Source organism: Sulfuritalea sp., assembly GCF_031426875.1.
Lineage (GTDB): Bacteria > Pseudomonadota > Gammaproteobacteria > Burkholderiales > Rhodocyclaceae > Sulfuritalea.
On sequence record NZ_JASJPC010000051.1, the window covers coordinates 1 to 56604 of the forward strand.

53 protein-coding genes (1 of these 53 only partly in view) are annotated in these 56604 nt (G+C 66.2%); 17 read left to right on the forward strand and 36 right to left on the reverse strand.

What is annotated here, in order from left to right; translation table 11 throughout:
* The first annotated feature begins 176 nt into the window (after positions 1-176).
* From RMO95_RS19965 to RMO95_RS19975, 3 genes are all read left to right on the forward strand, one after another.
* Positions 177-1106, forward strand: a complete 930-nt coding sequence (locus RMO95_RS19965; protein WP_310452429.1) for an ABC transporter ATP-binding protein — start codon at positions 177-179, stop codon at positions 1104-1106.
* A 12-nt stretch (positions 1107-1118) separates the two neighbouring features.
* Positions 1119-1562 carry a cyanase gene (gene cynS / locus RMO95_RS19970; RefSeq protein WP_310452430.1) on the forward strand — a complete coding sequence of 148 codons (444 nt, stop codon included), beginning with the start codon at positions 1119-1121 and terminating at the stop codon, positions 1560-1562.
* 134 nt (positions 1563-1696) lie between these two features.
* Positions 1697-1930, forward strand: coding sequence for a DUF3567 family protein (locus RMO95_RS19975; RefSeq protein ID WP_310452431.1), 234 nt, complete (start codon positions 1697-1699; stop codon positions 1928-1930).
* A gap of 54 nt (positions 1931-1984) precedes the next feature.
* Here RMO95_RS19975 and RMO95_RS19980 read toward each other — a convergent pair whose 3' ends face one another.
* From RMO95_RS19980 to ubiD, 19 genes are all read right to left on the reverse strand, one after another.
* On the reverse strand, positions 1985-2998 hold the full coding sequence (locus tag RMO95_RS19980) for a hypothetical protein (protein ID WP_310452432.1): 1014 nt from the start codon (positions 2996-2998) through the stop codon (positions 1985-1987).
* An 89-nt stretch (positions 2999-3087) separates the two neighbouring features.
* Positions 3088-3444 carry a CZB domain-containing protein gene (locus tag RMO95_RS19985; protein WP_310452433.1) on the reverse strand — a complete coding sequence of 119 codons (357 nt, stop codon included), beginning with the start codon at positions 3442-3444 and terminating at the stop codon, positions 3088-3090.
* A gap of 182 nt (positions 3445-3626) precedes the next feature.
* Complete coding sequence (ureG, locus tag RMO95_RS19990) at positions 3627-4286, reverse strand: urease accessory protein UreG (protein WP_310452434.1); 660 nt, start codon at positions 4284-4286, stop codon at positions 3627-3629.
* A complete protein-coding gene (locus RMO95_RS19995) occupies positions 4283-4960 on the reverse strand; it encodes an urease accessory protein UreF (RefSeq protein WP_310452435.1) in 678 nt (225 codons plus the stop codon). Before RMO95_RS19995 ends, ureG begins: the two co-directional genes overlap by 4 nt.
* Complete coding sequence (gene ureE / locus RMO95_RS20000) at positions 4957-5472, reverse strand: urease accessory protein UreE (RefSeq protein ID WP_310452436.1); 516 nt, start codon at positions 5470-5472, stop codon at positions 4957-4959. The genes RMO95_RS19995 and ureE overlap by 4 nt, the downstream gene beginning before the upstream one ends.
* A 1-nt stretch (position 5473) precedes the next feature.
* A complete protein-coding gene (ureC, locus tag RMO95_RS20005) occupies positions 5474-7174 on the reverse strand; it encodes an urease subunit alpha (protein WP_310452437.1) in 1701 nt (566 codons plus the stop codon).
* 184 nt (positions 7175-7358) lie between these two features.
* Positions 7359-7667: an urease subunit beta gene (locus RMO95_RS20010; RefSeq protein WP_310452438.1), complete on the reverse strand. Its 309-nt coding sequence runs from the start codon at positions 7665-7667 to the stop codon at positions 7359-7361.
* Between the two features lie 19 nt (positions 7668-7686).
* Positions 7687-8634: an alpha/beta hydrolase gene (locus RMO95_RS20015; RefSeq protein ID WP_310452439.1), complete on the reverse strand. Its 948-nt coding sequence runs from the start codon at positions 8632-8634 to the stop codon at positions 7687-7689.
* An 11-nt stretch (positions 8635-8645) separates the two neighbouring features.
* On the reverse strand, positions 8646-8948 hold the full coding sequence (ureA, locus tag RMO95_RS20020) for an urease subunit gamma (RefSeq protein ID WP_310452440.1): 303 nt from the start codon (positions 8946-8948) through the stop codon (positions 8646-8648).
* A gap of 91 nt (positions 8949-9039) precedes the next feature.
* On the reverse strand, positions 9040-9894 hold the full coding sequence (locus RMO95_RS20025) for an urease accessory protein UreD (protein WP_310452441.1): 855 nt from the start codon (positions 9892-9894) through the stop codon (positions 9040-9042).
* Between the two features lie 20 nt (positions 9895-9914).
* Positions 9915-10607, reverse strand: a complete 693-nt coding sequence (gene urtE / locus RMO95_RS20030; protein ID WP_310452442.1) for an urea ABC transporter ATP-binding subunit UrtE — start codon at positions 10605-10607, stop codon at positions 9915-9917.
* Between the two features lie 108 nt (positions 10608-10715).
* Entirely contained in the window at positions 10716-11459 is a 744-nt protein-coding gene (gene urtD, locus RMO95_RS20035) for an urea ABC transporter ATP-binding protein UrtD (RefSeq protein ID WP_310452443.1), read from the reverse strand.
* A 181-nt stretch (positions 11460-11640) separates the two neighbouring features.
* Positions 11641-12762, reverse strand: a complete 1122-nt coding sequence (gene urtC / locus RMO95_RS20040) for an urea ABC transporter permease subunit UrtC (protein WP_310452444.1) — start codon at positions 12760-12762, stop codon at positions 11641-11643.
* A 101-nt stretch (positions 12763-12863) separates the two neighbouring features.
* Positions 12864-14387 carry an urea ABC transporter permease subunit UrtB gene (urtB, locus tag RMO95_RS20045; RefSeq protein ID WP_310452445.1) on the reverse strand — a complete coding sequence of 508 codons (1524 nt, stop codon included), beginning with the start codon at positions 14385-14387 and terminating at the stop codon, positions 12864-12866.
* Between the two features lie 136 nt (positions 14388-14523).
* Entirely contained in the window at positions 14524-15792 is a 1269-nt protein-coding gene (urtA, locus tag RMO95_RS20050; protein WP_310452446.1) for an urea ABC transporter substrate-binding protein, read from the reverse strand.
* Positions 15793-16056: 264 nt separating this feature from the next.
* Positions 16057-16218, reverse strand: coding sequence for a hypothetical protein (locus RMO95_RS20055; protein WP_310452447.1), 162 nt, complete (start codon positions 16216-16218; stop codon positions 16057-16059).
* 72 nt (positions 16219-16290) lie between these two features.
* Positions 16291-16998, reverse strand: a complete 708-nt coding sequence (locus RMO95_RS20060; protein ID WP_310452448.1) for a YqgE/AlgH family protein — start codon at positions 16996-16998, stop codon at positions 16291-16293.
* A gap of 66 nt (positions 16999-17064) precedes the next feature.
* Positions 17065-17454, reverse strand: coding sequence for a hypothetical protein (locus RMO95_RS20065; protein WP_310452449.1), 390 nt, complete (start codon positions 17452-17454; stop codon positions 17065-17067).
* Positions 17455-17519: 65 nt separating this feature from the next.
* Positions 17520-19055 carry a 4-hydroxy-3-polyprenylbenzoate decarboxylase gene (gene ubiD / locus RMO95_RS20070; RefSeq protein ID WP_310452450.1) on the reverse strand — a complete coding sequence of 512 codons (1536 nt, stop codon included), beginning with the start codon at positions 19053-19055 and terminating at the stop codon, positions 17520-17522.
* A 154-nt stretch (positions 19056-19209) separates the two neighbouring features.
* Between ubiD and RMO95_RS20075 the strand changes: the two genes are divergently transcribed.
* Positions 19210-21009: an ATP-binding protein gene (locus tag RMO95_RS20075; protein ID WP_310452451.1), complete on the forward strand. Its 1800-nt coding sequence runs from the start codon at positions 19210-19212 to the stop codon at positions 21007-21009.
* A gap of 12 nt (positions 21010-21021) precedes the next feature.
* On the opposite strand, the gene ubiA is transcribed toward RMO95_RS20075, so the two are convergent.
* The 6 genes from ubiA to RMO95_RS20105 form a co-directional block, all read right to left on the reverse strand.
* Positions 21022-21909 (reverse strand): 4-hydroxybenzoate octaprenyltransferase, encoded by an 888-nt coding sequence (gene ubiA / locus RMO95_RS20080; RefSeq protein ID WP_310452452.1) that lies wholly within the window; start codon positions 21907-21909, stop codon positions 21022-21024.
* 79 nt (positions 21910-21988) lie between these two features.
* Positions 21989-22534, reverse strand: a complete 546-nt coding sequence (locus RMO95_RS20085) for a chorismate--pyruvate lyase family protein (RefSeq protein ID WP_310452453.1) — start codon at positions 22532-22534, stop codon at positions 21989-21991.
* On the reverse strand, positions 22531-24615 hold the full coding sequence (recG, locus tag RMO95_RS20090; protein ID WP_310452454.1) for an ATP-dependent DNA helicase RecG: 2085 nt from the start codon (positions 24613-24615) through the stop codon (positions 22531-22533). The genes RMO95_RS20085 and recG overlap by 4 nt, the downstream gene beginning before the upstream one ends.
* A complete protein-coding gene (locus RMO95_RS20095) occupies positions 24608-24988 on the reverse strand; it encodes a RidA family protein (protein WP_310452455.1) in 381 nt (126 codons plus the stop codon). The genes recG and RMO95_RS20095 overlap by 8 nt, the downstream gene beginning before the upstream one ends.
* Positions 24989-24997: 9 nt before the next feature.
* A complete protein-coding gene (locus RMO95_RS20100) occupies positions 24998-25456 on the reverse strand; it encodes an SPOR domain-containing protein (RefSeq protein WP_310452456.1) in 459 nt (152 codons plus the stop codon).
* A 13-nt stretch (positions 25457-25469) separates the two neighbouring features.
* A complete protein-coding gene (locus tag RMO95_RS20105) occupies positions 25470-26765 on the reverse strand; it encodes an O-acetylhomoserine aminocarboxypropyltransferase/cysteine synthase family protein (protein ID WP_310452457.1) in 1296 nt (431 codons plus the stop codon).
* Positions 26766-26846: 81 nt separating this feature from the next.
* Here RMO95_RS20105 and RMO95_RS20110 point away from each other — a divergent pair, with 81 nt between their 5' ends.
* Positions 26847-27596, forward strand: coding sequence for a YdcF family protein (locus RMO95_RS20110; RefSeq protein ID WP_310452458.1), 750 nt, complete (start codon positions 26847-26849; stop codon positions 27594-27596).
* 185 nt (positions 27597-27781) lie between these two features.
* On the forward strand, positions 27782-28369 hold the full coding sequence (gene mog, locus RMO95_RS20115; protein ID WP_310452459.1) for a molybdopterin adenylyltransferase: 588 nt from the start codon (positions 27782-27784) through the stop codon (positions 28367-28369).
* A 35-nt stretch (positions 28370-28404) separates the two neighbouring features.
* Here mog and RMO95_RS20120 read toward each other — a convergent pair whose 3' ends face one another.
* Both RMO95_RS20120 and RMO95_RS20125 read right to left on the reverse strand, forming a co-directional pair.
* Positions 28405-29154, reverse strand: coding sequence for a flagellar brake protein (locus tag RMO95_RS20120; RefSeq protein WP_310452460.1), 750 nt, complete (start codon positions 29152-29154; stop codon positions 28405-28407).
* An 85-nt stretch (positions 29155-29239) separates the two neighbouring features.
* Positions 29240-30733: a hypothetical protein gene (locus RMO95_RS20125; protein ID WP_310452461.1), complete on the reverse strand. Its 1494-nt coding sequence runs from the start codon at positions 30731-30733 to the stop codon at positions 29240-29242.
* 180 nt (positions 30734-30913) lie between these two features.
* Here RMO95_RS20125 and RMO95_RS20130 point away from each other — a divergent pair, with 180 nt between their 5' ends.
* From RMO95_RS20130 to RMO95_RS20140, 3 genes are all read left to right on the forward strand, one after another.
* Positions 30914-31747, forward strand: coding sequence for a thymidylate synthase (locus RMO95_RS20130; protein WP_310452462.1), 834 nt, complete (start codon positions 30914-30916; stop codon positions 31745-31747).
* Positions 31744-32796 carry a glucokinase gene (gene glk, locus RMO95_RS20135; RefSeq protein WP_310452463.1) on the forward strand — a complete coding sequence of 351 codons (1053 nt, stop codon included), beginning with the start codon at positions 31744-31746 and terminating at the stop codon, positions 32794-32796. The genes RMO95_RS20130 and glk overlap by 4 nt, the downstream gene beginning before the upstream one ends.
* A gap of 72 nt (positions 32797-32868) precedes the next feature.
* Complete coding sequence (locus RMO95_RS20140; protein ID WP_310452464.1) at positions 32869-33261, forward strand: DUF2934 domain-containing protein; 393 nt, start codon at positions 32869-32871, stop codon at positions 33259-33261.
* Between the two features lie 17 nt (positions 33262-33278).
* Here RMO95_RS20140 and glgB read toward each other — a convergent pair whose 3' ends face one another.
* On the reverse strand, positions 33279-35432 hold the full coding sequence (gene glgB, locus RMO95_RS20145; RefSeq protein ID WP_310452465.1) for a 1,4-alpha-glucan branching protein GlgB: 2154 nt from the start codon (positions 35430-35432) through the stop codon (positions 33279-33281).
* Between the two features lie 131 nt (positions 35433-35563).
* On the opposite strand from glgB, the gene glgC reads away from it, so the two are divergent.
* The 7 genes from glgC (at position 35564) to RMO95_RS20180 (ending at position 47256) form a co-directional block, all read left to right on the forward strand.
* On the forward strand, positions 35564-36868 hold the full coding sequence (gene glgC / locus RMO95_RS20150) for a glucose-1-phosphate adenylyltransferase (RefSeq protein WP_310452466.1): 1305 nt from the start codon (positions 35564-35566) through the stop codon (positions 36866-36868).
* On the forward strand, positions 36865-38616 hold the full coding sequence (locus RMO95_RS20155) for a glycoside hydrolase family 57 protein (RefSeq protein WP_310452467.1): 1752 nt from the start codon (positions 36865-36867) through the stop codon (positions 38614-38616). The genes glgC and RMO95_RS20155 overlap by 4 nt, the downstream gene beginning before the upstream one ends.
* Positions 38617-38796: 180 nt before the next feature.
* Entirely contained in the window at positions 38797-40806 is a 2010-nt protein-coding gene (locus tag RMO95_RS20160) for an alpha-amylase/4-alpha-glucanotransferase domain-containing protein (RefSeq protein ID WP_310452468.1), read from the forward strand.
* A 213-nt stretch (positions 40807-41019) separates the two neighbouring features.
* The gene (gene glgP / locus RMO95_RS20165) at positions 41020-43578 is read left to right on the forward strand and encodes an alpha-glucan family phosphorylase (RefSeq protein ID WP_310452469.1); all 2559 of its coding nucleotides are present in this window, start codon (positions 41020-41022) and stop codon (positions 43576-43578) included.
* Positions 43579-43588: 10 nt separating this feature from the next.
* The gene (gene pgi, locus RMO95_RS20170) at positions 43589-45235 is read left to right on the forward strand and encodes a glucose-6-phosphate isomerase (protein WP_310452470.1); all 1647 of its coding nucleotides are present in this window, start codon (positions 43589-43591) and stop codon (positions 45233-45235) included.
* Between the two features lie 45 nt (positions 45236-45280).
* Entirely contained in the window at positions 45281-46723 is a 1443-nt protein-coding gene (gene glgA, locus RMO95_RS20175; RefSeq protein WP_310452471.1) for a glycogen synthase GlgA, read from the forward strand.
* Complete coding sequence (locus RMO95_RS20180; RefSeq protein ID WP_310452472.1) at positions 46720-47256, forward strand: dihydrofolate reductase; 537 nt, start codon at positions 46720-46722, stop codon at positions 47254-47256. Before glgA ends, RMO95_RS20180 begins: the two co-directional genes overlap by 4 nt.
* A 123-nt stretch (positions 47257-47379) precedes the next feature.
* Here RMO95_RS20180 and RMO95_RS20185 read toward each other — a convergent pair whose 3' ends face one another.
* The 7 genes from RMO95_RS20185 to RMO95_RS20215 all read right to left on the reverse strand — a co-directional run bounded on the left by RMO95_RS20185 (position 47380) and on the right by RMO95_RS20215 (position 55101).
* On the reverse strand, positions 47380-48360 hold the full coding sequence (locus RMO95_RS20185) for a 3-hydroxybutyryl-CoA dehydrogenase (RefSeq protein WP_310452473.1): 981 nt from the start codon (positions 48358-48360) through the stop codon (positions 47380-47382).
* Complete coding sequence (locus RMO95_RS20190; RefSeq protein ID WP_310452474.1) at positions 48357-49436, reverse strand: NAD/NADP-dependent octopine/nopaline dehydrogenase family protein; 1080 nt, start codon at positions 49434-49436, stop codon at positions 48357-48359. Before RMO95_RS20190 ends, RMO95_RS20185 begins: the two co-directional genes overlap by 4 nt.
* A gap of 175 nt (positions 49437-49611) precedes the next feature.
* On the reverse strand, positions 49612-50919 hold the full coding sequence (locus tag RMO95_RS20195) for a TRAP transporter large permease (RefSeq protein WP_310452475.1): 1308 nt from the start codon (positions 50917-50919) through the stop codon (positions 49612-49614).
* Between the two features lie 133 nt (positions 50920-51052).
* Positions 51053-51589, reverse strand: a complete 537-nt coding sequence (locus tag RMO95_RS20200) for a TRAP transporter small permease subunit (RefSeq protein ID WP_310452476.1) — start codon at positions 51587-51589, stop codon at positions 51053-51055.
* A gap of 112 nt (positions 51590-51701) precedes the next feature.
* On the reverse strand, positions 51702-52730 hold the full coding sequence (locus RMO95_RS20205) for a TRAP transporter substrate-binding protein (RefSeq protein ID WP_310452477.1): 1029 nt from the start codon (positions 52728-52730) through the stop codon (positions 51702-51704).
* A 64-nt stretch (positions 52731-52794) separates the two neighbouring features.
* The gene (locus tag RMO95_RS20210; RefSeq protein ID WP_310452478.1) at positions 52795-54192 is read right to left on the reverse strand and encodes a UbiD family decarboxylase; all 1398 of its coding nucleotides are present in this window, start codon (positions 54190-54192) and stop codon (positions 52795-52797) included.
* 162 nt (positions 54193-54354) lie between these two features.
* Positions 54355-55101, reverse strand: a complete 747-nt coding sequence (locus RMO95_RS20215; RefSeq protein ID WP_409574977.1) for an SDR family oxidoreductase — start codon at positions 55099-55101, stop codon at positions 54355-54357.
* Between the two features lie 121 nt (positions 55102-55222).
* On the opposite strand from RMO95_RS20215, the gene RMO95_RS20220 reads away from it, so the two are divergent.
* The gene (locus tag RMO95_RS20220) at positions 55223-56125 is read left to right on the forward strand and encodes a TIGR01212 family radical SAM protein (protein WP_310452480.1); all 903 of its coding nucleotides are present in this window, start codon (positions 55223-55225) and stop codon (positions 56123-56125) included.
* 134 nt (positions 56126-56259) lie between these two features.
* Here the strand turns inward: RMO95_RS20220 and RMO95_RS20225 are convergent, their stop codons facing one another.
* On the reverse strand, positions 56260-56604 hold the 3' portion of the coding sequence (locus tag RMO95_RS20225) for a type II toxin-antitoxin system VapC family toxin (protein WP_310452485.1). Its footprint extends 30 nt past the window's final position; 345 of the gene's 375 nt are visible here — the last part of the coding sequence; its start codon lies beyond the right edge, outside the window; the stop codon is at positions 56260-56262.

A 56604-nucleotide genomic window follows, 5' to 3' on the forward strand; every position in this document is an offset into this window, starting at 1 on the left:
GCCGAGATGCTGGTCGGCGGCACCGGCATCGGCTACTTCGTCTGGAACGAGTGGAACAACCTGGCGCTGCCCAACGTGATCTTTGCCATCACCATGATCGGCGTGGTGGGCATGCTGCTCGACATGATCTTCGGCCGGCTGCAGAAGCTGGTCACTTACAGGGAATAGGCGACAGCATGAGCGGACATTTTCTCCAGGTCGAGGCGCTGCAGAAAGTCTATCCGGCACAAGGCGGCGGGACCAATGCGCCGGTGTTCGAGGACATCCACTTCCACATCGACCGCGGCGAGTTCGTCTGCATCATCGGCCACTCCGGCTGCGGCAAGACCACCATCCTCAACGTGCTGGCCGGACTCGAAGAAGCCACCGCGGGAGACGCCTTCATGGACGGCCGCGAAGTTCGCGGCCCGAGCCTGGATCGCGGCGTGGTGTTCCAGAGCCATGCGCTGATGCCCTGGATGAGCGTGCTCGGCAATGTCGCCTTCGCCGTCAAGTCGAAGTGGCCGGACTGGCCGAAGGACAAGGTTACCGGGCACTGCACGAAATATCTGGAGATGGTCGGCCTCGGCGCCGCGATCCACAAGAAACCGGCCGAACTTTCGGGCGGCATGAAGCAGCGCGTCGGCATCGCCCGCGCCTTCGCCATCCAGCCCAAGATGCTGCTGCTCGACGAACCCTTCGGCGCACTCGATGCACTGACCCGCGGCACCATCCAGGACGAGTTGCTGAAAATCGTGCAGGCCACGCACCAGACCGTGTTCATGATCACCCACGACGTCGACGAAGCGATCCTGCTCGCCGACAAGATCCTGCTGATGAGCAACGGTCCGCACGCCAAGATCGCCGAGATCGTCGAAGTCACCATGCCGCGCGACCGCACCCGCGCCGGCATTCACCACGATCCGCAGTACTACCTGATCCGCAACCACCTGGTGGACTTCCTGGTCAATCGCTCGAAGACCTACGCCGGTGCCGAGACCGGAATGTTCCACGACGCGAAGAACCCGCCCGTGGTCCGGCCCGGCCTGGACGGCGAGCGCGCGCCGGTGCTGACGCTGGCGAGCGACAAGTCCGCCGCCCCATTGAAACAGGCCATCAATCACTGACAGGAGAGCACCATGAACCGCAACGACGTTACCGAACTGATCATCGAAGCCAAGATCAAGAAAGGCCTCAAGTGGGAAGACGTGGCCAAGAAAATCGGCCTCTCGAAAGAGTGGGTCACCGCCGGCTGCCTCGGCCAGATGACCTTCGACAAGAAGCAGGCGACGACGCTGGGCAAAGTCTTCGGCCTGCCGCCGGAAGCCGTGGCCCTGCTGCAGGTGGTGCCCTACAAGGGCTCGCTGCCGACCGCCGTGCCGACCGATCCGTTGATCTACCGCTTCTACGAACTGATCAGCGTCTACGGCACGACCTTCAAGGAACTGATCCACGAGGAATTCGGCGACGGCATCATGAGCGCGATCGACTTCAAGATGGACTTGAAGCGCGAACCGAACCCGGCCGGCGACCGGGTGAACATCATGATGTCGGGCAAGTTCCTGCCCTACAAGACCTACTGAGCGGACTCCGCCGGCGGCGGGAAAAATCGCCGCCGGAACGCGGAGCCTGTTTCCTGCTCGCGGCCCCGGCTCGGGACTTGAATCCGGGCATACCGGCCGCATCTACAGTAGCAGCCGACGCTGGAGGTATCGCAATGAATGTCCTGTTCAACAACCCGCTGCTTTACGTGATCGATTATCCGGGGCACGACGCGCTGGAGATTCTGGACAAGCGCAATGGGCGGATGGGTTTGTTGCGCGGCGCGACGGCCGACCGCATGCGCGGCGAATTCACGCAGTTTCTGAGGCAGGAACACGATCAGGAAGAATTCGAAGACTTCATTGATTCCTACGAGGCCATCCTCGACCAACCGGTTTCGCGCCACTAATTTTGCTGCGGGCAAGGCCATGCCAGTGGCACAGCGCTTTTGGGCCGGGCGAAGCTACTGCACCACCCCCAAGCGGCCGTTGTGGCTGCCCATGTACCAGTAGCGCCCCGCCGCATCGATGATCGCCTTGCGGATGCCGACGTTCTGCGAGGGCAGCGCGACGACGCGAAACTCCTCGCGCGCCGGATCGAACACCGACACCGTGTCGGTGTCGATGCCGTTGACCCAGACGCGGCCCGCGGCATCGGCGGTGACGGCATAGGGGCGTTCGCCGCCGGCCTTGGGCAGTTCCCAGGTCTTGACGATGCGCCTGGCCTGCGGATCGACCCGGGCCAGCCGGCCATTGCCGTAATAGGCAACCCACAGGCTGCCGTCGGGCCCGGCGGCGATGCGCCGCGGCGCCGAGCCCCTGCCGGTCGGGAGTTCGCCGCTCCTGCCGCTGGCCGGATCGATCCAGCCCAGCGCATCGGCGCCGAGACGGCAGACCCAGACCACGCCCTGACGGTCGATCGCCAGTCCGTAGGGATTGCCGCTCATCGGGAATTCATCGATGCGTCCGCTGGCGCGATCCAGCCGTCCGACGCGCTGGCCGCCCTGCACCGTGAACCACAGCTTGCCGGCGGCATCGAGCACGATGGTGTGCGGATCGCCGCCGCCGGGCACGCGGTACTCGGTCACCTTGCCGCTCTTCGGATCGAGGCGCCCGATGGTGCCGTTGCCGTTGCCGGTGTACCAGACCATGCCCGCCTCATCGACCACCAACCCGTGCGGCCGCGCACCGGCCGGCAGTTCCCACTCGGTAAAACGCTCGCTCGCCGGCTCGAAGCGGGCGATGCGGTTGCCGTTCATCACGGCGATGTAGATGTTGCCGTCCGGCCCAGGCGCCGGATCGCGCGCGAAGCGCGGCGTCGGCACCGCCCATTCGCGGATCTGCCCGCCGATCTGCGGCAGCGCGCCGGGCAGGACTCCGTAGTTGGAACCGCCGGCCAGCGCGGCGCCAGTCGGGGTCAAGGTCAGGAGGGCAATGGCGAATGCCGGGACGACGGCAGGAACGAAGAAGAAGGCCATGATTTCTCTCCGGTTCGAATCCGAATCGAATTCGACAGCCACCTTTTCAAATCGTTCGGGGCGGGTTTCCGCGCGCAGGCCTTGGCCGATCAGTCGCTGCGCGGACGGTTCAGGTACTTCTCCAGGCTGTCGATCCTGTCGATCAGCGTCCTGGATATGTCCCTGATCCTGCTGCTGCGCAGCGCGTGATCCTGATCGGCTTTCAGGCTCAGGTAGGTATCGTGCAACTGCTTGTGCGGCTCGCCCAGGTCGATGAATTCCTGCACGGAGCCGAGAATGCCCTCGGCCTCGATCAGCCATTTGCCGAAATCGCAGCGGGTGTGGTCCTCGATGACGCAAGGCGCCTGTTGATGCGTGACCTCGGATACCCACAGGGTATGCGAGCGCCTGGCGTTGAGCAAGGTATCGAGCGCTTTCAGGCGGTCCTGGTGGCCGATTTTGATCATGGTGTTCTTTATGACAAGTGGCAGATCGAATGCATCGGGTCGCATCCTCAGGGTTTTCGGTGGCAGCCCGCCAGATGCGGCATTCACGCCCCGGCGACCGCCCCATGATTCCGCCAGGACTGCCCGGCCATTCTACAAGAATCAGCTCGGGCCCAAGGATGCCAATGCCAGCCGATTGCAGCTCAGCGCGCGGGCAGCATGCCCTGGTCGACGACGAAAGCTATGATTTCCGCCAGGCCCTGGCCGCTCTTCATGTTGGAGAAAACGAAGGGCCGCTCCCCGCGCATTTTTTTCGCATCGCGCTCCATGACTTCGAGCGAGGCGCCGACCATGGGCGCAAGGTCGATCTTGTTGATCACCAGCAGGTCCGACTTGGTGATGCCCGGCCCGCCCTTGCGCGGAATCTTGTCGCCGGCTGCGACGTCGATGACATACAGCGTCAGGTCGGAAAGTTCCGGGCTGAAGGTCGCGGCGAGGTTGTCGCCGCCGCTTTCGATGAAAATCAGGTCCAGCCCTTCGAAGCGCCGATTCAGGCGATCGATGGCTTCGAGGTTGATCGAGGCATCCTCGCGGATCGCCGTGTGCGGGCAGCCGCCGGTCTCGACGCCGATGATGCGTTCCGGTGCCAGGGCTTGGTTCCTGACCAGGAACTGGGCGTCCTCCTCGGTGTAGATGTCGTTGGTCACCACGGCGATGTTGTAGCGCTCGCGCAGCGCCTGGCACAGCGCCAGGGTCAGCGCGGTCTTGCCGGAACCGACGGGGCCGCCTATCCCGACCCGCAAGGCCGGGGCGGGGTGTGGACCATCGACTCGCAATGCTTGCTTGTTTGGGTGCACGCTCATGACCGGAAGATCCTCGTGTATTGGGTTTCGTGATTGCAGCAGGCGATGGCGAAGCCCGGCGCGAAGTTGGAGTAGTCGGCCGGATCCAGCGTCAGCGCGCGCTCGACCACGGCCGGCAGGCGGCGGCCGATTTCCTGCAGCAGGCGCTGGCCGGCGGCCTGGCCCAGCGGCACGGCTTTCAGCGCCGCCATGGTCTGGTTTTCGGCCCAGCTCCAGAGCCAGGCGGTGAGCGCGTCCGCCGGCGGGATCTGCCAGGCCGCGGCGGCGCAGGTCCAGGCCTGCATAAGAGTTGGCGCTGGCGATACGGCGATGGCAGCGAGCAGGGGCGGCGGAAAATCGCCCAGCTCATGCAGCAGGCGCTGCATCGAGTAACCCATCTGCAGCGTCTCGGCGCGCAGCTCCGCGCTCTCGCGCGTCGCCAGATATTCCGCATCCAGTTCGCGCACCGTATCGCCGGCGCCCACTTGCCACGCCTCCAGCATGCGCAGCAGCAGCGGCGCCTCGTAGCGGCCGAGGTTCCATTCGAGCTGGTCGCCGATCCAGCGCAGCGCGCTCGCTTCGTCCTGCACAGTGCCGGCCTCGGCCGCCCATTCGAGCCCCTGAGAATAGGTGTAGGCACCGACCGGCAGCGCCGGGCTGGCGAGCTGTAACAACCGAACAAGAGCGGCGCTCATCGCGGCTGGCCGCGTTGAAAATGATCGTGGATGCGCGGGCGGGTTTTGGCAGACTCGCCCTCGCCATCGGCGCTGTGGCTGTGGCCCCCGTGGGCGCCATAGGCTCCGCTTTCCGGCTCGAAGGGCGCCTCGACCTCGCTCACCGGCAGTCCCAGACCGTGCAGCATCTCGCCCAGCACATGGTCGCGGGCGAAGCGCAGATGTCCGGCCAGAACCTGCACGGCGACATGACGATTGCCGAGGTGGTAGGCGGCCCGCGCCAATTGCAGCGGGTCCTCGCTCGCCGCCTGCATCAGCAGTTCCGGTGCGGCGATCACCTCGACTACCCGGCCGTCCTTGCCCAGCAGCTTGTCGCCGCCGCGCAGTACGCCGCCGCGTTCGAGGAACAGCCCGCATTCCTCGCCGGATGCCAGCCGCGCACGCAGGCGGCTCTTGCAGCGGCTATCGAAGGGCAGCAGCAGTTGTTCGGTCGCCACCGCGTCGGCGGCGGCGTGTTGTTCGATCAGCAGCATTTCAGAACAGGAAGTAGCGCTGCGTCATCGGCAGCGTGCTTGCCGGTTCGCAGACCAGCAGCTCGCCGTCGGCGCGCACCGCATAGGTTTCGCTATCGACCTCGATGACCGGCGTCGCGCTGTTGTGCAGCATGTCGGCCTTGCTCACATGGCGGCAGTTCTTCACCGGCTCCAGGCGTTTCGTCAGGCCCAGCGCGAGCACCGCCGGATTCTTCAGCGCCGCCTGCGAGACGAAGGTGATCGAGGTCTTCAGCGCGCGGCCGAAACTGCCGAACATCGGCCGGTAATGCACGGGCTGCGGCGTCGGGATCGAGGCGTTGGGATCGCCCATCGCCGCCGCCGCGATCATGCCGCCCTTGAGGATCAGGCTCGGCTTGACGCCGAAAAAAGCCGGCTTCCACAGCACCAGGTCAGCCAGCTTGCCGGGCTCGATCGAGCCGACGACATGACTGATGCCGTGGGTGATGGCCGGGTTGATGGTGTATTTGGCGATGTAGCGCCTGACGCGCATGTTGTCGTTGCGTGCGCTGTCCTCCTTCAGCGCCCCGCGCTGAATCTTCATCTTGTGCGCGGTCTGCCAGGTGCGGATCAGCACCTCGCCGACGCGGCCCATGGCTTGCGAGTCGGAGCTCATCATGGAGAAGGCGCCGAGGTCGTGCAGGATATCCTCGGCGGCGATGGTCTCGCGGCGGATGCGGCTTTCGGCGAAAGCGATGTCCTCGGCGATCGCCGGATCGAGGTGGTGGCAGACCATCAGCATGTCGAGATGCTCGTCGATGGTGTTCACCGTGAACGGCATGGTGGGGTTGGTGGACGAAGGCAGCACATTGGGCAGGCCGGCCGCCTTGATGATGTCCGGCGCGTGGCCGCCGCCGGCGCCCTCGGTGTGGAAGGTGTGGATCGTGCGGCCCTTGAAGGCGGCCAGCGTGGCCTCGACGAAACCGGATTCGTTGAGCGTGTCGGTATGGATCGCCACCTGTACGTCCATGTCGTCGGCCACCGTCAGGCAGTTGTCGATTGCGGCCGGCGTGGTGCCCCAGTCCTCGTGCAGTTTCAAGCCCATGGCGCCGGCCTCGACTTGTTCCGCGAGCGGGCCCGGCAGCGAGGCATTGCCCTTGCCGAGAAAGCCCAGATTCATCGGAAAGGCCTCGGCCGCGGCGAGCATGGAATGGATATGCCAGGGCCCCGGCGTGCAGGTCGTGGCGAAGGTGCCGGTCGCCGGTCCGGTGCCGCCGCCGAGCATGGTGGTGACGCCCGACATCAGCGCCTCCTCGATCTGTTGCGGGCAGATGAAGTGGATGTGCGAATCGATGCCGCCGGCGGTGAGGATCATGCCCTCGCCGGCGATGATCTCGGTGCCGGCGCCGATGGCAATCGTGACGCCCGGCTGCACGTCCGGATTGCCGGCCTTGCCGATCGCCAGGATCATGCCGCCCTTGAGGCCGACGTCGGCCTTGACGATGCCCTGCACCGCATCGACGATCAGCGCGTTGGTGATCACGGTGTCGGCCACATCTTTGGAAAGCCTCTGGCCCTGGCCCATGCCGTCGCGGATCACCTTGCCGCCGCCGAACTTCACTTCCTCGCCGGGGATGGTGTAGTCCTTCTCGACCTCGATCCAGAGTTCGGTGTCGGCGAGTCTGACTCTGTCACCCACTGTCGGGCCGAACATTTCGGCATAGGCTTGTTTGGTGATTTTCATTTTGTTTGCTCCATGGGGCTGCGACCGAAAATCTGCAGTAGCGTCACCGGATCGGGAGGATGGGGCGTTCTGCGCAGCGAAGTAAAGGGGGAGGAGGCGCCCAACGGGCGCCGACGGAGGACATGAGCGAAGCAGAATGCCCCGTCCTCCCGATCCCGCACCTGACTCAACACAGCAAGCGGTTTCATTTCAAAGCTCCCTGCACCCTGCCCTGGAATCCATAAACCTTGCGCTCACCGGCATAGTCAACCAACTCGACGGAACGCGTCTGCCCCGGCTCGAAGCGCACCGCCGTACCGGCCGCGATGTTGAGCCGCATGCCGTGCGACGACGCGCGATCAAACGACAAGGCCTCGTTGGTTTCGAAGAAGTGGTAATGCGAGCCGACCTGTATCGGCCGGTCGCCGGTGTTGGCCACTTCGACGGTCATGGTGCGGCGCCCGGCGTTCAACTCGATCTCGCCGGCCTCGATTTTCATTTCGCCTGGAATCATGTGCTGCCTCCTTCTGCGTTCAGGGCTGTTGTTCGGCGGCGGCGAGGAAGTCGCGCACCACCCCAATCTGGTCGGCCGAGGCCAGGGCCGGGACATGGCCGACGCCGGCGAATTCAACCACCTTCAAATCCGGCTTGCGCCGCTGCATTTCCGCCACGGTTTCGCGCGGCAGCACCTCGGACTCCTCGCCGCGCAGCACCAGCACCGGACAGCGCACGGCCTCCCAGGCCGACCAGAGGTCGATGCCGCGCAGGAATTCCGGACCGATGGGCAGCTCCGGGTCGCGATGCACCGGCAGGCCGCGGCTGATGTCCGGGTCGTAGCGCAGGCGGTAGCCGCCGTCGGCCTCGCGCACCGCGGCATGCTCGGCCAGGTGGCGCCAGAAATCCTCGTCGAGCGCGCCGAAGCTGCTGCAAGCCTGGCGCACCCAGTCCTCGACGCCGGCGAAGTCGGCGAAGCGAGTCTCGCTGCCGATATGCCCCTTGAGGCGGATCAGCGCATTCCAGGGCACGAAGGGGCCGACGTCATTCAGCACCAGGCGGCGGATCGGCGAACCGGGCTTGGCCGCGAGCAGCATGCCGATCAGGCCGCCCATCGAGGTGCCTACCCAGTCCAGCGTGGCCGCCGGCCGCTGCCCGCGCAGCCGCGCCTGCAGACTTTCCAGCAGGCCGCCGGGGGGCGGCGTGGTGACACGCGCGATCAGCGCCGCAGCGTCGCCCAGATAAGTGGAAAAACTGTAGCCCGACTTGTCCTCCAGCCAGTCGCTGTCGCCGCGGCCCACCACGTCCATGCAGACCACCCGGCGGTCGAGCTCCAGCGCTGCGGCGAGGCGGTCGAAATCGCGGCTGTTGCGCGACAGGCCGTGCACGCAAAGCACCGCGCGCGGATTGCGGGCATCGCCCCAGTCGGTATAGGCGATGCGGTGAAAGCCGTCGGGGCCGAGGCTGAGGAAGCTGTGCAGGCGCATGGCGCTGAGGCTCAGACGATGGGGTGGTGCACCGTGACCAGCTTGGTGCCGTCGGGGAAGGTGGCCTCGACCTGTATCTCGGGAATCATCTCCGGCACGCCTTCCATGACCTCGTCGCGCTTGAGCAAGGTCGCGCCATAGCTCATGAGTTCGGCCACCGACTGCCCGTCGCGCGCGCCTTCGAGGATGCCGGCGGTGATGAAGGCCACGGCTTCCGGGTAATTAAGCTTGAGGCCGCGTCCCTTGCGCCGCTCGGCGAGCAATGCGGCGGTGAAGATCAGCAGCTTGTCCTTTTCTCTCGGTGTCAGTTCCATGGCACGAATCTCCCCACGTAGGAGCCAGCTTGCTGGCGATCGGCGCCGGCATCGCGAGCAAGCTCGCTCCTACGGTTCGCCGTGTTCATGTTCAGGTGTTCCAGATGCGCGGCACGACGGCTTCGCAGCCGATGATGGACGGCCGCAAATATTGCCAGAGAGTGACGAACCATACTCGCGCGGCCTGCGCGGAATGGCCCAGATAGCGGCCGACGAATAGCTGCGGCATGACGCTGACGCCGCAGCGCGCGCCGGCTTCGCTCGCGGTGACGGCGCGGCAGGCGCGCAGGGTTTCCGGCGCAATGTCGCTGCCCGCGACCAGCACCGTACTGCAGACGCTGAAGCCGGCGAGGCCGATCGGCGAATGCAGCAGGGGCGAACCGCCTTCGATGACGCCGCGCTCGCGCCACAGCAGCTTGCCGGCCATACGGATGTCCGTGGCGAGATGCAGGCTGCCGCGCTCGAAAGTCTCGCCGCTGGCGCGGCGGCCGAGACAGAGAGTTTCGACGCCGATGAAACGCGCACCTTGTTCCAGCTCGACTGTAGTGCGCATGCCGGCCTGCGCGCCGTCGAAGACGATGCTCTCCTGCGGCAGCCATTCCGCCGTGGCGCCAGCGCCAACTTTCAGGCGCACGGCCTGCTCCGCCCATAGTCTCCCATCGGCCGGCGAGCGATACCACTTGCCGGCACCGGGCGTGGTGAGCAGGGTCTGCGCGTCGGCGCCAAGCTCGATGCCGATCTGCAGCCGGTCGCCGCCGGCGATGCCGGCCGGCGGATGCAGCACGATCGCATGGCACAGCCGCGGCCCTTCGGGATACAGCGCCTTCTGCACACGCAGCGGACCGCGATGCTCGCGCCGCACCAGCAGGGTGGACTCGTCGCGCCGCTCGAAGCCGAGATCGAGCGAGGCCTGCCAGCAGGATGTGATCGGGTCCGCAGGATGCATCGGCGCATCATAGCGCCGCGTTACACCGCGAGCATGTCCCGCACACCGTCGGCCTCCATGTTTCTGCCTGCGCCGCGCGAAATTATTTCGCCGCGCTCCATGACCAGGTACTGGTCGGCCAGGCTGGCGGCGAAATCGTAGTACTGCTCGACCAGCAGGATGGCCATGTTGCCCTCGGCCGCCAGGCTGCGGATGGCGCGCTCGATGTCCTTGATGATCGAGGGCTGGATGCCTTCGGTCGGCTCGTCGAGGATCAGCACGCGCGGACCGAAAGCCAGCGCGCGGCCGATCGCGAGCTGCTGCTGCTGGCCGCCGGAGAGGTCGCCGCCGCGACGCTTGAGCATCTGCTTCAGGACCGGGAACATCTCGAAAATACGCTCCGGAATCGGCGTGCCGCCGGGTCGCGTGGCCAGCCCCATCTGCAGGTTCTCCAGCACCGTCAGGCGCGGAAAGATCTCGCGCCCCTGCGGTACGTAGCCGATGCCGGCCTGCACGCGCTGGTGCGAAGCGGCGCGCGTGAGGTCGCGGCCGTCGAAGGCGATGCTGCCGCTGCGCGAAGGCACGAGGCCCATCAGCACCTTGAGCAGCGTCGTCTTGCCGACGCCGTTCCTGCCGAGCACGGTCGTTACCTTGCCGATCGGCGCGGAGAATGACACATCGCGCAGGATGTGGCTGCCGCTGTAGTACTGGTTAAGAGAGTCGACTTTCAGCATAAAAAATTCAGAACCTTTTTAGCCACAGAGGACACAGAGGGCACAGAGAAAACCCAACCCGGTTTTTGACCTTCTCTGTGACCTCTGTGCCCTCTGTGGCTAATGGTTTTATCGTCCAAGGTACACCTCGATGACCCTCTGGTCGTTCTGCACCGTGGCGAGGTCGCCTTCGGCCAGCACCGAACCTTCGTGCAGCACGGTGACCATGCCGCCGAGCTGGGCGATGAAGGCCATATCGTGCTCGACCACGACCAGGGAATGCTTGCCGGCCAACGACTTGAACAGTTCACCGGTGCGCGCGGTCTCGTCATCGGTCATGCCGGCGACGGGTTCGTCGAGCAGCAGCAGCTTGGGATCCTGCATCAATAGCATGCCGATTTCCAGCCACTGTTTCTGGCCGTGCGAGAGCAGGCCGGACTGACGCTCGGCTTCATGGTCGAGGCGGATCAGGCGCAGGGTGTCGGCGATCTTGTCGCGGGCGTCGTCGTCCAGCCATGCGAACAGGCTGGTGCGCGCGCGCTTGTCCATTTTCATCGAGAGTTCGAGGTTCTCGAACACCGTCAGGTTCTCGAAAATGGTCGGCTTCTGGAACTTGCGGCCGATGCCCAGATGCGCGATCTCGGCTTCCGCCATGCGCCGCACGTCGATGTCCTGGTCGAACAGCACCTTGCCGCGGTCTGCCCGCGTCTTGCCGGTGATGACGTCCATCATCGTGGTCTTGCCGGCGCCGTTGGGGCCGATGATGCAGCGCAGTTCGCCGACCTCGATGTCGAGCGAGAGCTCGTTCAGCGCGCGGAAGCCGTCGAAGCTGACCGTGACTTCGTGCAGCAACAGGATGCTGGGCTGGCTCATACGACCATCCTCCCGGCCCCTATCCCACGGACGGCTCTGCATAGCCGTCCGGCTGCGGCAGCGCAGAGCAGTGCTCTGCGAAACCCTGCCTTCGCCCCAAGGCAGGGGGTAACGGTGGTTCGCCGCGGCGCGGCTCCATGTGGTGCCTGCGCGCCCCTTGGGGCGGCCCGGCGGGGCGCGCTCACGACGTCGCTCCCGCGCGTTTCTCGCGCAGCTTGCGCCACAGGCCGACAACGCCATCCGGCAGCCACAGCGTGACGCCGACGAAGAGCGCGCCGAGGAAGAACAGCCAGTACTCGGGAAAGGCGACGGTAAAGAAGCTCTTTGCCAGGTTCACGATGAAGGCGCCGAGCACAGGGCCGATCAAGGTAGCGCGACCGCCGACCGCAACCCAGATCGCGATCTCGATGGAATTCGCCGGCGACATCTCGCCCGGATTGATGATGCCGACCTGCGGCACGTAGAGCGCGCCGGCGATGCCGCACAACAATGCCGACAGGGTCCAGATGAAGAGCTTGTAATAGAGCGGGTTGTAGCCGATGAACATGACGCGCGACTCGGCGTCGCGGATCGCCGCCAGCACCCGGCCGAGCTTCGATGTCACCAGATATCGCCCGAGCACCAGGGTCGCCAACAGCATCGCTGCGGTCAGCGCGAACAGGGCCACGCGAGTTTCCGGCGCGGTGATGCTGTAGCCGAGTATGCGCTTGAAGTCGGTGAAACCGTTGTTGCCGCCGAAGCCGGTTTCGTTGCGGAAGAAGAACAGCATCGCGGCGAAGACCAGGGCCTGGGTGATGATGGAGAAATACACGCCCTTGATGCGCGAGCGGAAGGCGAAGAAACCGAAGACGAGGGCCACCAGCGCCGGCACCAGCAGCACCAGCAGGATGGACCAGAGGAAGGAGTCCGACCCGGTCCAGTACCAGGGCAACGCCTTCCAGTCGAGGAAGACCATGAAGTCGGGCAGGTCCGACTGGTAGGAGCCGTCGCGGCCGATCTGGCGCATCAGATACATGCCGAAAGCGTAGCCGCCGAGCGCGAAGAACAGACCGTGGCCGAGCGAAAGGATGCCCGTGTAACCCCAGATCAGGTCCATCGCCACGGCGACGATGGCGTAGCACATGATCTTGCCGACCAGGGTGATGACATAGGCCGAGACATGGAAGGGATGGCCTGCCGGCAGCAGCAGGTGCAGCGCCGGCAGCAAGATCAGAGTCAGCGCCGCCGCGACGGCGATCGCGATCCAGCCCTGTTTTGGCGTGGCTTGCAGGAAGCGGAGGATGAAGGGGGTTCGGGTGTTCAAGGCAAAACCTTTTTAGCCACAGAGGACACAGAGGTCACAGAGAAAAACCCCATGACTTTGACTTTCTCTGTGACCTCTGTGTCCTCTGTGGCTCATGGTTTTCAACTTTCCACGAAGCGGCCCTTGAGGGCGAACAGGCCCTGCGGACGCTTCTGGATGAACATGATGATGAACACCAGCACGACGATCTTGGCGATCACGGCGCCGGCCCAGCTTTCGATGAACTTGGTGACGATGCCGAGGCCCAGCGCCGCCCACACCGCGCCGGCGAGCTGGCCGACGCCGCCCAGCACCACCACCATGAAGGAATCGACGATATAGCCCTGGCCCATGTCGGGGCCGACGTTGGCGATCTGCGACAGGGCGACGCCGCCCAGCCCGGCGATACCGGCGCCGAGCGCGAAGGCCACCGTGTCGATGCGCCCCGTCGGCACGCCGACGCAACCGGCCATGGCGCGGTTCTGCGTCACGGCGCGGACGAACATGCCCAGCCGCGTCTTGTTCATCAGCACCCAGACCAGCATCAGCACGAACAGGGCGAAGCCGACAATGACGATGCGATTGAGCGGCAGCACGATGGAAGGCAGGATTTCGAGGCCGCCCGACATCCAGGAGGGATTCGCGACCTCGACGTTCTGCGCACCGAAGATCACGCGCGCGGCCTGAATCAGCATCAAGGACAGGCCCCAGGTGGCAAGCAGGGTTTCCAGGGCGCGGCCGTAGAGCCAGCGGATCACCGTGCGCTCGAGCAGCACGCCGATCGCGGCGGCAGCGAAGAAGGCCACGGGCACCGCGGCCAGCAGATACCAGTCGAGCTGCTCGGGAAAATGCGTGCGGAAGACTCCCTGGATCGCGTAAGTGGCGTAGGCGCCGACCATCAGCAGCTCGCCGTGGGCCATGTTGATGACGCCCATCACGCCATAGGTGATGGCCAGGCCCAGCGCCGCCAGCAGCAGGATGCTGCCCAGGCTCAGGCCCGAGAAGATGCGGCCGAGGGTTTCGGCCAGGGTCAGGCGGTCCTTGACCGCGAGGTAGGACTGGAAGGCGGCACGGCGGACCTCGGTTTCAACCTCGTTGGCCGGCTCCGACTGAGCCTTGAGCACGGCCTGGGTGTTCGGGTCGGCGCTGCCGGCCAGCGCCTTGGCGGCGGCGATGCGCAGCTGCGGGTCGGCATCCTTGAGCGTTGCGAGCGCGTGCGCCTCGACCAGCAGGGCGCGGATCTTCGGTTCGGTTTCGCGGTCGCGCGCCTTGGCCAGCATCGGCGCCATCGCGGCATCGACATTGCTGGCGATTTCCTTGACGGCGGCGAAGCGCACGCTCACGTCGGGATCGATCAGCTTGAGCACCGCCAGCGCGCCTTCGAGCGCGCGCCGCACGCGGTTGTTGATGGTGATCTCCTCGCCCTTGTCGTCCTTCAGCGAGCCGTCGGCGAGTTGCTGCAGCACGGCGAGCGCTTCCGGCGAGGCGGTCAGCGCGAGCTTCTGGATCGCCGCAATCTTCTCGTCCGACTCCTCAGCGGCGAGCTGGCGCAGCAAGGCCGGATCCGGCGCCGCATGGACGGCGAGACTCAGGCAGCACAGCAAGGCAAGGAGGAGATGGCGCATGGTGTAAAAAACTTTTGCCACGGCGAACACACCCTGTTCCTCCCCCTTCAAGGGGGAGGTTAGGTGGGGGATGGGGCAAGTATCCGCAGCATTTTCCCCATCCCCACCCCAGCCCTCCCCTTGAAGGGGAGGGGGCGTGCATCGGCGCGGTTAAGCCTTACTTGCCCTCGGGTTCGCCCTTCTTCTTGTCGTTGCCGGGAATGTAGGGCGACCATGGTGCGGCCTTGACCGGACCCTTGGTCTTCCACACCACGTTGAACTGGCCGTCGGCCTTGACTTCGCCGATCAGCACCGGCTTGTGCAGGTGATGGTTCTTCGGGTCCATCTGGATCTCGAAGCCGGACGGCGCCTTGAACTTCTGCCCGCCGACCGCGGCGATGACCTTGTTTACGTCGGTGCTCTTGGCCTTCTCGACCGCCTGGGCCCACATGTGGATGCCGACGTAAGTGGCTTCCATCGGATCGTTGGTGACGACGCTGTCGGCCTTGGGCAGCTTCTGCTTCTTGGCCCAGTCCTTGTACATCTTGATGAAAGCGTCATTGGCCGGATTCTTCACCGACTGGAAGTAGTTCCAGGCCGCGAGGTGGCCTACGAGCGGTTTCGTATCGACGCCGCGCAGTTCCTCCTCGCCGACCGAGAAGGCGACGACCGGCACGTCCGTGGCCTTGAGGCCGGCGTTGCCGAGTTCCTTGTAGAAGGGCACGTTGGAGTCGCCGTTGATGGTCGACACCACGGCGGTCTTCTTGCCCTCGCCGGCGAACTTCTTGATCTTGGCGATGATGGTCTGGTAGTCGGAATGGCCGAAGGGGGTGTACTCCTCCATGATGTCGGCTTCGGCGACGCCCTTGCTCTTGAGGAAGGCGCGCAGGATCTTGTTGGTGGTGCGCGGATAGACGTAGTCGGTGCCGAGCAGCACCCAGCGCTTGGCCGAGCCGCCGTCCTTGCCCATCAGGTATTCGACGGCCGGGATCGCCTGCTGGTTGGGCGCGGCGCCGGTGTAGAAGACGTTCTTTTCGAGTTCCTCGCCCTCGTACTGGACGGGATAGAACAACAGGCCGTTGAGCTCCTTGAACACCGGGTTCACCGATTTGCGCGAGACCGAGGTCCAGCAGCCGAAGACCACCGCGACCTTGTCCTGGGTCAGCAATTGGCGCGCCTTCTCGGCGAACAGCGGCCAGTTGGAGGCCGGGTCGACCACCACGGCTTCGAGCTGCTTGCCCATGACGCCGCCCTTGGCGTTGATCTCGGCGATGGTCATCAGCGCGGTTTCCTTCAGCGCGGTTTCCGAAATGGCCATGGTGCCGGAGAGGGAATGCAGGATGCCGACCTTGATGGTGTCGGCGGCAATGGCGGGCTGGGTGACGAAACCGGCAGCGGCGAGGGCGAGGGTAAGGGCCGTGGCCTTGACGAAATTGCGACGTTGCATGGTGTTCCCCTTTCAATGGAATTGAGCGGACCGACCGTTTGGATTGAAACGGTGCAGTCCTTCCATAGCGAAGGGCGTGCCATGCCATTGGCAGAATGGCGGGAACGGCCGCAATCGGCCGCTGCGGCTGGTTCAAGCCTGGATGGTCAGCTCACAACGGAAACGCCGGGGACGCACCAGAATGGCGTTGCAAGGAAATTCCGCTGCTCCCTATTGGTGCGCCGGCTGGCCTCCCGGCAAGAAACCACCATGCATACAGGGTGGCTACTTCTTCTTGCGCGCCGCGGCCTTGCGTGGCTTCGACCGGGCCTCGGCGGGCGCTTCCGGCTTCGACGGCTGGTCGCCGATCACGCCCTTGAGCGGGCAAATCTTGAAGGCCGGGCATTTCTGGCAGCCGGCGACGATGGCAATCGGACAAAGCGTCATGGGAATTCCTTCTGCGGATGACTGGAGCCGGACAGTATGCGCGTGCCGACGCCGGCAGGTAGTCTGTTTCGCCTAAAGCGGAGACGCCGGATCGCGATGCCGGACGACATGCGTCCACGCTTGCGCCAGCGCCGCAGTAGCGACATCCCGCCGCTGCGCCGCCTGCCGGCCGAAGGGCGAGCCCTGCACCATCAGCTGCGTGGCGCGGCGCCACAGCTTGAGCCACATGTCGTCCGGCGCATCGCCGAGCAAGGCATCGGCGTCGACCGGCAACAGAAACCAGTCGCCGCGATCGATTTCGTGCTCCAGCTGATCCGGCGCCCAACTGGCGAAACCGCTGAACACGCGCAGACGCTTCACCGGCGTCGGCGCCGCCAGCAGCCGCCGCAGGCTGCCGCCGTCACTGCTGAGGAACAACTGCTCCGCCATGGCGATCGCCGCCGCCGGTTCCTCCGCGCTGCGCACCAGGAACACGATCTGCCCCTCCGCCACCGGCCCGCCGTAATGCAGGTGGTGTTCTGCCGCCTGCTTCAGTTCGGGAAACACACGGTCGAGGGGCACGCCGAGGCTGCGGTTGACTATCACGCCGATGGTCGAGTTGCTGCTGCCATGCCGCGTCACCAGCACCACGCTTTGCCGGAAGCGCGGATCGGCCATTCCTTCGGCCGCGATCAGCAGCACGGAACTGGCGCTCTCGACATCGGCGGCGCGCAAGGATGGACTGCTGCAGAGCCACAGCGCGGCTATCAATGCCACCCAGGAGATGAAACGGCGACGCATGGACAAAGTATAGTCCGCGCCGGGATTCTGCCTACGCCCGGCAGGAGTGTCGTCGGCAGGCCGGAATCAGGCCGCCACGGCCGACGGCGGCATCGGCATGGCGCGCCGGTCGAGCAGGGCCATCCAGCCGCGAATCACGCGGTAGAGCACCCACAGCCCGGTACCGACGATGACCATGAAGGCCGCCGGAATGCCGATCAGGGTGAAGGCCAGGAGGCCCGCCACCAGCAGCCACAAGGCGGCGAACCAGAAGCTGCGCAGCTGCCAGCGCCAGTGGCTGGCCAGCCAGGTGCCGCGCACCTTGTCGCGGGTGACGTAATTGATGATCACGGCAATGATCGACGGCCAGCCGAAGACGAAGGCGCCGATGATGGTGGCCGAACTCAGGATGCCGGACGCCGCCGAAACCGCATGCAGCCCGTACATCACATGGCACCAGGCCCGGGGTCCGTCCAATGGCCCTTCCTGATGATCGTCCGCGTCAATATCCACAGGAATCGTTGGTTCGGTCATCGCACCTCCTAGAGTCCCAGTTCTTGCCACAGCGCATCGACGCGCTGCTTCACGGCGGCGTCCATGGCGATCGGACGGCCCCATTCGCGCGTGGTCTCGCCGGACCACTTGTTGGTCGCATCGATGCCCATTTTGCTCCCCAGGCTGGCCACCGGTGAAGCGAAGTCGAGGTAATCAATGGGCGTATTCTCGGCAATCAGGGTATCGCGCGCCGCATCGACGCGGGTGGTCAGGGCCCAGATCACTTCCGGCCAGGAGCGCACGTCGATATCGTCGTCGGTGACGATGATGAACTTGGTGTACATGAACTGGCGCAGGAAGGACCAGATGCCGAACATCACGCGCTTGGCGTGCCCCGGATACTGCTTCCTGATGCTGACCACGGCCATGCGGTAGGAGCAGCCCTCGGGCGGCAGGTAGAAATCGACGATCTCGGGAAACTGCTTCTGCAGCAGCGGGACGAAGACTTCGTTCAAGGCCAGGCCGAGCATGGCCGGCTCGTCGGGCGGCTTGCCGGTGTAGGTGGAGTGATAGATCGCATCGCGGCGTTGCGTGATGCGATCGATGGTGAACACGGGGAACTCGGACACCTCGTTGTAGTAGCCGGTGTGGTCGCCAAACGGCCCTTCCAGGGCCGTTTCGTATTTTTGGCCTTCCGCCGCCGTCTCATACTCGCCGGGATGCTCAGTTGGGTAAATCGCGCCTTCGAGCACGATCTCGGCTCTGGCCGGCACCTGCAGCTCGGAGCCCAGGCACTTGACCAGTTCCGTCTTGGCGCCGCGCAGGAGGCCGGCGAACTGGTATTCGGAGAGCGTGTCGGGCACCGGCGTTACGGCCGCCAGGATCGTCGCCGGATCGGCGCCGATCACCACCGCGACCGGGAAGGGCTCGCCGGGGTGGGCCGCGCAATGCTCGCGATAGTCCAGCGCGCCGCCACGATGGGCCAGCCAGCGCATGATGACTTTATTCGGCGCGATGACCTGCTGGCGGTAGATGCCGAGGTTCTGCCGGGTCTTGGCCGGTCCGCGCGTGACGACCAGGCCCCAGGTGATCAGCGGCGCCGCGTCGCCCGGCCAGCAGGTCTGCACCGGCAGACGGCCAAGATCGACCTCCCGGCCTTCCCAGACGAGGTCCTGGCAGGGTGCCGAACTCACCAGCTTGGGCGCCATGTTGAGCACCTGCTTCAGCACCGGCAGCTTGTCCCAGGCATCCTTGAGGCCCTTCGGCGGCTCGGGTTCCTTGAGGTAGGCCAACAGGGTGCCGACTTCGCGCAGGCGGACTTTCCAGTCCAGCTCCACGCCCTCCTCGCCTTCGGCGACGGCGATGCCCAAGGCCACCCGGCGCGGCGTGCCGAACAAATTGGCCAGCACCGGCATCGAGTGCCCCTTGGGCTTCTCGAACAGCAGTGCGGGCCCGCCGGCACGCAACACGCGATCGGCGATTTCGGTCATCTCCAGGTGCGGATCGACTTCGACCACGATCCGCTTGAGCTCACCCAGCGTTTCGAGTTGGGCAATGAAATCGCGCAGGTCGGTATATCTCATATTCGGATTTTAACCGTCCTCACCCCGGCCCGCTTCATTGGCCGGACCAGAGCCGACAAGAGTTGATGCCGGCACCACGCCGCCATGAGAACTTTGCGCGCTGCACAAATGCAGTCTTGATACTATTCGCCTCCCAGACAATTCATGACGCACGATGTCCATAGCGTTCCATTCGGCTGAAGAGCGGGCGGTGGTCAAGGCCGAGCAGATCAGGGCTTTTTTCAGCGAGACCAACGACCAGAACCTCGCCGGTGCGCTGGTACTGAGCCTGCTGGTGTATGTGGTGCATGACGGCATTCCGGCCTGGACCTGGCAGCCGGCCCTGTTTGCCCTCTATGTGGTCACCCTGGTGCGCGCCTGGCTGATCCGGCAATACCACCGCGCGCCGGCCAGCCGCAGCAGCCTGGAATGGGGGCGCAGCCAGGCCATCAGCGGCGGCCTGTCCGGCGTTTGCTGGGGCTTTGCCAACACGGCCATGCTGGCGCACCTGCCGACGGAATTGCAGTTGCTGATCCTGACCGTGATCACGGTGGCTGCCTCGAGCAACGCTTCCGAAGGTTTTTCCTATGTCCCGCCCTCGCGCGCCTACATCCTCGCCTCGATCGGCCCGCCTGCGATCTGGCTGCTGACCGTCGGCGACCGCCTGCACACCATCCTCGGCGTGATGCTGCTGGTCTTCTTGCCGATGACGATCTGGCAGGCGCGCAAGCGCAACCGGGTTTTCATCGAGGCCCAGCAACTGCGCTTCCGCAACGAAAGACTGGCCAGGGAACTCACCGTGCAGCGCGATGCGGCGGAACAGGCCTATCTGGCCAAGGCGCGTTTCCTGGCCGCCGCCAGCCACGACCTGCGCCAGCCGATGCAGGCCTTGTCGATCTTTCACGAACTGCTGGGCCAGGAGATCCAGGGCGCCGACCCAGCCGGCAAGATCCTCGCCAACGCCCAGAAAGCCGCCGAGGGCATGAAGACCCTGCTCGACGCCCTGCTCGACGTGTCACGCCTCGACGCCAATGTCATCACCCCGGATTGCCGCGGCTTTCCGGTGCAGGCCCTGCTGCACCAGATGGAGAGCGAATTCATGCCGGTCGCCGGGCAGACCGGAATCCGCCTGCGCGTGCGGCCCTGTTCGGCTTGCGTCACCAGCGATCCGGTGCTGCTCGGCCAGGTGTTGCGCAACCTGCTTTCCAATGCGCTGCGCTATACGCCGTCCGGCCGCGTATTGCTCGGCTGCCGGCGCCGCAACGGGCAACTCGCCATCGAGGTGCTCGATACCGGCATCGGCATTGCTCCCGACCAGCATTCGGCGATCTTTGCCGAGTTCTACCAGATCGGCAACAAGGCCCGCGACCGCAGCCAGGGACTCGGACTCGGCCTGGCCATCGTCGAGCGCGTGGTACGCCTGCTTGGCCATGCGTTGGCCATGCGCTCCGAGCCGGGACGGGGCTCCTGCTTCAGCGTCTGCGTACCGCTGGCCACTCCGGCCGACGGCCGGTCCGACGCGCAACTGCCCGACGCGGAACAGGCGCAGATCATGGGCAACCTCGCCGGCTGCCGCATACTCATGGTCGACGACGAGGAGGCCATCCGCACCGGCATGTGCGAGCTGCTGCAAGGCTGGGGCTGCGAGGTGACGACGGCCGGCTCCGTCGCCGAGGCGCTCGACCGGGCCGCGGCCGGCCCCGCGGCGATCGACGCGGTGATCTCCGACATGGGATTGCCCGGCCAGGGCAATGGCATAGATGCGATTGCCGCGCTGCGCGACCGTTACGGCAGCCAGTTGCCGGCGCTGCTGATCACCGGGGATACGAGCCAGGCGACGTTGCAGGCGGCACGGGAAGCCCAGCTCATCATGCTGCACAAACCCATCAAGCCGGCGCGCTTGCGCGCCGCCCTGAGCAAGGTGATTACAGCGAACCTGCAGGAAGACAGCCGGGCCGAACCGCCCGCTTCGTGAGCCTCGGGCGCGTCACTGCGCCAGCCAGGGCAGCAGATTGAGTTCGGCGACGATGCCGGCGAAGATCGCCGCACCGAACCAGTTGTTGTGGCGGAAAGCCGCAAAGCAGCCCTCGCGGCGGCGTTCGCGGATCAGCGTGTAGTGATAACCGGCCAGCGCCGCGGCGGCGCTCAGACCGGCGAAATAGCCGGCGCCGTAGCCCAGATCCCAGCCGACCACGGCAAGGATGCCGAGCGTCGCGGCATAGCAGAGCATCACCGCCACCACGTCGAAGCGACCGAAGGTGATCGCGGCGGTGTGGATGCCGATCTTGAGATCGTCCTCACGGTCGACCATCGCGTACTCGGTGTCGTAGGCCAGGGCCCAGAAGATATTGGCGACCAGCAGCGTCCAGCCCAGGGCGCCGACTTCGCCGGTCGCCGCGGCGAAGGCCATCGGTATGCCGAAGCCGAAGGCGATGCCGAGATAGGCCTGCGGCAGGGCGAAGAAGCGCTTGGTGAAAGGATAGCTGGCGGCGAGAAACACGGCGATCAGCGCCAGCCACCAGACCTCGCGAAAGATCGGCAGGATCAGCAGGAAGGCGCAAAAAATCAGTATGCCGGCCAGCACCAGCGCCTCGCGCACCGACACCACGCGCGCCGCCAGCGGCCTTCCCTTGGTGCGTTCGACATGGGGATCGAAATCGCGGTCGGCATAGTCGTTGATGACGCAGCCGGCCGAGCGCATCAGCAGCGTGCCGAGGGCGAAGATCCAGACCAGCATCCAGTGCGGCTGACCCCGGGTCGCCAGCCACAGCGCCCACAGCGTGGGCCACAGCAGCAGCAGCGTGCCGATCGGCTTGTCCAGCCGCATGAGTTTTTCGTAGAGGTCGAGGCGGTGTTTGAGTTCGGCGAATTTCATGCGCGAATTTTACCGGCAGTCACCGCGCAGCGCGGCAACTTCGGGCGCAGCAGCGCGGACTGGGGGCTCATGCGTGGTCCTATGACCAGGGAAGAAAGACTTCGGTGATCAGGAGGCGCGCGGCGCCGCGCGCGAACAGCGCACGCCGGGCCGGCAGGCGGCACGGTGCGGTGCCCTCGCACCAGGACGCGGCGGCGCGATACAGCGGATGTCTCGCATCGACCTGGCGGTAGTAAAGCGGCCCGGCCTTGACCCGCGGATCGGTAAACAGCACAGCCGCCAGCGGGCGCCGGCCGGCGCGGCGCAGCAGCTTCCATGCCGCGCGATTGGCGGCGGTATGGGCAAACACCGCAACGCGGCCGGCGACCCGCAACACCACTTCGCGCACCGGCGCGACGCGGCCGGCGGCCAGGCGCAGCACGCGCCACTCGTCGCGCGGGGGCCGGCGCAGGCCCTGGTACAAGAGCTGCACGGCCGTCGGCCCGGACTGCTGCAGGCGCGCGGTGAGCGAACCGGTTTCGCGTAGCCAGGCGCACGCGGCGTGGCGTCGGCCGCTGCCCGCGCTACCGAGCGCCAGCCAGCCGCCGGCGTCGCGGCCACGAGCCCGGCGATTTTTCAGCCTCATGCCTTGAGCAATTCCTCGCGACCGCCCAGCCAGCGCTGCAAATGTGCCTCGGCCCGCTGCGGCGCGGCCTGCAGCATGTCTTCGGCCACGGCGCGGGCCTGCTCCACCAGCGCCGCGTCTTCCAGGTCGGCGTAGCGCAACAGCGGCAGGCCGCTTTGGCGCGCGCCGATGAACTCGCCGGGGCCGCGCAGGCGCAGGTCTTCGCGCGCGATCGCGAAGCCGTCGGTGGATTCAAAGATCACCTTCAGCCGCGCCCGCGCCAGTTCGCCCAGCGGCTGGGCGTAGAGCAGGATGCAGGCCGATTGCGCCGCACCGCGGCCGACGCGTCCGCGCAGCTGGTGCAGTTGCGCGAGGCCGAAGCGCTCGGCGTGCTCGATCACCATCAGGCTGGCATTGGGCACATCGACGCCGACCTCGATCACCGTGGTCGCCACCAGCACCTGGATCTCGTTCGCCACAAAGGCGGCCATCACGGCGGCCTTGTCGGCGGCCTTGAGCCGGCCGTGCACCAGGCCGACGCGCAGATCGGGCAGCTCGGCGACGAGCCGAGCGTAAGTCTCCTCGGCAGTCTTGAGCTGCAAAACGGCGTTCTGGCTCCGGCCGCTACGCTTAACGTTCGCTGCGCTCACGTTAGCCTCCGCCGAAACTCCGTTTTCTTCAATGAGCGGGCAAACCCAGTAGGCCTGACGCCCGCCGCGGCAGGCTTCGTGCACGCGCACCAGGACCTCGTCGCGACGCGCTTCCGCGACCAGCTTGGTGGTGACCGGGCTGCGTCCGGGCGGCAGCTCGTCGAGCACCGAGACGTCGAGGTCGGCGTAGTAGCTCATGGCCAGGGTGCGCGGAATCGGCGTCGCCGACATCGCCAGTTGGTGCGCGAAAGTCCCTTTCTCCTTGAGCGCCAGACGCTGGCGCACACCGAAACGGTGCTGCTCGTCGACGATCGCGAGGCCCAGGCGGGCGAACTCGACCTTGTCCTCGATCAGGGCGTGGGTGCCGATCGCGATCGGCGTGTCGCCAGCGCCAACTCTTGCGATCGCGGCCTCTTTCTCGCGCTTCCTGAGGCTACCGGTGAGCCAGGCGACCTCTAGCCCTAGCGGCTCCAGCCAGGCCGCAAGCTTGCGGTAATGCTGCTCGGCGAGGATTTCGGTGGGCGCCATCAGCGCCGCCTGGTAACCGGCTTCCACTGCATGCAGCATGGCCAGCGCGGCGACCACGGTCTTGCCGCTGCCGACGTCGCCCTGCAGCAGGCGCTGCATCGGATGCGGCTGGCCGAGATCGCCGGCGATCTCGCGCCAGGCGCGCTGCTGCGCACGGGTCAGGCGAAACGGCAGCGCCGCGAGCAGCGCTGTGGTCAGCGTCGCGGTCGCCACCAAAGGCGGCGCGCCGCGCGCACGCCGCGCACTGTAGGCGCGGCGCAGGCTGAGTTGCTGCGCCAGCAGCTCGTCGAACTGCACGCGGCGCCAGGCCGGATGCTCGCGGGCTTCGAGCGCGGCCTGGGTCATCTCGGGCGGCGGCGTGTGCAGCAGGCGGATCGCATCTGCAAATTCGGGCAGGTTCAGGCGCTGGCGCAGTTCGGGCGCCAGCGTGTCGGCCAGGTCGGCGCGCGCCAGGGCGCGTTCGATCAGACGGCGCAACGTCGCCTGGCCGAGTCCGGCGGTGGTCGGATAGACCGGCGTCAGGCATTCCGGCAGCGGCTCGCCGGCGCCGACCACATGGAAGCGCGGATGGATGATCTCGGGGCCGAGGTAGCCTTCGTGCACCTCGCCGAAGACACGCAGGCGCGCGCCGGGCTGCAGCACTTTCTGTTGGCTTGGATAGAAGTTCAGAAAGCGCAGCGAGAGCACCCCGCCGGCATCCCTGACCCGCGCCAGCAGCTGGCGGCGCGGACGGTAGGCGATCTCGCTATCGACCACCGCGACCTCGAACTGCGCCGCGACGCCGGGCCGCGCGTCGCGTAGCGCGGTGATGCGCGTTTCGTCTTCGTAGCGCAGCGGCAGGTGGAGGACGAAATCGGCGTCGCTGCGCAGGCCGAGCCGCGCCAGCCGGGCCGCGAGGGTGTTGGCGGCCGGCTGGTCAGCCAAGGACGAGCACGGCGTCCGCCTCGACCAGGGCGCCGCGCGGCAGTTCCTTGACGCCCACCGCAGCGCGCGCCGGGAAGGGCTCGCGCAGATACTTCGCCATGGTTTCATTCACCTTGGCGAAGTTGGCCAGGTCGGTCAGGTAGATGTTGAGCTTGACCGCATCGTTCAGCGTGGCGCCGGCCGCCTCGGCGACGGCCTTGAGGTTCTCGAAGACGCGCACGATCTGCGCTTCGATGCCCTCGACCATCTGCATGGTCGCCGGATCGAGGCCGATCTGGCCCGACATATAGACCGTGTTGCCGACCTGCACCGCCTGGGAATAAGTGCCGATCGCGGCCGGCGCGGCAGTGGTGGAAATGATTTTTCGACTCATGATTTTGTCCTATTTGAGGGTGACCAGCTCGCCGCCGTAGATGCCCAGTTCCTTGAGTTTGACCCGCGCGGCTTCGGCTTCTTCCCTGGATTTGAACGGGCCGACCTGAACCTTGGCCTCGACGCTGATGCTGGAGGGAATCTTCAGTGCGTCCAGCTTCGCGCGCAGATCCTCGGCCGTCGCCACATCGCTGAAGGCGTGCAGCCGCAGGGCGAAACGGCCCGTGCCGGCCGCCGCGGCAGGTGCCACGACTGGTGCCGCGGATTCGACAGCGGCGGTGGCCGGCTTGGCCGGCGGGGTGGCCTTGGCCAGATCGCCCGTCCCGTAGAGCTGATACAGCATCGCGACGCTGCCCAGCACGCCTACCACCAGCAGGGCGACGACGATGACGCTGTTGACCAGGCGCTTGCGGCGGAAATCCGCGGGCGTCGCTTCGGCATCGGCATCGGCTGGCGGCGTTTGGTTCATTGCCGGCCGGCCATCATGCACAACGCTCCAGCGCCTGATCGATGTCCCAAAGGATGTCGTCCAGGGTCTCCAGTCCGACCGACAGGCGCACCATGTCCGGCGTCACGCCGGAGGCGCGCTGGTCGGCCTCGGCGAGTTGCCGATGGGTGGTCGAGGCGGGATGGATCACCAGTGTCTTGGCATCGCCGATATTGGCCAGGTGGGAGCAGAACTGCAGGGCGTCGATGAAGCGTTCGCCGGCGGCCTGGCCGCCCTTGACGCCGAAGCTCAGGATCGCCCCCGCGCCCGGCTGCCGCGGCCTGCCGAGGTAGCGCTGCGCCAGCGCATAGCCGGGGCTGGCGGGCAGGCCCGGATAATTGACCCAGGCCACGCGCGGATGGTTTTCGAGATGCCGCGCCACGGCCAAAGCATTTTCGCAATGCCTGTCCATGCGCAACGGCAGGGTCTCGATGCCCTGCATCAACTGCCAGGCCGAAAACGGCGACAGCGCGGGTCCGAAGGTGCGCAGGGTTTCCATGCGCGCCTTCATGGTGAAGCCGAAATCGCCGAAGGTCTCGTAGAACTTGACGCCGTGATAGCCGGCCGAGGGATCGGTCATGCCGGGGAACTTGCCGTTGCCCCAGTCGAATTTGCCGGACTCGATCACCACGCCGCCCAAGGTCGTGCCGTGGCCGCCGAGGAACTTGGTCGCCGAGTGCACGATGATGTCGGCGCCGTGCTCGAAGGGCCGGCACAGGTAGGGCGAGGGCACGGTGTTGTCGATGATCAGCGGTACGCCATGGGCATGGGCGACGGCCGCTACCGCGGCGATGTCGAGCACGTTGAGCCGCGGATTGGCGACGGTCTCGGCGAACACGCATTTGGTCCTGGCGCTCAGCGCGGCGCGGAAATTTTCGGAATCGTCGGAATCGACGAAACTGGTCTCTATGCCCAACCTGCGCAGGCTGACGTCGAGTTGCGAAAAACTGCCGCCGTACAGCGAACGCGCCGCGACGATGTGGTCGCCGGCCTCGCACAGGGTCAGCAGCGCGAGGATCTGCGCCGCCAGTCCGGTGGCGGCCGCGACCGCGGCGCGGCCGCCTTCGAGCGCCGCCATGCGCTCCTCGAAGGCGGCGACGGTCGGATTGCCGATGCGCGAATAGACGTTGCCGAAAGTTTGCAGGTTGAACAGGCTGGCCGCATGCTCGGCCGAATCGAAGACGAAGGACGTGGTCTGGTGGATCGGCAGCGCCCGCGCGCCGGTCGCCGCGTCCGGCTGGGCGCCGGCATGCAGGCAGAGTGTTTCGATACCGAATTGGCGATCCGTCATGATTCGTGATCAGGGTAATTTGCGTCGATAATAGCGGCCCTGCCGTCTCGCATAATACGCGATCAAGCCCCTCTCCCAGCCATGTTTCTGCTGAAGAAACTCCTCGCCGCCCTGATCCTGCCGCCCGCCGGGCCGCTGCTGCTGGCGCTGTGCGGCCTGTGGCTGACGCGCGCGAAGAGTTGGCGCTGGCAGCGCGGCGGCCGCTGGCTGGCGACGCTCTCGCTACTGGGCCTGCTGCTGCTGTCGCTGCCCTTCGTCGGCAACGCGCTGATGGCGCCGCTGGAACCCCATCCGCCGATCGCGCCGGAACAATTACGGCGCGTCCAGGCCATCGTGATACTCGGCGGCGGCTCGTATCACGCGGCGCCCGAATACGGCGGCGACACCGTCGGCTACACCACGCTGGAGCGCCTGCGCTACGGCGCGCGGCTGGCGCGGCAATCCGGCCTGCCGCTGCTGGTCAGCGGCGGCGCCCCCTTCGGCGGGCGGGCCGAGGCCGAGTCGATGAAGGAGGCGCTGGAACAGGACTTCGGCGTCAAGGTGCGCTGGGCCGAAACCGCCTCGCGCGACACCGCGGAGAATGCCAGCCTCTCCGCGCCGCTGCTGAAAGCCGCGGGCGTCACGCGCATCGCCCTGGTCAGCCACGGCTGGCATCTGCCGCGCGCGATCGCACTGTTCGAGAAACAGGGGCTGCAGGTAATACCGGCGCCGATGGCCTTCAGCACCGGATCGCCCTCGATGGTCGAGAACCTGCTGCCCAGCGCACTGGTGCGCAGCCGCTGGGCGCTCAACGAATACCTCGGCCGACTCTACAACCGCCTCAAGGAATAAGATGACCATCCCCCCATCCCCTGCCCCACGGCCGGCTCTGTACGGCCGGCCGGCTACGGCGGCGCGAAGCAGTGCTTCGCGAAACCCCGCCTGCGCCCCAGGGAAGTGGGCGACCATTGTTCGCGGGCGTTGCCCGCTCCATATTTTTTTGCTGCTCCTCCTTGGGGCGGCCCTGCGGAGAAGCCATGAACGATGAACTGCTGATCGGCCTAGTATCGATTTCCGACCGCGCCTCCAGCGGCGTCTACGAAGACAAGGGCATACCTGCGCTGCAGGAATGGTTCGGCGCCTCGCTGACTTCGCCCTGGCGCATGGAGACGCGGCTGATTCCCGACGAGCAGGCGAAGATCGAGCAAACCCTGATCGAACTTTGCGACAGCGCCGGCTGCCACCTGGTGCTGACCACTGGCGGCACCGGTCCGGCGCTGCGCGACGTGACGCCGGAAGCCACGCTGGCCGTCGCGCACAAAGTCATGCCCGGCTTCGGCGAGCAGATGCGGCAGATCTCGCTGGCCTTCGTGCCGACCGCGATCCTATCGCGCCAGGTCGGCGTGATTCGGGGAAAATCGCTGATCCTCAACCTGCCGGGACAGCCGAAGGCGATCAAGGAAACGCTGGAGGGAGCCCGCAATGCCGACGGCACGCAGCGCGTGCCCGGCATCTTCGCCGCGGTGCCCTACTGCCTCGACCTGATCGGCGGGCCTTACGTCGAAACCGACGAGGCGGTGGTCAAGGCCTTCCGCCCGAAGTCGGCAATTCGCCAAGCAAAATAGCCGGATCGCGAATCGCCATTCCGCTACGGCGGAGTTCAGTCGCCGCGTTCCCCGTCGTGCCGTTCGAGGTCCAGGACGAAAACCTTCAGCAGCTTGTCGATCTTGTCCGGATCGCCGATGAAGCGGCATCCCGCGCGACAAGCCGAGCTGCCGTCCCGCAGGCCAAGCCGGACCGAATTCATGACCTGTATGTCCACGCAAGCCACGCTGCCATCAGGCAAGTCGATGCGGCACCCGGCGAGCACCGTACCCGGCCGCAGATTGATTGCCGGGTCATAGACCATGAAGCCCAGGCCCGACAGCCCGATATCGACAATGCAGGCGTCAAACGGCGTGATTCCACCGGCGTCGGCAAGACAGTTCAACTTCGTTTCGGGAACGACCTGGATACGCTTGTGCGCGCGCCGCTGCTCAACGAACAGGACATCGGGAAAGTCGAATCGAATTCCCCGCGTCGGATCATCCTGTTCGACCGGATGGCTTGCCATGAATCCGACGCACCCCTTGGGATGGCTGGCACGAAAGAGTATGGCTCCCGCGGCAAACACTTCGGCATTGGCCGTCTTGTTGTCGCTATAGCCAACGACAATCAAGTTCTGCTCGGCGCATACCCGGTGCAAATTGGCGATGAACAACTGATCGTGAACCTGGTGGTGAGATACCAGCGGATGATTGCCGTCAACCAGCGATTGCAGGACGGCGGCTATCTCGATGCGCGACCGGATCAGGACCTGGGTGCTCCCGGCAATCCGCGTCCAGTCGTCGGCATGCTCTGAGGTTTCCATCAGTTTTGGGCTGGCAATGACGGGCTGGGGACGGCTGTCCAGGTCGCAAGCATCGCGCGCTGCTGTCAGGATGGGACCGGGACGCTCAGCTGAAGGACTGCACGAAGAAGTTGGCAATGACGTAGTCGGCGCCCTTGGCCAGCGTCTCGCGCGGATGCAAACGCGCGGTCTTGTCGTCGAGCGAGAACACCAGCGCCACCTTGTCTTCGAGCGCGTCGGGCGGCAGGGCCATGCGGGCGTATTCACCGACTTGGGGCACATCCAGCAGCAGCGCCTCGGTCCACAGTCCGCCGGCATCGGCGAGCACGGCGCGCGGTGACTTCGAGATGGTTTCGACGCCGACCGAACCCTGGTTCGGTGCCGAGCGCACATAGCGGCGCACGATGCCGACCAGCCAGTTCTCGCCACCGTCGGGCTGCAGGCCGACCAGGCAGCCGACGCGGATCCAGTCATTGCGCGAAATGCTCACGCTCGCGCCGAGGCCGCCCAGGCTGACATCGTCGACCGCCCAGGATTCGATTCCCTCGCTGCCGTTGGCACGTCCCGAAAGCCGCTTGTGCACAGCGGCCAGCCCATTCACGGCTTTCAGCGGCGAACTGATGCGGCGCCGGGCCGTGCTGCGCATCGGCGGCTTGGGCGCCCAGCACAGCGCCAGGTGTTGCAGCACCGGCAGCACGGTATCGGCGGCGTATTGCGCCCCCATGTTGATGTCCGGCGGCACGCGACCCTCGGCGCGAATCTGCGCCATGGTCTTTTCCACCGCTTCCATGGCGCGTACGCCGTTGAAGAAACGCAGGGTCGGCGTCACTTCCGGCAATTTTGCGAGCCGCGTCGGCGGCAGCGGTTTGGCGGCATCGACCCAATACACGTTATCCGGCCGCAGTTCGCGAATCAGCGAAAAGTGGGGCAGGAAGTGGGCGATGAGACGCTCGCCGACCTCTATCTCCAGGGGCTGCAGCTTATCCATCGATGTCGCCTGGAATACCAGCACCTTGAGGTATACCGCCTCGATCGTGGTTTCCGGGCTGCCGGCATACAACTGCAGCGACTTCTGTTCGACTTTCGCCTCGACCGCAGCGAGATAGATGCCGCCCAGCGTCGCCCAGAATTGAGCATCAACGGGCCCGTAGCGAAACTGTTTCCACTTGAACTGGGCCGCCAGTGCGTCGATCAGGCGGGCGTAGAGCAAGGGCAGTTGGGGCCGGATGGCATCGCCGTCCTTTCCCGCCGCACGAAAGCGGGCAAGGCAGTCGCCATAGGCGTCGATCAGCAACTGCCAATAGCCGTGGCCGGCTTCCCACTGCCGTGTTTCCTGGGAGCGACCGGCGGCGCTCAGGGACGGATAGTCGCGGCCGAGACGACGCGCCTGCGCCGCCGCGGCTTCGTCGAGCTTGAAGATGATGTCCAGGCGTTGTGCCAGCTTGAAACTCTCGTCGGCGACGATCGACTCCAGCCAGGCGCTGGCGTCTTCCATGGCATCGAGCGGCTCGCGACCGCCGATCTCGGCCAGGACGTTCTTGGCTTCGCGCGGGTCGGCCAGCGGATGGGCGGGCTGCTTGTTGGAGAAGAATCCGAGCATGGAGTTTGGTCTTCGGTACTTCGGTAATAGGGCTACAGGATAGCCGGTCGCATCGGCGGTGTCATTCCCGCGTCAGGCCGCGTGCCTGCTGCAATGCGCTGCGAGGAAGCGTCATGGATGTTTCCTGGCGGAATAGCCTCTAAAATGAGCGGTCGATTATAAGTCCTGCCGCCAAAAACCATGCGCCCCTACCTCGACCTGATGCGCCACGTACTCGACCACGGGCACGAGAAATCCGACCGGACCGGCACCGGCACCCGCTCGGTGTTCGGCTGGCAGATGCGCTTCGATCTGGCGGATGGTTTTCCTCTGCTGACCACCAAGAAGCTGCATCTGCGCTCGATCATCCACGAACTGCTGTGGTTCCTCCAGGGCGACACCAACATCCGTTATCTCAAGGAAAACGGCGTCTCGATCTGGGACGACTGGGCCGATGCCAAGGGCGACCTCGGCCCGGTTTACGGCCACCAGTGGCGCCACTGGCCGGCCGCCTCGGTTGCCAACCCGGGCGGGGAAATCGACCAGATCACGCAATTGATCGAGGGCCTGAAGAAGAATCCGGATTCGCGCCGGCACATCGTTTCGGCCTGGAACCCGGCCGACATCCCGCAGATGAAGCTGCCGCCCTGCCACGCCCTGTTCCAGTTCTATGTCGCACCCGCGCCATCCGGCGCGGCCGACTCACGCGGTCGTCTGTCCTGCCAGCTCTACCAGCGCAGCGCCGACATCTTCCTCGGCGTGCCGTTCAACATCGCCTCCTATGCGCTGTTCACGCTGATGGTGGCCCAGGTCTGCGATCTGACGCCGGGCGATTTCGTATGGACCGGCGGCGACTGCCACCTCTACTCGAATCACCTCGAACAAGCCCGACTGCAGCTTTCGCGCGAGCCGCGCCAGCGCCCCGTGATGCGCCTGAACCCCGAGGTGAAGGACATCTTCGGCTTCCGCTACGAGGATTTCACGCTCGAAGCCTACGATCCCCATCCGCACATCGCCGCGCCGGTGGCCGTGTGAACGTCCCGCCGCCGGGCCGCCCCAAGGCGGGACCAGTCAAACACGGAGGAGGCAAAGCCGACGAACCATCGTCACCCCCTTTCCCAGAAAGGGGGGCGGGGGGAAAGCTTCTACTGTGCGGCGACATAGGCGGCACCAAGACACTGCTGGGTCTGGCAGACGACAGCGGTCTGATTGTCGATCGCCGGTACGCCAACGCCAACTTTCAGGATTTCGCCAGCCTGCTCGCAAGCTTCCTCGCCGACACGCAGACCGACGCCTCGCGGATCGACGGCGGCTGCCTCGCCATGGCCGGCCCGATCGCCGATGACGGCCGCTCTGCACGGCTGACCAACCTGCCCTGGAGCATCGACAGCGACGACTTGTCATCCCGCTTCGGCCTGCCCGGCTTGCGCCTGGTGAATGACTTCGCCGCCGCCGCAATGGGCGCCGTGAACTCATCCGCGGCGCATCTGCTGACCCTGCAGCAGGGCGAGCCGCTGCCGGGCGCCCCCTGCCTCGTGGTCGGCGCCGGCACCGGCCTCGGCATGGCCATCGTCCTGCCGCAGGACGCAAGCTGGCGGATTCTTGCCGGCGAGGGCGGCCATGTCGCCTTCGCCCCGACCGACGCACAGCAGATGGCCTTGTGGACTTTTCTCCAGGCGCGGCACGGCCGCGTCACCTGGGAAAAAGTGGTTTCGGGTCCGGGGCTGGCCGCCATCCACGAGTTCGTCGCCGGCGTGAATTTGCCGCCCGAGGAAATCGCCGCGCAGGCGCTGATCCACCCGGATGGCGCCGAACGTCGCTCGCTGGAACTGTTTCTCGCCGCCTATGGCGCCTTTGCCGGCGACATGGCGCTGACCTGCCTGGCGCGCGGCGGGGTTTTCCTGGCCGGCGGCATCGCCGCCAAGCTGCTGCCACTGCTGCGCCAGAGCGGCTTCCTCGCCGCCTTCAATGCCAAGGCCGAGCACGCCGATATCGCCGCGCGCATGCCGATCCACGTTGCCACCGATCCGCTGCTGGGACTCCAGGGGGCGCTGCATCTGGCGCCCGCCCCACATAAGCCTTGACCATCGTCAATAGGCTGTCATATGGCAGGCGCAATATGGCAGCCAGGTTTTGACAACCCGGAGGAGAGATATATGACAAATTCGAAGAACACCACCAAGAGCGCGTCCGCAAAACCTGCGGCCCCGGCGAAACGGGTGGCTGCGGCCAAGCCGAAGGCCCCGGCCAAAGTAAAAGCCCCGGCCAAGGCACCCGCGGTGAAGAAACCGGAGCCGGTAGCGAAGAAAGTCGCGGCAAAACCGGCTGCCGCTAAAGCGCTGCCCAAGGCAGCGGCGCCCAAGGCGGCAGTTGCGCGCGCGAAGAAACCGAAAGGCGTCCCGCCCGAGCAACGCAGGAATTACATCGAGATGGCGGCCTATTACATCGCCGAGCGGCGCGGTTTTGCGCCGGGCAACCCGCTCGAAGACTGGGTGCAGGCCGAGGCCGAGATCGACCGCCTGCTGGCGCAAGGCCGCCTGGGCGGCTAGGTCCGGCGCGAACCCGCTCAGGCCGGCAGCAGCACCAGCGCCGCCAGCGGCGGCAAGCTCAGGACGAGCGAAGCGGGGAAGCCCATCCAGGGCACCGGCGCGGCGCTGACGCGGCCGCCGTTGCCCAGGTCGGTGCCGCCGTAGTGCGCCGAATCGGTGTTGATCCGTTCCAGGTAATCCTGCGCCTGCGGCACGCCAAGGCGGTAGTTGTGGCGCGGCACCGGCGTGAAGTTCAGCACCACCACGGCATGGCGGCCGTCGCGCGCGCGGCGCAGCCAGCTCACCACCGACTGGTCGGCATCATGGCAGTCGATCCACTGAAATCCCGCGGCGGAGAAGTCGAGTTCATGCAAGGACGGTTCATTCACGTAAAGCCGGTTGAGTTCGGCCACCAGGTTCTTGACTCCGTCATGCAAGGAGTATTGCAGCAGATGCCAGGGCAGCTCTTCGCCGGCCCGCCATTCCCAGGGCTGCCCGAGTTCGGCGCCCATGAACTGCAGCTTCTTGCCCGGCGCCATCATCTGGTAAGCCAGCAGCAGGCGCAGATTGGCAAAGCGCTGCCATTCGTCGCCCGGCATCTTGCCCAGCAGGGAGCTCTTGCCGTGCACCACTTCGTCGTGCGACAGCGGCAGCACGAAGTTCTCGGTGTAGGCGTAGAGCTGGCCGAAGGTCAGGCGCTCATGATGGAAGCGGCGATGTATCGGATCGTGCGCCATGTAGTCCAGCGTGTCGTTCATCCAGCCCATGTTCCATTTCATCGAGAAACCCAGGCCGCCCAGCCAGGTCGGCCGCGACACCATCGGCCAGGCCGTGGATTCCTCGGCAATGGTCAGCGCACCGGCGAACTCGCCATGCACCATTTCGTTGAGTTCGCGCAGGAAGGCGATCGCTTCGAGGTTCTCGCGCCCGCCATGGACGTTCGGCGTCCATTCGCCGGGCTTGCGCGAGTAGTCGAGATAGATCATCGAGGCCACGGCATCGACGCGCAGGGCGTCGACGTGGAACTCGGACAGCCAGTAATACGCCGAGGAAAGCAGGAAGCTCCTGACCTCGTTGCGGCCGTAGTTGAAGACGTGCGTGCCCCAGTCGGGATGCATTTTCTGCTGCGGATCCTGGTGCTCGTAGAGCGCCGTGCCGTCGAAATGCGCCAGCGCCCAATCGTCGGCCGGAAAGTGGCCGGGCACCCAGTCGAGGATCACGCCGATGCCGGCCTGGTGCAGGCTGTCGATCAGGAAGCGCAGTTCGTCGGGGCTGCCGAAGCGCGAACTCGGGGCGAAGAACCCGGTGCATTGATAGCCCCAGGATTCGTCGAGCGGATGCTCCATCAGCGGCATGAATTCGACGTGGGTATAGCCCAACTCGACCAGATAGGGCACCAGGCGCGCCGCCAGTTCGCGGTAGCTGTAGAAGCTGCGGTCGGGATGGCGCATCCAACTGCCCAGATGCATTTCGTAGGTGCTCATCGGCGCGGCCTGCCAGTCGCGCCGTGCCCGCGCCTGCATCCAGTCGGCGTCGTGCCAGACGTGCGCCGAATCCGGCGTCACGCAACAGGCCGTCGCCGGACGCCGCTCGAAGGCGCGCGCATACGGGTCGCTCTTCAGGCGCAGCGCGCCGCTGCCGCGCACGCGCAGTTCGAAGCGGTACAGCGCGCCGGCGGGCAGTTCGGGAATGAACAGCTCCCAGACCCCGGACGCGCCCAGGGTCGCCATCGGATGCACGCGGCCATCCCAGCCATTGAAGGCGCCCACCACCGAAACCCGTTCGGCATTCGGCGCCCAGACGCGAAAGCAGACGCCGGCGATGCCGTCGCGGGTTTCCGCCAGCGCTCCCAGGGTGCGCCAGGCCTGGCGCAGGCGGCCTGCATTGAACAGATACAGGTCGTCGCTCGGCACCTGCGGCGCGAAGGCATAGGCATCGTAGTGCGTCACGCCATCGATGTTCAGCCGCCACGGCCGCGGCGGTGGCGTACTTCCCTGCCACTCGAACAAGTCGCTGCCGCCGCGGCGCGCGAGCTTCGCCCAACTGCCATCCGCCAGTTCCACCGCGATCGACCGGGCCTGCGGCCGCAACACGCGCAGGCGCCAGCCGGCACCTTCGGCATGCAGGCCAAGCACCGAGAACGGATCGTGTTCACGCGCTTCGAGCAACGCGGCGCAGGAAGGATTCGACATGGATATATATTCGAAGAGTTTTTTTGCTATCGTGCGGATTGTAGCCGCTATGGAGAAGGCCCCATGCAATCGATTCTGGAACTAGGCGGCAGCTGGACCGTTGGGCATTCGTCCGTACCGGGGGCATGCCCATGAGAGCCGCCGAGATCGCCCGCAATACTTTCGGCATCGTGCTGGCCGGCGGACGCGGCAGCCGCCTGATGCAGCTCACCGACTCGCGCTCGAAGCCGGCGGTGCCTTTCGGCGGCAAATTCCGCATCATCGACTTCACGCTGTCGAATTGCGTCAATTCCGGTGTCCGCCGCATCGGCGTCGCCACCCAGTACAAGGCGCAGAGCCTGATCCAGCACCTGCAGCGCGGCTGGAGCTTTCTCGACGGCCGCTTTCACGAATTCGTCGATATCCTGCCGGCACAGCAACAGGTTGGCGAGTATTGGTATCGGGGAACGGCCGATGCGGTGTTTCAGAATCTCGGCCTGATCCGGCGCAACCGGCCCAAGTACGTGCTGGTGCTCTCCGGCGACCATATCTACAAGATGAACTACGCGCGCATGCTGTCTGAGCATGTACAGCGTGAGGCCGATTTCAGCGTCGCCTGCATCGATGTGCCGCGCGCCGAGGCCACCGAATTTGGCGTCATGCACGTCGACGCCCAGCAGCGCGTCGTGGCTTTCGTCGAGAAGCCGAAGGATCCGCCGCCGATTCCCGGCCGCCCCGACCGCGCCCTGGCCAGCATGGGCGTGTATGTGTTCAATGCCGAGTTCCTTTACGAGCAGTTGATCCGCGACCACGACGACCCGCACTCCGCGCACGACTTCGGCAAGGACCTGATTGCACAGTGCCTCGAACGCCATCGGGTGTATGCCCACAATTTCGCCGACTCCTGCGTCGGCATGGACCATACCGGCATCCCCTACTGGCGCGACGCCGGCACCATCGATGCCTATTGGGAGGCCAACATGGAGCTAACCAAGGTCACCCCCGAGCTCAACCTCTACGATGAAGAATGGCCGATCTGGACCCACCAGGAACAACTGCCGCCGGCCAAGTTCGTCTTCGATGACGAGGGCAGGCGCGGCATGGCCGTCGATTCGCTGGTGTCGGGCGGCGACATCATCAGCGGCGCCAGCGTGAGCCGCTCGCTGCTGTTTTCCCGGGTGCATATACACAGCTACGCCGAGATCGCGGATTCGGTGATCCTGCCCGACGTCGATATCGGACGCCACGCCAAGCTGCGCCGGGTGGTCATGGACAAGCATTGCCGCGTGCCCGAGGGCATGACGATCGGCTACGACGTCGAGGCCGACCGCAAGCGCTTCCACGTCAGCGCCGGCGGCATCACCCTGGTCACGCCCGGAATGCTCGGTCAATCGGCGAATCATGTGCGCTGGACCGAGACCCGCAGTATGCCGCGGGCCGACGCGCCAAGAACATGAAACAACTCAACCTGGTATTTCTCTGGCATATGCATCAGCCGGACTATCGCGATCATGGCGCGCCGCTGAAAGCTCCCGGAGGGACGCAGAGAGTTGGCGCTGGCGCCCCGGCGACGACCGAACCCGGCACGGAGTTCGTGCTGCCCTGGGTCTATCTGCATGCGATGAAGGACTACGTCGACATGGCCGGGCATCTCGAACGCCATCCGCAGATCCGCTGCGTGGTCAATCTGGTGCCGGTGCTGCTCGACCAGATCGAGGACTACGCGCAGCAGTTCGCCAGCGGCCGGTTTCGCGATCCGCTGCTGCGCATGCTGGCGATGCCCGACCTGGAGCACATCGGCGAGGCAGACCGGCAGGTACTGCTGGCGACCTGCTTCCGCAGCAACCAGTCCACCATGCTGGCCCCCTTCCCCCAGTACAAGCGCCTGCACGACATCTACCTGCTGCTCACCGACGAAAGCGAAGCGGCCTACAGCTATCTTTCGGGCGCCTACTTCTCCGACCTGCTGACCTGGTACCACCTGGCCTGGACCGGCGAAACCGAGAGACGCCGCAATCCGCTGCTGGCCAAACTGATGAGCCAGGGCGAAGGCTATGACGCGGACGACCGCCGCCAGTTGCTGCAGAGCATCGGCGAACTGATCGCCGGGCTGATTCCGCGCTGGCGGGCGCTGGCGGAGCGCGGCCAGGTGGAGCTGTCGTCGACGCCGCAGACACATCCGCTGGCGCCGCTGATGCTCGACTTTCGCAGCGCACGCGAGAGCCTGCCCGAAGCGCCGCTGCCCTTCAGCGCGGCCTATCCCGGCGGCCGCAGCCGCGTACTCGCGCATATCGACGCGGCGCGCGTCAGCCACGCGCGGCGTTTCGCTGCACCGCCGGTCGGCATGTGGCCGGCCGAAGGCGCGGTCTCCGAGGAATTCGTCAGGCATCTGGCGGCGGCCGGTTGCCGCTGGATCGCCAGCGGCGAAGGCGTGCTGAAAAACAGCCTGGCCGCCAGCGGTATTGCCGACCCGCGCGCCGCCTACCGCCCCTGGCGGCTGGATCAGGCTCCCGGCCTGACGCTGTTCTTCCGCGACGAGCGGCTGTCCGACCTGATCGGCTTCGACTATGCCAAATGGCACGGCCGCGACGCCGCGCAACATCTCGTGCTGCAACTGGAGGCCATACTCGACGCCGCCGCCGAGAACGAGACGCCGGTGGTCAGCATCATCCTCGATGGCGAAAATGCCTGGGAACACTATCCCTACAACGGCTATTACTTCTTCGACGATCTCTACGGTCTGCTCGCCAAGCATCCGCGCATCCGCACCACGACCTACAGTACATTGCTGACGCAGCCGACGCCGCCGGTCGCCAGCAAGCTGCCCCACCTGACGGCAGGCAGCTGGGTCTATGGCACGCTATCGACCTGGATCGGCGACAAGGCCAAGAACCGCGGCTGGGATCTGCTGTGCGAGGCCAAGCAAAGCTGCGACCGGGTGCTGGCCAGCGGACGCCTCGATGCCGCGCAGGTTGCCGCCGTGGAAGCGCAATTGGCCATCTGCGAAAGCTCCGACTGGTTCTGGTGGTTCGGCGACTACCACCCATCCGTTGCGGTGGCCAGCTTCGACAACCTGTACCGGCGCAACCTGGCGCGCCTCTACGACCTGCTGCAACTGCAGCCGCCCGCCCATCTCGACACGCCCATCTGCGCCGGATCGGAATCCGCCAGCGGCGGTACCATGCTGCGCGCCACCGAATCCTGAAGCTAACGCTCATGGCTCCGATGAACCACCTCGCATCATGAAACACGCAATCTTCTCAATGCCTCAAGCTGGTAAATGGGCCCGCCCCTCCCGTCCTCCCCTCACGGGGAGGCTATTGATCGGCTCGCTGCGCTCGATATCACCTGCGGCCAATCCTGCTGCTTAACATTAAATTTACTCATGTCCATCAGCCTCCTGTTCGGCGTCCACGCCCACCAGCCCGTCGGCAATTTCCCCGCCGTCATCGACGACGCGCACGTCCGCAGCTACGGCATGTTCCTGCGCGTCATGGAGCGCTATCCGGAGTTCCGCTTCAGCGTGCACTTTTCCGGCTGGCTGCTGGATGTGCTCTTCGAACGCTTTCCCGACGACATGGCGCGGCTGGCCGCGATGACCCGCCGCGGGCAGGTCGAGTGGTTCGGCTCCGGCGACTGCGAGCCGGTGCTGGCGGCGATTCCGCACCGCGACCGGGTGACGCAGATCACCACGCTGTCGGACAAGATCGAGCGGCGCTTCGGCACGCGCCCGGCCGGCGCCTGGCTCACCGAAAGGGTCTGGGAATCTTCGGTGGTGACGGCGCTGGCGGAAACCGGGATTCGCTATGTGGCGGTCGATGATTACCATTTCCTCTGCGTCGGCGAAGACGGCGCCAAGCTCGACAGCTTCTACAGCACCGAGGAAGACGGCCGGCGCCTGGACCTGTTTCCGATCTCCGAAGCCGCCCGCTACCGCCTGCCATTTTCGCCGGCGGCCGAGGCCGTGGCCTGGCTGGAAGATCTCGCGCGCCAGGGTCAGCGTGCCTCGATCTATTTCGACGACATCGAAAAGTTCGGCATCTGGCCGGAGACTTATGAATGGGTGTTCGAAAAGGGCTGGCTGACGCAGTTCGTCGAAGGCGTGCTGGCGTCACCGCTGATCCGCACCGAAACCTTCGCCGACTACCATGCCCGCGAAAACACGCGCGGCATCGTCTACCTGCCGACCACCTCCTATATCGAGATGAACGAATGGACGCTGCCGGCGCCGCGCGCCGCGGCCTATCACGCACTGGTCGAGGCGGAAAAGGCGGCCGGCCGCTTCGAGACGCACAAGCCCTTCCTGCGCGGCGGCATCTGGCGCAACTTCATGTCGCGCTACCCCGAGGCCAACTGGATGCACAAGCGCATGCTGGGCGCATCGGGGCGCCTGGCTGCCCTGCCTGCGGCGCAGCGCAGCGCCGCCATGCAGGAGCAGCTGCACCGGGCACAGGCCAACGATGCCTACTGGCACGGCCTGTTCGGCGGCCTCTACCTGCCCCACCTGCGCCGCGCGGTATGGAACAACCTGCTCGCGCTCGAAGCCGGGCTGGCGCGGCTGATGCCGCCGGCGTCCTGCGAACAGCGCGATCTCGACCTCGACGGCCGCTCCGAGACCGCCTTGCGCAACAGCCGGCTGCAGGCCTTCGTCCGCGACGATGGCCATGCCGCACTGGTGGAACTGTCCAGCCTTGCCCTGGCGCACAACTTCGGCGACACGCTGGGTGCCTATGCCGAGGCCTATCACGCCAAGATCGACCAGGCACAGGCGGCACAGGCCGGCAAGAGCGGCGAAGGCATCGCCTCGGCCCATGACCGCATCGCCTTCCTGCACGCCATCCTGCCCGAGGACGCGGCGCCCGACACGCGGCCGCGCGGGATCTTCCTGGAACGCCTGGCGGCTGCCGAGGGCGCGTTGCAGCCGGTCGACGCCTACCGCGCCGGCGAGCAGCCGGGCAGCTGGATCGCCACCGGCGCCGACTGGCAGCTCGAAAAAACCTATCGCCTGGAGGACGCTGCCCTCAGCGTGAGTTTCCGCGCCGCAGGCAAGGCGCTCCCCGCCCTGATCGAAACCGAATTCAATCTCGCGCTGCCCAGTTGCGACGGTTACGGCGGACGCTATGTACTCGCCGACGGCAGCATTCCCGGCGGCTTCGGCAACCCGCTGGAACTCGACGGCATGCGCACGCTCACCCTCGACGACAGCGAGCTGCGCGGCGCGCTGCAGATTGAAGCAACGCGGCCGGTGCGGCTCAGGGCGCGACCGCACCGCACCGTCTCCCAATCCGAGGCCGGCTTCGAAAAAATCATGCAGGCGGTCTGCGTCACGCTGACCTGGGCGCCCGCCGCCGGCCTCGATCAGCGCATCACGCTCAGGGTCCTTCCCGCAACGTAGAATCACCGCGTCGCGCCCTTCATTTCCTAACGCTCATGGCTCCGATGGACCACCCCGCATAATGAAACACCGTGACGTCATTGCGCCTCAAGCTGGCAAGTGGGCCCGCCCCCTCCCATCCTCCCCCTCACGGGGGAGGCTACTGATTCGCTCGCTGCGCTCGAACCCGACACAGCGCGCTTGTTGATGTAATTCACGTTAAAGCCCAAGACCATGCCCGGCACCCGCTATCAGCTCGAAGTCAATCCGCAGATTCCACCGCGACTGGCACGGCTCGACGAACTCGCCAACAACCTCTGGTACAGCTGGGACCGGCCCACCCGTTCCCTGTTCGCGCGCCTGAGCTCCGGCCTGTGGCACGCGGTGCATCACAGCCCCAAGGCCTTCCTCAAGCGCATCGACCAGAAGCGGATCAACGACGCGGGCGACGATCCGATCTTCCTCGGCACCATGAACCGCGTGCTCTCGGCCTTCGATTCCTACCATGCCGAACCGAGAATGCAGCTTCCGGGCAAACCCCCGTTGCAGGCCAACGACCTGATCGCCTACTTCTGTGCCGAATTCGGCTTTCATGAGAGCCTGCCGATCTACTCCGGCGGCCTCGGCATCCTGGCCGGCGACCACTGCAAGGGCGCCTCCGACATGCGCCTGCCCTTCGTTGCCGTCGGCCTGCTCTACCGGCAGGGCTATTTCCACCAGACCATCGACCGCGAAGGCAATCAGGCCGCGCATTACGGCGACAACGATTTCGATGACATGCCGATCGAACTGGTGCACACCGAAGGCGGCGGCGAGCTGCGCATCGCCGTGGACTTTCCCGGCCGCGCGGTGTGGGCGCGCATCTGGCGCGCCCGCGTCGGCAACAACAGCCTCTATCTGCTGGACACCGACCTCGACGAAAACAGCGAGGCAGACCGCGACATCGCGCATCAACTTTATGGCGGCGACCGGCGCACGCGCATCGAGCAGGAAATCCTGCTCGGCGTCGGCGGCGTGCGCGCCCTCGACGCACTCGGGCTGAGCCCGACCGTCTGGCACATCAACGAAGGCCATGCCGCGTTCCTGGTACTGGAACGGATTCGCCATCTGGTCGCGCGCAACATGACCTTCACCGCCGCGCTGGAGGCCGCGGCGGCCAATACCGTGTTCACCACGCACACTCCGGTCCCCGCCGGCCACGATCACTTCGCCGACGAGATGGTCATGCACTACTTCAGCGAGTTCTGCAAGGCTGCCGGCCTCGATCGCGACGGCCTGCTCGGCATGGGCCGCGTCGGCGTCGGCGGCGGCGGCGAGTTCAACATGACGGCGCTGGCCCTGCGCGGCTCGCGCTTTCACAACGGCGTCTCGCGCATACACGGCGACGTCTCGGCGCGCATCTGCGGCGAGATGTGGCCGCAGGTCACCGCCGCCGAGAACCCGATGGATTACGTCACCAACGCGGTGCACGTGCCGACCTTCCTCGCCACCGACTGGTACGAAACCTTCGATCGCCATCTCGGTCTCGGCTGGCAGCACCGCCTCACCGACCATAGCTGCTGGGACGGCGTGCACCGCATCCCGGACCAGATCTTCTGGAGCATCCGCCAGTCGCTGAAGGCCCAGTTGCTGCATCTGGTGCGCAACCGGGTGCGCCAGCAACACCTGCGCAACCAGGGGTCGGAAGCGCACCTGGACCGCCTGCTGCGCAGCGCCGACCCGGCCAACCCGACCGTACTGACCATCGGCTTCGCCCGGCGCTTTGCCACCTACAAGCGTGCCGCGCTGCTGTTCAACGATCTGGGCTGGCTGCGCGAAATACTCTCCGATACAAAGCGGCCGGTGCTGTTCATCTTTGCCGGCAAGGCGCACCCGGCCGACGAGCCCGGGCGGCAATTGATCCGCCAGATTGCCAAGCTCTCGCATCAGCGCGAGTTCGAAGGCCGCATCCTGCTGGTCGAAGGCTACGATCTGCACCTGGCCCGGCGCATGGTGGCCGGTGTCGACGTCTGGCTCAACAACCCGATCTATCCGCTGGAAGCCTCGGGAACGTCCGGCATGAAGGCCGCCATCAACGGCGCCATCAACCTGTCGGTGCTCGATGGCTGGTGGGGCGAAGGCTACGACGGCAAGAACGGCTGGGCGATCAAGCCGGCCGCCGAGGGCCTCGACCCGGCCGAACGCGACGCCGACGAGGCACGCACCCTGTACGAGCTACTGCAGGACAGTGTCATTCCGATGTACTACCGCAACACCTCGCTCGGCTATTCGCCGGAATGGGTGGCGATGGCCAAGGCCTCGATCGCGTCGATCATGCCGCGCTTCAACATGCAGCGCATGCTGACCGAGTACGCCGCAAAGTTCTATTCGCCGGCCGCCGAGCAGTGGCGCAAGTATTCCGCCGACGATTTTGCCGGGGCACGCCAGGTGGCCAGCTGGAAGGCCCGGGTGCACGCGGCCTGGCCCGGCATTCGCCTGCGCCGCATCGACCACTCGGTCGGCCGCATCCGTTACGGCGAATCCATGCGCTTCGAGGTGGCCGTCCAGCTCGATGGCCTGAGTCCGGACGACCTGACGGTGGAACTGGTATTCACCCGTCCCGGCGAACCCACCAGCACCCGCGCCCGGCGCTACTCGCTGCGGCACGAGCAGGCGCTGGAGCATGGCGAGCACCTGTTTGCCCGCGACCTGACGCCCGACCAGTGCGGCAAGATGGAATACCGCATCCGGGTCTTCCCCACCCATCCCCTGCTGACCCATCCCTTCGAGATGGGCATGATGCTCTGGCTTTAGGAATCCGCTCATGAAACCCGCCATGGGCGCCGCCTGGCAAGCCCTGACCCGCGCCGCCGAGCGTGACCGCAGCAGCCATCTGCGCGACCTGTTCGCCGCCGACCGGCAGCGCTTTTCCCGTTTCTCCGTCACTTGGAACGACTGGCTGCTGGACTACTCCAAGCAGCGCGTCACGCAGGAAACCATGGCGCTGCTCGAAGGGCTTTGGCAGACCGCCGACGTCCCGGGCTGGATCGCGCGCATGCGTGCCGGCGAGCCGATCAACCACACCGAGGGCCGCGCCGCGCTGCACATCGCGCTGCGCCATCCGACCGGGCCGATCATGCACGCCGGACAGGACGTGATGCCCGCGGTGCATGCCGAGCTGGACAGGATGCGCCGTTTTGCCGGCGAGATCCACGGCCGCCACTGGCGCGGCGCCACCGGCGAACCGATCAGCGACATCGTCAACATCGGCATCGGCGGCTCCGATCTCGGCCCACGCATGGCCACCCAGGCGCTGGCCGCCTTTCGCCACCCGGACATCCGCGTGCATTACGTGGCCAACCTCGACGGCGCCGACCTGGCCACCGTGCTGTCCACGGTACAGCCGCGCACCACCCTGTTCGTCGTCGCCAGCAAGACTTTCACCACGCAGGAAACCATGCAGAACGCCGCCTCGGCGCGTCACTGGCTGGTTCATGCGCTGGGCGAAGCGGCCGTGGCCAGGCATTTCGTCGCGGTGTCGACCAACCTGGCCGAAGTCGCCCGTTTCGGCATCGAGCCGGCGAATGCCTTCGCCTTCTGGGACTGGGTCGGCGGGCGCTATTCGCTGTGGTCGGCGATCGGCCTGCCGCTGGTGCTGGCGGTCGGCTTCGACAATTTCCGCCGGCTGCTGGCCGGCGCGCATGCCATGGACGAGCACTTCTTTGCGACGCCGCCGGCGCAGAATCTGCCGGGCCTGCTGGCGCTGCTGGAAATCTGGAACAGCAATTTTCTCGGCGCCGACAACCGCGCCGTGCTGCCCTACAGCCAGTCCCTGGGACTGCTGCCGCGCTACCTGCAGCAACTCGAAATGGAATCCAACGGCAAGCAGGTCGACCGCCAGGGATTGCCGCTCGAATGCACCGCGGCGCCGGTGCTCTGGGGCGAGGCCGGCACCAACGGCCAGCATGCCTTCTACCAGTTGATCCACCAGGGCGGGCGGCAGGTGCCCTGCGAATTCATCGCCTGCCGGCAGCCCGACTTTGCCCTGCCCGGACATCACGAGAAACTGCTGGCCAACTGTTTCGCCCAGAGCGAAGCCCTGATGCGCGGCAAGACGCTGGCTGAAACCACGGCCGCCCTGACAGCGAGCGGCATGCCTCCTGAACAAGTGGCATTCCTTGCGCCCTACCGCAGTTTTCCGGGTAATCAGCCATCGACCACGCTGTTGCTGCCGCGTCTCGACCCCTTCAGCCTGGGGGCCCTGCTGGCGCTTTATGAGCACAAGGTCTTCGTGCAGAGCGTGATCTGGGACATCAACCCCTTCGACCAGTGGGGCGTCGAGTATGGCAAGCAACTGGCCAATCGCCTGCTGCCGGTGATCCTCGGTACGGCGTCCGCCGATCAGCTCGACAGTTCCACCGCGGGACTGGTGGCGGCCTGCAGAAACTCGCCGCGGAGTGGCCGTGACTGAAGCCTGCCGCCACGGCGCAGCGCAGGCGTCGGCGTGCCCGGATCGATGAACATCCTCTTCGCCACTCCGGAGCTTGCCCCCTGGGTCAAGACCGGCGGCCTCGGCGATGTCGCCGGCGCCCTGCCGGCGGCGCTGCGCGCCCTCGGCCATGACGTTCGCGTGCTGGTGCCGGCCTATCCGGCCATGTCGAAAAGTTTTCCCGATGCCGCGGAGATCGCCCGGCCCCAGCCGCTGGGCGGCCTGCTGCCGACACCGGTCCTGAGGCAGGCGTTCGCGCCGGACGGCATGCCGCTGCTGCTGCTCGACTACCCGCACTATTTCGACCGTCCGGGCAATCCCTACATCGGTCCCGAAGGACGCGACTGGCTCGACAATCATCTGCGCTTCGGGCTGCTGTCGCGCGTCGCCGCCTGGCTCGGCTCGGAATCCAGCACCCTGGACTGGCAGCCCGACATCGTGCATTGCCACGACTGGCAGACCGGACTCGCCGCCGCCTACCTGCACCACCTGCCGGGACGCCGGGCGAAATGCCTGTTCACCCTGCACAACCTGGCCTTCCAGGGCCTGTTCGATCACGCCTCGCTGTTCGAACTCGGCCTGCCGGACGCGGCCTGGCACATCGAAGGCATCGAGTACTACGGCTACCTGTCCTTCCTCAAGGCCGGTCTCCAGTATGCCGACGCCATCAACACGGTGAGCCCCAGCTACGCCCGGGAAATCCAGACCGACGAGGAAGGCATGGGCATGGCCGGCCTGCTGCGGGTGCACGCCGGGAAGCTGTCGGGCATCCTCAACGGCATCGACAGCAAGACATGGAACCCGGCCACCGATCCGCACCTTGCGCAGAACTACGGCGTCCGTCGCCTGGACGGCAAGGCCGCCAACAAGTCCGCGCTGCAAGCCGAACTCGGCCTCGAACAGCGCGCCGACCTGCCGCTCTTGGCGGTGGTCAGCCGCCTGACCGAGCAGAAGGGCGTCGACCTGCTGCTCGACGTGGCGCCGCAAACCTTCCAGCTGCCGGCGCAACTCGTCGTCCTCGGCAGCGGCACGCCAGCGCTGGAACACGAGTGGGCCGCGCTGGCACGCAAGCATCGCGGCCAATGCGCGGTGACGATAGGCTTCGACGAGGCGCTGGCGCATCGCATCGAGGCCGGCGCCGACATTTTCGTCATGCCCTCGCGCTTCGAACCCTGCGGCCTCAACCAGATGTACAGCCTGCGCTACGGCACGCCGCCGGTGGTGCGCGCCACCGGCGGCCTGGCCGATACCGTGATCGATGCCGCCGATCCGAAGGACGGCAACGGTTTCGTCTTCGGGCCGGCCACCGCCGCAGCCCTGCTGCAGGCCCTGCAGCGCGCCGTCGCAGCCTGGCGCGACCCCGTCCTCTGGCGCCACCTGCAGCAGCACGGCATGGCGCGCAAATCGGGCTGGCAGGAAGCGGCGCGGCACTATGCCGAGCTGTATCAGCGCCTGACAGGCAGCCCATGACCAAACTTACCCTGATCGCCGCCGTCGCCAGAAATGGCGTGATCGGCATCGACAATCGACTGCCCTGGCACCTGCCGGCGGACCTCAAGCACTTCAAGGCGCTGACTTCGGGCCATGCGGTGATCATGGGGCGCAAGACCTGGGAATCGCTGCCGGCAAAATTCCGGCCGCTGCCGGGACGGCGCAACATCGTCGTCACCCACGACGCCAGCTACCGCGCCGAGGGCGCCGTGGTCGCGCTGTCGCTGCCGGCCGCGCTCGCCGCCGCCGAGGGTGAGGGCGGCGAAGCCTTCCTCATCGGTGGTGCGGAACTCTACGCCACGGCGCTGCCGCTGGCGGACCGCCTGCAACTGACCGAGATCGATGCGAGCTTCGAGGGCGACACCTGGTTCCCGGCCATCGACCCCGGCCTCTGGCGCGAGGTCGCGCGCCAGGCGCATCGCGGCAACGAAGGCTTCGACTACGCCTTCGTCAGCTACGAACGTAACTTAGCCGCGACGTCGGCAAGCTCAGAGCTTGTGAAGAAATCGTAGCGAGCGAGCCGCAGCGGGGTGCGGCCGGAGCGCAGCTACCAGAATGTACGTGTTTGTACATGAGGATAGCGAGCACCGCCCAAACCCCGATCCGGCACGCGCAGTAGATTTATTCATAAGCCCTCAGTCCGCAATAACGGGCAGTCGATCCGCAATGCGCAGCAGTTCCACCAGCCGCGCGGTGCTTTGCCTGCGGTAGGCGTCGATGTCGATGCCGGTCCAGTCGTGGAAGCCCTTGCCGTCGCGCAGCCCGTTCTGTCCCGAGTTCATGAGTCGGGCGACGATTTCGGGGCTGGCGTAGCGCGGATCGTTCAGCGCCGCGCTGAGATAGCGGCTGGCGTAATAAAGGATGTCGTTGCCGCCGACATCGATGAATTCGGCCACGCCCATCGCCGCGTAGCGTATGCCGAAGCCATAGCGCGTGGCGCGGTCGATGTCCGCGGCCGTTGCCACGCCCTCCTCGATCATGCGCGCCGCCTCGTTCATCAGCACCACCTGCAGGCGCGGCACGATGTAGCCGGGGGAAGGCCCGCAGAGCACGGTGGTCTTGCCGATCTGTGCCAGCCTGTCCTGCAGGCGCTGCGTGACGGCCGGGTCGGTGCCGGGATGCGGGGAGACCTCGACCAGCGGAATCAGGTGCGCCGGATTGAGCCAGTGCGCGTTGAGGAAGCGCGCCGGATTCGTCACCATCGCCGCCAGCGCTGTCGACAGGAAGGTGGACGAGGTCGAGGCGACGATCGCGTCGTCGGCCAGCGCGGTGCAGGCGAAGGCCAGGGCTTCCGCCTTGGCCTCCATGACCTCGGGCACGCCTTCGAACAACAACTGCACCCGCGGCAAGTACTGCCCGGCGGCTTGCCGATCGCAGATGTCGATGCGCGCCATGACGGCCGCTATCGCCGTTGCCCGCAGTAGGCCGAGTTCGGCCAGCGCCGCCAGTTGCTGTTCGATATCGCGCCGGGCGGCGTCGCGCAGTTTCTCGAAGTCGCCCCGGCTGCGCTGCTTGACGTCGATCAGCAGCACCTCCTGTCCGGCGCAGGCGAAGGCCAGTGCAATGCCGCGCCCCATGCGCCCGGCGCCGAGCGCCGCGACCGCCGGCGGCTTCACGGCAACTCGCCGCGCGCCAGCAGCGCCCGCATCTCGGCGCGCGACAGTGCCGCCAGGCCGAGCCCCTCCAGGGTCCGCCGGCCCTGGCGCAGATCCTTGGCGCAGACGGCCGAGGCCAGCGCCAGCAAGCCGGTCGCCAGCGGCGCCGGCACGCCCGCCCAGTCGGCGACGGAAACCAGGAAGGCCAGTCCGCAGTGGATGTCTTCGGTCATGTAGCGATGCTCGGTCAACACGATGTGCTCGCGCCAGTCGCCGCTGTCGACCAGGCGCTGGTGCGCGTCGCCATACATCCAGCGGTCGTTGTTGTAATGGTCGCTGAGCGGAAAGTGCTCGCCGCTGTAGCCCAGGCCCTGCCGCACGGCGATGCGTTCGGCATCGAGCGCATCGGTGACGCGGCGGATCGAGGGCTGGGTGCCTTCGTTGTGGATGTCCCAGGTCTCGAAGTGTTCGAGCGGCCCGGCATTCATCAGGATCAGCGGCGGATGGATGATCGGCCCGGCATTCATCAGGGCGCCCGCCAGGGCATCCTCGATCGGCTCCACGGCGGGGAAAGCGGTCTGCAGCACGGCAAAGGCGTGGGGGCCGTTGCAGGCGGGGAACACGCCGGTCGGCAGGCGCGTGGCGCGGATGGTGATGGCGACCTCGGCGGGACCGTGCTTGCGCGCGAGCCAGGGCAGGGTCCCGGTTTCGGCGATGGAAACGTCCGCCGTGCTTCCGGCGCGCCGCAGGGTGCGCATCATGACGTAGCTGCCGAAGCTGCCCGGCGGCAGGAAGATCACCTGGCCGTCGGCCAAGTGCGGCGCCAGCGCCAGCGCGATGTCCTCCTGGGCGAAGGCCGGGGTGGGCACCACGATCAGCTCGGCGCCGCGCGCCGCCGCGCCGATGTCGTCGGTGACGCGCGCCAGCTCCACGTCGCGCCGCCCGGCTGCGTCCTTGATGCCGAGCCGGCGCGTCGCCATGAGCGGCTGCAACTGCTGCCGGTCGCGGCGCCACAGACAGACTTCATGCCCGAGGCCGGCGAAATCCGCCGCCGCCGCATAGGAGCCGTTGCCGCCGCCCAATACCGTTATGCGCATGCATCCTCCAGATCGAAGCAAGAAATCACCGTGTCGCCAGCGCCAACTCTTCGCCCGCCCAGTAGTCAGTCAACAGGGAAAAGGCGCATTCCCTGCAGGAGCGAGCTTGCTCGCGATAAGCCGCTCTCGCGAGCAAGCTCGCTCCTACATCCATCGGCTTCAACATGTCGTCGTACTAGCCGCCCAGCATCCAGTTCGGCAGGGCCAGCACGGTCGCCGGATAGACCCACATCAGCGCGATGCACAGGGCGAAGGCCAGCAGGAAATAGGTGACGCCACGGAATATCGTATGAATCGGCACCTCGGGCGCGAGGCCGTGGGCGATGAAGACGTTGACGCCGACCGGCGGCGTGATTGCGCCCATGGTGGTGATGATGGTCAGCACCACCGTGTACCAGACCGGGTCGTAGCCGAGCGCGACGCCGAGCGGAAAGAAGATCGGGATGGTGACGACGAGAAAGCCCAGCGCATCCATCAGCGCGCCGCCGATGATGTAGATGCCCAGCACCACCAGCAGGACCACGAAGGGCTGCACCGGCAGGGCCGCCGCCCATTCGGCAAGCTCGAAGGGCAGGCGCGAAACCGTCAGGAAGCGGCCGAAGAGCACCGCGCCGGTGATCAGCAGCACCACCATGGCCGATATCCGCACGCTTTCGATGATCGACTTGACCGTGTCGCGCCAGGACAGGCTGCGCCGCACCATGCCGATCGCCAGCGCGCCGAAGGCGCCCGCGGCGCCGGCCTCGGTGGGCGTGAACCAGCCGAAGTAGAGGCCGCCGATGACCAGGGTGAACAGGATCAGGGCCTCGATGATGCCGGACAGCGCGACCAGCTTTTCCTTCATGCTGACCACCGGCCCCAGCGGCGCCAGCTTGGGATTGCGCAGGCACATGACGAAGATGGTCAGCAGGAACAGTGCGGTCAGGATCAGGCCGGGGATGATGGCGGCGAGGAACAGCCGCAGCAGCGACTGTTCGGTCTGCACCGCGATCACGATCAGCACCACGCTGGGCGGTATCACCACGCCGAGCGTGCCGCCGACGGCGACCGCGCCGGTGGCCAGCGCCGGGTCGTAGCCGTAGCGGCGCATCTCGGGCAGGGCGATGGTGCCCATGGTCGCGGTGGTCGCCGAGTTGGAGCCGCAGATCGCCGAGAAGCCGGCGCTGGCGACCACCGTGGTGCAGGCCAGGCCGCCGGGCATGCGCCCGAACCACTTGTAGGCGGCGTCGTAGAGCCGCTCGGTGACGCCGGCGCGGTAGGCGAACTGGCCCATCAGCACGAACAGCGGAATCACCGACAGGCCGTAGGAGGAAAACTGCTCCCAGACATTGGTCGCCAGCAGGTGGGTCGCCGCCGGCACCGAAAGCAGGTAAGCGTTGCCGAGCAGGCCGGCCGCCAGCATGGTGAATGCAATCGGCATGCCGAAGAGCATCAGCGCCGACATCAGGAGGAGGCCGACCAGGGCCGCCGTTGTAGGATCCATCAGTGCGTTCTCCCGCCTAGTAGTCAGTCAACAAGGAAAAGGCGCATTCCCTGTAGGAGCGAGCTTGCTCGCGATAAGCCGTTGTCGCGAGCAAGCTCGCTCCTGCATCCATCGGTTTCAACATGTCTGCGTACTAGGTGTGACGTCGCAGCACCAGCAGATGGCCGGCGGCGCGCAAAAAATCGAGCAACAGGGCCAGCGCCAGGCCGGCGCAGCCGACTGCCACCAGGTACACCCAGGGATGGACGATCACGCGCAGGGTTTCCGACAAGGAGCCGGTCTCGTGCAGCACGCGGCCGTAACGGGCGACATACCAGGCGACCGCGACGAACAGCAACAGCGACATCAGCGCCATCAGCGCCTCGACGACGGCGCGACTGCGATGTCCCAGTTTGACCACCATCAGTTCCATCGCGACATGGCCGCGATGGCGCTGCACGGTGCCCAGCGCCAGGGCCATCGCCGCCGCCGAGAGCCAGCCGACCACCTCGTAGGAGCCGGCGACGGTGATGCCGAAGCCGCGCAGCACCATGTCGGCCACGGCGAACAGCATCATCGCCGCCAGGATGAAGGCCGCCGCCCAGGCCAGCCCCTCGTTGACGTAGAAGCTGAGCCGGTCGAGCAGGTGCAGCGGGCCGCGGGCGTCGCCCGCTTGTGACGCCGGGCTCATTGGACGACCCTCCCCCCGTCCCCCTCGCCGAGCGAGGGGGTGACGACGGTGCGCCGCTGCGCGGCTTCGTGGATTGGCTGGCGCCCCTTCGGGCGGCCGTGCGGGGCGCTCATTACTGCTTGGCGAACTGGTCGCGCAATTCGCGCAGGCGCTTCAGGTAGGCGGCGGCGGGCAGGCCCTTGCCGTTCATCTCCTTGACCCACTCGTCTTCCATCGGCTTCAGCTTGGCATCCCAGCGCGCACGCTCGTCCGCCGCCAGCGGCAGGATCTGCAGCTTGTGCTCCTTGGCGGCCCAGGCCAGCGCCGCGCCGACATTTTCCTTGTCATGGTACTGGCCGGTCCAGACAGGCATTTCGGCGGCGAGCTGCTCGATCACCTTCTGCACGTCGGCCGGCAGCTTGTCCCACTTCTTGCGGTCCATCACGGCGGCGAAGGTCACCACCACGGTCGGATAGTCGGTGACGAACTTCAGCGATTCGGCCAGCTTGAAGTCCTGCAGCACTTCGCGCGAGGTCATGGTGCCGTTGATCACGCCGGTCTGCACCGACTGCGGCACTTCCGGCATCGGCATGCCGATCGGCGCGGCGCCCAGGGCTTTCAGCACCGGCACGCCGGTGCCCGCGGCGCGCAGCTTCATGCCGGCCAGATCGCCGGCGTTCCTCACTGCGGTCTTGGTCTGGATGAAGCCCGGCTCGGTGGTGAACATCGCGATCACCTTGAAGCCCTCGTACTCCTTGGGATTGAATTCCTTGGTCAGCTCCCACAGCGAGCGGCTCGCCACCGTCGCATTGGTGAAGCCCATCGGCAGCGAAACGCCCGAGGTCAGCGGGAAGCGGCCCGGATCGTAGGACGGCGAGCCCAGGCCGATGTCGGCGACACCCTTGCTCACGCCGTCGTACATTTCCTTGGCGCCGAGCAGCGTGCCGGCCGGGAAGGTCTGCACCGCGACCTTGCCGTTGGTGCGCTTGTTCACCTGCTCGGCCCAGTGCGCCATCTGCCGGCCGGGGAAGGTCTTGGCCGGCGCGAAGAAGGCATAGGTCAGGGTGATCTCGGCGGCATGCACTGCCGCCGGTGCTGCCAGCCCGAACAGACCCGCAGCCAGCGAAACAAACAACGCGGAAATCGATTTGCGACGGTTCATGGTCTCACCTCACTTTGGCTAAAGATGGAGTTTGCGCGGGCTGCCGGCCGCGCGGCGGATCTGCTTATTCATCAGGCATTGCCGGAATGGCGATATCGAGTCCGTCGAGGCTGGTCTCCCTGAGCCTGGCCCGGTCGTAGTTGGGCGTGTGCGGGAAGGGGCGCGTCGCGTCGAAGCCGAGCTTGCTGCCCAGGTAGTCCGGGAAGCCGGGATTGAGGCCGTGGCCGAAGACGTTTTCGATGACCATGATGCCCAGCTTCGGATCGAGCCGCGTGGCCATGGCCCATTCGACGTCGGCCGGATCGCGGATGTCGACGTCATCGTCGACCACCGTCACCATCTTCAGCGGCGGGAAGGCGGCGAAGGCCGCCATCAGGGCCTGCTTGGCCCAGCCCGCGCGCTTTTGCGCGAGCTGCACCACGGCGTGATAGAAGCCGCAGCCGCCATGCGAGAAATAGACGTCCTTGACGCCGGGCACCTGTTTCTGCAGCAAGGCCAGCACGTTCGCCTCGCCCAGCAGCCCCACCGAGTTGAACACCTCGGCGCCCGAAAGTATGGTCTGGAAAATCGGCTGACGCCGGCGGTGGATTTTCTTCACGCGCACCAGAGGACGCGGCGCGACGCCGGCGTAATAGCCGGTGACCTCGGCGAAGGGCCCTTCGTCGTGCAATTCGCCCGGCAGCATTTCGCATTCGAGGGCGAACATCGCCTCGGCCACCATCTCCACGGCGGAAAGCGTACCGGCAACAAGCTCCAACGGGCGGCCGTGGAACTGGCTGGCGATGCCCAGTTCGTCGGTGCCCATGGGCGCGGCTTCGGCCGGCGTGGCGGCGGCGAAATGCAGCCCCGGGCCGACGCCGATGTTGAGCGTGAAGGGCAGCGGCTGACCGCGCGCGGCGGCCTTGCCCAGGCAGATTTCGAGATGGCGACCGGCATCGATGTTGATCGCCAGACGGTCCTTGCCGACCACCATGAAGCGCTGGATCGAGGTATTGCGTATTCCGGTCTCCGGATCTTTGGTGATGACCACGCCCGCATCGAAATACGGGCCGCCGTCGAGTTCGGCGTGGGTCGGCACCGGCAGCCGGGAAAGATCCACCGTGGCTTCGGTCACCTGCAATACCGGACCCTTGTCCACCACCACGGGCGCCACAGGCTTTTGTTGCCAGTCGCGGATGCAGGCCGAGACATGTTGCGGCAGCGTCGCGGCGGCACGCCCGAACAGGTCGCCGAGCAATTCGCGCGACCAGTAGAGGCCGGTGAACACCGGGTAGCGGCTACCCCTGACCTTCTCGAACAGGACGGCGCGCGGACCGCCCTCGAAGCGGGCGGCGACGGCCGCCAGCTGGTAGGCGGGATCGACCTCGGAACGCACGCGCACCAGCCGTCCGCGCCGGTCGAGCCACTTGATGATGGCGCCCAGATCGGCAATCGCCGCTCCCCCGGACTGGATCCCGGTCATGAACCGCCTCCTTTGGTGCCGCCCCTGTTCTTGTATGCATGCATCCGGGCCTTGACTGGGGTGCTCGGGTCAATGCCGGTGTTCCGTCAGCGAATTCAGTATACGGGATACATTGACGGGAGGACAAGAAATTTCCGGGCGTGCAGCGCAGCAATCCGCAACTCAGCGTCCGCCGGAAACATCGATCGTTGCGCCGGTGGTATAGGAGGCATCGTCCGACAGCAGCCACAGCACCGCGCGGGCAACTTCCTCCGGATAGCCGCCGCGCTTCATCGGAATGGCATCCTTGACCCGTTCGACACGTCCCGGTTCGCCGCCGCTGGCGTGGATGTCCGTGTAAATCACCCCCGGCGACACGGCGTTGACGCGGATGCCTTCGGCGGCCACCTCCTTGGCCAGGCCGATGGTCAGCGTATCGATCGCGGCTTTCGAGGCGGCGTAATCGACATATTCGCCGGGCGCGCCGAGGCGCGCCGCGCGCGAGGAAAGATTGACGATGGCGCCGCCGCTGCCGCCGTGGCGCGTCGACATGCGGCGCACGGCTTCGCGTGCGCAGATGAAGCTGCCGGTCACGTTGGTGGCGAAAACCCGGCTGATTCGCGCGGCGTCCATGTCCTCGACGCGCGCCTGCAGCTCCAGGATGCCGGCATTGTTGACCAGCGCGGTGACCGGGCCCAAGGCCGCGTCGACTTCGCCGAACAGACGCACCACATCCTGCTCGCGGGCGACATCGGCCTGCACCGCCATGGCCCTCGATCCCTGCGCGGTGAGGCCAGCGACCAACTCGGCGGCAGCCTCCCGATTGCTCAGGTAGCTGATGCATACGGCGTAGCCGGCGGCAGCGCCGAGGCGGGCGATCGCCGCGCCTATGCCGCGCGAACCGCCGGTGACGATCATGACTTGCTGCATGCTGGACGGCGATGGCATTTGGGCGCTCCGGGGGAAGAGAGTTTGCGGATGATGCCGCGCCGCAAACCCTATTTCAAGCGGGTGCTAGGATTCGGCCCCAGCGTCCCGCAAACTCCACGCCGTGCAACTGGAAAACTACCTCAACACCCTCGGCCAGCATCTGAAGACACGCTTCGGCACGCGGGTGCGCAAGCTGTCGCTGCACGTCGGCTTCACCTGCCCGAACCGGGACGGCACGCTGGGCCGCGGCGGCTGTACTTTCTGCAGCGTGCTCTCGTTCAACGACGGCAATCCGCAGGCGTCGGTCGGCGAACAGCTGGCCGCCGGCCGCGCCGCGACCAACCGCGCCAGCCGCTACCTGGCCTATTTCCAGGCCTATACCAACACCTACGACGAAGTGGAACAATTGCGCCGCCTGTATGCCGAGGCCCTGGCGCAGGCGGACATCGTCGGCCTGTGCGTCGGCACCCGGCCCGACTGCGTGCCCGACGCGGTGCTGGAAATGCTGGCCGGCTACCGCGACCAGGGCTACGAGGTCTGGCTCGAACTGGGCCTGCAGAGCGCCCACGACGCGACGCTGGCGCGCATCAACCGCGGCCACGGTTTCGCCGCCTACGCCGACGCCGCAGCGCGGGCGCGGCGCCACGGCATTCCGCTATGCACCCACCTGATCCTCGGCCTGCCCGAGGAAACCCCGGCGATGATTTACGAGACCCACGCGCGCGTGCTGGACTGCGGCGTCGAGGGCCTCAAGCTGCATCCGCTGATGATCGTCAAGGGTTCGCGCCTGGCCGCCGACCATGCCCGCGGCCTCCTGGCGCCGCCGGCCATGGCGGACTACGTGGCGACCGCCGCCGAACTGATCCGGCGCACGCCGGCCGAGGTGATTTTCCACCGCGTCACCGCCACCGCGCGCGAACCGATGCTGATCGCGCCGGACTGGTGCCACACGCGCTGGCCGGCCGCCGATGCGATCTGCGCCGACCTGGCCAGGAACGGTGGCCAGGGATCAAACGTCTCGTAGTCAGTCAACAAGGAAAAGGCGCATTCCCTGTAGGAGCGAGCTTGCTCGCGATAAGCCGTTGTCGCGAGCAAGCTCGCTCCTACATCCATCGGTTTCAACATGTCTGCGTACTAGTTGGTGGGGCGCACTACGATTCATGTCAGGATCTTTACCTTCAGCCCCGAAACCCTTCGGAACGCGCCATCCCCGGTCAGGAACAAATGATCGCCGCCCAACTGCAGGCAGGATGCCGCCTGCAGCGCGTCGGGGGTCTTCAGCCCTGTCTGAACCCGGATGACCGCCGCCAGTTCGACAACGTCCCTGGTCAGATCGACCCAGACCAGATCAGGCCGCGCAATGAAACCGTCGAACATCGCCAGTGTCGCCGAGTCGTTCGTCCGCATTGGCCCTACGCGACATTCAAGCCACGTGAGTCGGCTTACGGCGGCACCCAGATCCGGATATTTCTTCGACGCCGCGGCCAACTCCTTGCGCAGCCT

Bases quoted from the DNA above. Each gene is read 5' to 3' on its own strand.
- RMO95_RS19965 (WP_310452429.1), top strand. From the start codon at position 177: ATGAGCGGACATTTTCTCCAGGTCGAGGCGCTGCAGAAAGTCTATCCG.
- cynS (WP_310452430.1), top strand. From the start codon at position 1,119: ATGAACCGCAACGACGTTACCGAACTGATCATCGAAGCCAAGATCAAG.
- RMO95_RS19975 (WP_310452431.1), top strand. From the start codon at position 1,697: ATGAATGTCCTGTTCAACAACCCGCTGCTTTACGTGATCGATTATCCG.
- RMO95_RS19980 (WP_310452432.1), bottom strand. From the start codon at position 2,998: ATGGCCTTCTTCTTCGTTCCTGCCGTCGTCCCGGCATTCGCCATTGCC.
- RMO95_RS19985 (WP_310452433.1), bottom strand. From the start codon at position 3,444: ATGATCAAAATCGGCCACCAGGACCGCCTGAAAGCGCTCGATACCTTG.
- ureG (WP_310452434.1), bottom strand. From the start codon at position 4,286: ATGAGCGTGCACCCAAACAAGCAAGCATTGCGAGTCGATGGTCCACAC.
- RMO95_RS19995 (WP_310452435.1), bottom strand. From the start codon at position 4,960: ATGAGCGCCGCTCTTGTTCGGTTGTTACAGCTCGCCAGCCCGGCGCTG.
- ureE (WP_310452436.1), bottom strand. From the start codon at position 5,472: ATGCTGCTGATCGAACAACACGCCGCCGCCGACGCGGTGGCGACCGAA.
- ureC (WP_310452437.1), bottom strand. From the start codon at position 7,174: ATGAAAATCACCAAACAAGCCTATGCCGAAATGTTCGGCCCGACAGTG.
- RMO95_RS20010 (WP_310452438.1), bottom strand. From the start codon at position 7,667: ATGATTCCAGGCGAAATGAAAATCGAGGCCGGCGAGATCGAGTTGAAC.
- RMO95_RS20015 (WP_310452439.1), bottom strand. From the start codon at position 8,634: ATGCGCCTGCACAGCTTCCTCAGCCTCGGCCCCGACGGCTTTCACCGC.
- ureA (WP_310452440.1), bottom strand. From the start codon at position 8,948: ATGGAACTGACACCGAGAGAAAAGGACAAGCTGCTGATCTTCACCGCC.
- RMO95_RS20025 (WP_310452441.1), bottom strand. From the start codon at position 9,894: ATGCATCCTGCGGACCCGATCACATCCTGCTGGCAGGCCTCGCTCGAT.
- urtE (WP_310452442.1), bottom strand. From the start codon at position 10,607: ATGCTGAAAGTCGACTCTCTTAACCAGTACTACAGCGGCAGCCACATC.
- urtD (WP_310452443.1), bottom strand. From the start codon at position 11,459: ATGAGCCAGCCCAGCATCCTGTTGCTGCACGAAGTCACGGTCAGCTTC.
- urtA (WP_310452446.1), bottom strand. From the start codon at position 15,792: ATGCAACGTCGCAATTTCGTCAAGGCCACGGCCCTTACCCTCGCCCTC.
- RMO95_RS20055 (WP_310452447.1), bottom strand. From the start codon at position 16,218: ATGACGCTTTGTCCGATTGCCATCGTCGCCGGCTGCCAGAAATGCCCG.
- RMO95_RS20060 (WP_310452448.1), bottom strand. From the start codon at position 16,998: ATGCGTCGCCGTTTCATCTCCTGGGTGGCATTGATAGCCGCGCTGTGG.
- ubiD (WP_310452450.1), bottom strand. From the start codon at position 19,055: ATGAGATATACCGACCTGCGCGATTTCATTGCCCAACTCGAAACGCTG.
- RMO95_RS20075 (WP_310452451.1), top strand. From the start codon at position 19,210: ATGTCCATAGCGTTCCATTCGGCTGAAGAGCGGGCGGTGGTCAAGGCC.
- ubiA (WP_310452452.1), bottom strand. From the start codon at position 21,909: ATGAAATTCGCCGAACTCAAACACCGCCTCGACCTCTACGAAAAACTC.
- RMO95_RS20085 (WP_310452453.1), bottom strand. From the start codon at position 22,534: ATGAGGCTGAAAAATCGCCGGGCTCGTGGCCGCGACGCCGGCGGCTGG.
- RMO95_RS20095 (WP_310452455.1), bottom strand. From the start codon at position 24,988: ATGAGTCGAAAAATCATTTCCACCACTGCCGCGCCGGCCGCGATCGGC.
- RMO95_RS20100 (WP_310452456.1), bottom strand. From the start codon at position 25,456: ATGAACCAAACGCCGCCAGCCGATGCCGATGCCGAAGCGACGCCCGCG.
- RMO95_RS20105 (WP_310452457.1), bottom strand. From the start codon at position 26,765: ATGACGGATCGCCAATTCGGTATCGAAACACTCTGCCTGCATGCCGGC.
- RMO95_RS20110 (WP_310452458.1), top strand. From the start codon at position 26,847: ATGTTTCTGCTGAAGAAACTCCTCGCCGCCCTGATCCTGCCGCCCGCC.
- mog (WP_310452459.1), top strand. From the start codon at position 27,782: ATGAACGATGAACTGCTGATCGGCCTAGTATCGATTTCCGACCGCGCC.
- RMO95_RS20120 (WP_310452460.1), bottom strand. From the start codon at position 29,154: ATGGAAACCTCAGAGCATGCCGACGACTGGACGCGGATTGCCGGGAGC.
- RMO95_RS20125 (WP_310452461.1), bottom strand. From the start codon at position 30,733: ATGCTCGGATTCTTCTCCAACAAGCAGCCCGCCCATCCGCTGGCCGAC.
- RMO95_RS20130 (WP_310452462.1), top strand. From the start codon at position 30,914: ATGCGCCCCTACCTCGACCTGATGCGCCACGTACTCGACCACGGGCAC.
- RMO95_RS20140 (WP_310452464.1), top strand. From the start codon at position 32,869: ATGACAAATTCGAAGAACACCACCAAGAGCGCGTCCGCAAAACCTGCG.
- glgB (WP_310452465.1), bottom strand. From the start codon at position 35,432: ATGTCGAATCCTTCCTGCGCCGCGTTGCTCGAAGCGCGTGAACACGAT.
- glgC (WP_310452466.1), top strand. From the start codon at position 35,564: ATGAGAGCCGCCGAGATCGCCCGCAATACTTTCGGCATCGTGCTGGCC.
- RMO95_RS20155 (WP_310452467.1), top strand. From the start codon at position 36,865: ATGAAACAACTCAACCTGGTATTTCTCTGGCATATGCATCAGCCGGAC.
- RMO95_RS20160 (WP_310452468.1), top strand. From the start codon at position 38,797: ATGTCCATCAGCCTCCTGTTCGGCGTCCACGCCCACCAGCCCGTCGGC.
- glgP (WP_310452469.1), top strand. From the start codon at position 41,020: ATGCCCGGCACCCGCTATCAGCTCGAAGTCAATCCGCAGATTCCACCG.
- pgi (WP_310452470.1), top strand. From the start codon at position 43,589: ATGAAACCCGCCATGGGCGCCGCCTGGCAAGCCCTGACCCGCGCCGCC.
- glgA (WP_310452471.1), top strand. From the start codon at position 45,281: ATGAACATCCTCTTCGCCACTCCGGAGCTTGCCCCCTGGGTCAAGACC.
- RMO95_RS20180 (WP_310452472.1), top strand. From the start codon at position 46,720: ATGACCAAACTTACCCTGATCGCCGCCGTCGCCAGAAATGGCGTGATC.
- RMO95_RS20190 (WP_310452474.1), bottom strand. From the start codon at position 49,436: ATGCGCATAACGGTATTGGGCGGCGGCAACGGCTCCTATGCGGCGGCG.
- RMO95_RS20195 (WP_310452475.1), bottom strand. From the start codon at position 50,919: ATGGATCCTACAACGGCGGCCCTGGTCGGCCTCCTCCTGATGTCGGCG.
- RMO95_RS20200 (WP_310452476.1), bottom strand. From the start codon at position 51,589: ATGAGCCCGGCGTCACAAGCGGGCGACGCCCGCGGCCCGCTGCACCTG.
- RMO95_RS20205 (WP_310452477.1), bottom strand. From the start codon at position 52,730: ATGAACCGTCGCAAATCGATTTCCGCGTTGTTTGTTTCGCTGGCTGCG.
- RMO95_RS20210 (WP_310452478.1), bottom strand. From the start codon at position 54,192: ATGACCGGGATCCAGTCCGGGGGAGCGGCGATTGCCGATCTGGGCGCC.
- RMO95_RS20215 (WP_409574977.1), bottom strand. From the start codon at position 55,101: ATGCAGCAAGTCATGATCGTCACCGGCGGTTCGCGCGGCATAGGCGCG.